This is a genomic window from Pseudomonas mohnii (genome assembly GCF_900105115.1).
In the GTDB taxonomy this organism is placed as follows: domain Bacteria; phylum Pseudomonadota; class Gammaproteobacteria; order Pseudomonadales; family Pseudomonadaceae; genus Aquipseudomonas; species Aquipseudomonas mohnii.
Genome location: NZ_FNRV01000001.1, coordinates 3,388,193 through 3,445,863, shown reverse-complemented (window position 1 = coordinate 3,445,863; position 57,671 = coordinate 3,388,193). Strand labels below are relative to the sequence as shown.

The following is a 57,671-nucleotide window of genomic DNA, read 5'->3' as shown; positions in this document are numbered from 1 at the left end:
TCACCGCCCTTCCTCGCGAAACCAACGGCTTTGGCGATATTTTCGGCGGCTGGCTGGTTTCGCAAATGGACTTGGCTGGCACCGCTATGGCCAGCAAGGTTGCCGGTGGGCGCGTGGCCACGGTGGCGATCGACCGTATGGCGTTCCTGGTACCGGTGGCGGTGGGTGCTCAGCTCTCCTTCTATACGCAGGCACTGGAAATCGGCCGTAGCTCGATCAAGATGATGGTCGAGGTCTGGAGCGACGATCCGCTGTCCAGCGAATGGCGTAAAGTCACTGAAGCGGTGTTCGTGTTCGTCGCCATCGATGGCAGCGGCCGCACCCGTTCGGTTCCGCCCAGAGCTCGTTGATAAAACGCTTCGTTAAACCCGGCGATCTTTTTGCAGTCTGTAGTCGTCATTGTTCCCGATCGAGAGCTGCCCCATGAACACGCCCAACGTTGAAGCCGTGAAACTGGATGAACTGAACTGCTGGCGCATCCGCCACGGCCAGGCCGAATTGCTGGTCGCCCAGCAAGGTGCGCAGATCCTCAGTTATCAACTGGCCGGCCGGCCACCGTTGATCTGGCTCAACGACGAGGCGGTGTTCAAGACGGGCAAGAGCATTCGTGCCGGCGTACCGGTTTGCTGGCCGTGGTTCGGCAACCTGGCGCGCAACCCACAGAGCGTTCAGTCGATGCGCGTCAGCCACGAACCGGCCGCAGCTCACGGTCTGGTGCGAGCGATGGACTGGGAACTGGGCGGCATAGAAGCAGAGGGCGATAGCCTCAAGATCGAATTCCTCCTGCCCTACCCCGAAGGCGGTCTGCCGGGCTGGCCGCATCAGGTGGACTTGAAGCTGAGCATTCGTCTGGATGAACAGTTGCATATCCACCTGACCAGCCACAACCAGGGCGCTGAAAACGTCACCATCAGCCAGGCGCTACACAGCTATTTCGCCGTCAGCGATGTGCGCAACGTGCATGTCGAAGGGCTGGATGGCCTGGATTACATCGAGACGCTGGACGACTGGAAAACCGTCACTCAGTCCGGCGACTTGCGCTTTACCGGCGAGACCGATCGCATCTACCTGAATACCCCGGCGACGCTGAGCATCGTCGATCCAGCCTGGGAGCGCCGCATCGCGCTGACCAGCAGTGGTTCACGCTCCGCAGTGATCTGGAACCCATGGATCGAGCGCGCCGCCGCGTTCAGCGACATGGCCAACGATGGCTGGCAGCGCATGCTGTGCATCGAGACGGCGAATGTGATGGGTGATGTGGTTTCGCTGGCGCCGGGTGCAAGCCATACCCTGGGCGTCAGCATCGCCAGCAAGCCGCTCTAAGCCGCACTACAAAAACACTGTGGGAGCGAACAAGCTCGCTCCCACAGTGTTTTAGTGTTGCCGCTACAGATCCGACTCTTTCACCACACGCACCTTCGCCGCATCCAGTGCATACGCCGCATCGGCCAGGTCATTGCTGACCTTCTCGATCTTCAGCGTGCCGGTCACCCACAGCGGTGTGTAGATGTCGTTGAGTTTCAAACCTTGCGGATAACGCACCAGCACCAGTTGATTCGGTGGCGGTGGCGGCACGTGGATGCAGGCACCCGGGTACGGCACCAGGAAAAACAGCGTGCTGCGTCCTTTCGCGTCGGTCTCCAACGGCACCGGATAACCACCGATACGAATGTTCTTGTCGTTCATCGACGCTACGGTTTTGGTTGAATACATCACCGCCGGCAGGCCTTTGCTCTGCTTCATGCCACCCTTTTCGGTAAAGGTGCCATTGGCCTCGGGGGAGTTGTGGTCGATTTCGGGCATGGCCTCGAGGGCTTTCTGGTCCGACTTGGGCATCAGTTCGAGCCAGTCGGTTTCCGGCAGTTCGGCGGCATGAGCCAGGCCCGTGCCCAGGAAAAGAAGAGTCAAAAGAAGACGGCGCATGAAAGTGCTCGGTAAAGGGAGGACGGTGAGACGCCGAGCATTCTAGCCCTCTCGGCGTACGCGGCCGAGAGGGCTTTGTCGCTTAAATCAGTTCTTTTTGATCAGGCCGTAGATCACCAGCAACACGACGGCGCCCACCAGTGCGCCAATGAAACCCGCACCTTGGCCGGCCTGATAAAAGCCCAATGCCTGGCCGCCATAAGTAGCCGCCAGCGAACCGCCAATACCGAGCAGGATGGTCATGATCCAGCCCATGCTGTCATCGCCCGGTTTCAGGAACCGCGCCAGCAGGCCGACGATCAGGCCGATAAAGATGGTTCCGATAATTCCCATGGCATTTCCCTCTGAATGGATAGTCATGCGAAAGCCTAGCCAGACTTTCGCATCCTGCCATGAGAGAACGGCGCCCCTGAATGGTTCCGCCGCTGCCACATGAAACTATTCGGCGATGAGCGCTTCGACCTTGAGGATCTGCGCGGCCAGCGTCTCGCGGTCTGCACAACGCAGGTTGGCGTGACCGACCTTGCGCCCGACCTTGAATGCCTTGCCATAGTGGTGCAGGTGGCAATCGGCGATGGCCAGGACTTTCTCGGTCTCCGGCACTTTGCCGATAAAGTTGAGCATGGCGCTTTCGCCGACCTTGGCCGTCGAACCCAACGGCAAGCCGGCCACGGCGCGCAGGTGGTTTTCGAACTGGCTGCATTCGGCGCCTTCGGTGGTCCAGTGCCCGGAGTTGTGTACGCGCGGGGCGATTTCGTTGGCCTTGAGGCCACCGTCGACTTCAAAGAACTCGAACGCCATCACCCCCACGTAATCCAGTTGCTTGAGCACGCGGCTGGAATAGTCTTCGGCCAGGGCTTGCAGCGGATGATCGGTGCTGGCCACGGACAGCTTGAGGATGCCGCTGTCGTGGGTGTTGTGCACCAGCGGGTAGAAGCGGGTCTCACCGTCTCGGGCACGCACGGCGATCAACGAGACTTCACCGGTGAACGGCACGAAGCCTTCCAGCAGGCAGGCGACGTTGCCCAGCTCGGCAAACGTGCCGACCACATCTTCAGGGGTGCGCAGCACTTTCTGGCCCTTGCCGTCGTAACCCAGGGTGCGGGTCTTGAGCACGGCCGGCAGACCGATGGAGGCCACAGCGGCGTCGAGATCGGCTTGCGACTGAATGTCGGCAAACGCCGGGGTTGGAATCCCCAGGTCCTTGAACATGCTCTTCTCGAACCAGCGATCGCGGGCAATGCGCAAGGCTTCGGCACTCGGATAAACCGGAACGAATTGCGACAGGAACGCCACGGTTTCGGCCGGGACGCTCTCGAATTCAAAGGTCACCAGATCGACTTCATCGGCCAACTGACGCAGGTGATCCTGGTCACCGTAGTCGGCGCGCAGGTGTTCACCCAATGCCGCAGCGCAGGCGTCCGGCGCCGGGTCCAGAAAAGCGAAGTTCATGCCCAGCGGAGTGCCCGCCAGCGCCAACATGCGGCCCAACTGGCCGCCACCGATTACACCGATCTTCATCGTCAACAACCTCAGGCGATGCGTGGGTCTGGATTTTCCAGGACGCTGTCTGTCTGCTCAGCACGGAAGGTTTTCAACACCGCGTGGAACTGCGGGTGCTTGGCGCCCAGGATACTCGCCGACAGCAGCGCGGCGTTGATCGCGCCAGCCTTGCCGATGGCCAGGGTGGCGACCGGAATGCCCGCAGGCATCTGCACAATAGAGAGCAGCGAATCGACACCCGAGAGCATCGACGACTGCACCGGCACGCCCAGCACCGGCAGGTGGGTCTTGGCCGCACACATGCCAGGCAAGTGGGCCGCGCCACCGGCACCGGCGATGATCACCTCGATGCCACGCGCCTCGGCTTCTTCAGCGTACTGGAACAGCAGGTCCGGGGTGCGGTGGGCAGAGACCACTTTCACCTCGTAGGGGATGCCGAGCTTTTCCAGCATATCGGCGGTGTGGCTAAGGGTGGACCAATCGGACTTGGAGCCCATGATCACGCCAACCAATGCACTCATCGTCGTGCCTCTTCTCTCTGGGCGCCCGCAGGCGCATCAAAAAACAACAAGCCACGCAAAATGCGTGGCTTGATTGTACGAATTATGGCCGGGCGAACCGGCCGAAGGCCGCGCAGTATACCGCAATACGCCAGATAAACAGCCCCTCTTGCGACCATCTGTCATTCGCCTTGCCGGAATTTAAACTGACTCCAAAGTCAGCTGGGACAGCTGTTTCAGATGACAACTTAATTACTCTCGAGAACCCAAACTTCTAACCGCCAAAAGTTGGCACTATTAATTCAACGCAATACAAAGCAACAGACGTCAACTCGCAAAAACAATACATCATCATTAGATTTAATCCGCTGGACTTTAAAAGCAAACACAGCTTGCAACATTCACAAGACAACTAAAGGATTCAAGGATGAGCCCAACTGCCGACTCCACCAAGAAGAAACCAATTACTATTTTCGTGGTCATTCACGATGACGTACCGGAATCAACAAGAAAAAACCTTCATGCCGACTACTTCCAGCCGCTCATATCCGAGCTGGAAAGTTTCACCGAGCGTAAAGTCTACGTGATCTTTGGCCGCCTCGCGCCCTACAGCAACTTTGATTATAAAAACGAAAACGAACAAATCACCTCATCGCGCTGGGAAAACATGTGCGTCAGCTATTTGGAGAAAAGACTCGCAGAAGGTTTCATAATTGACCGACCGACCAAAGTGCTCCTGGTCACCAACGAAGACATGAACAACAGGATCGCAGGTATAGCTCGTGTCCACCCACCGTTATTTACCGGAATAAGCGCAATCGCATCGCTGACCGGCTACAACTATGCCGCCCATGAAATTGGCCATTTACTAGGGGCCAGGCATGAAGATTCGGAAATCCAATACAACGGCTGGTGGTGTGAAACTTACATGACACCAAAACCTGGAGGCATTACATCCAACTGTTATCTCTTCAGCCCTGCCAACCGACAGAACATAAAGAATTATTTGGCGAGCATAGACTGATAACGACTGGATTATTCATCAGGAAAGTTTCATGACAGGTCGATTCAATCCGTTCAAATATCTCGAAGAGATACAATAAAAACCCGATTAACCCCGCCACTGTAAAAGAGTGAACGCATCATCGGCTTTCACTCTTTATTTTCTGTCAGATGGTCGAGCCCGCCGCTCCGCCCTCCAGCTTGCGCCACAACAACCGCACATTGGCCTTGCGCACCAGGGCGCAGCGATACAGGCGAATTTCCAGGGGCACATGCCATTGCGGACCGCCGCAGACCACCAGTTCACCGCGCGCCAGTTCGGCGCGCACACTCAGTTGCGGCACCCAGGCGATGCCCAGTCCCTCCAGCGCCATGCTTTTGAGGCTGTCGGCCATGGCGGTTTCGTAGATGGTAGTGAAGCGCAACGCTCGCTGACGTAACAGCATGTTCACCGAGCGACCGAGAAACGCGCCCGCGCTGTAGGCCAGCAAAGGCACACTGCCCTCACCTTCCAGATCGAACAGCGGCTTGCCCTCTGCATCCGCCGCGCAAACCGGGAGCATCTCGGTATGGCCCAGGTGCAGCGAAGGGAAGATTTCCGGGTCCATCTGCATGGCCGCATCCGGGTCGTAGAACGCCAGCATCAAGTCGCAGCCGCCTTCCCGCAAGGCATGCACCGCATCGCCAACGTTGGTTGCCACCAATCGCGTGGCGATGTTCAGGCCTTCGTTGCGCAGTTGGGCGATCCAGCGTGGAAAGAACCCCAGCGCCAGCGAGTGAGCGGCAGCGACCTGCATCACTTCACCCTGCCCGCCTTCCAGATGATGCAAATGACGCAACACCTCACCGAGTTGCTCGACCACGGTCCGTGCGGTGACGAGGAACAACTGCCCCGCCGCCGTCAGCTCCACCGGCGTGCGCGAGCGGTTGACCAGCGTCAGGCCCAGCGCGGCCTCCAGGCTGCGGATCCGCCGACTGAACGCCGGCTGGGTCACGAAACGCCGTTCCGCCGCCTGGGAGAAGCTGCGGGTGGCAGCCAGAGCACTGAAGTCCTCCAGCCATTTGCTTTCCAGATTCATCACGTCCTCCCGGACACGCACCAATTTAGGTCACACGCTCGCCGCACACACGGCGTCACACAGGCATTATGCCGAATGTGCATAGGCCAGTGTTTAACAGCATTGGCCCAAATTTCTCCACAAGCCTAGCATTTGCAGTGTTCCGGCACAGACCGGGTCCATATCGAGATGATTTCTATCATGTCCTCCGCTGCATCTTTCCGCACAGAAAAAGACCTGCTTGGCGTACTCGAAGTACCGGCTCAAGCGTATTACGGCATCCAGACCCTGCGAGCGGTGAACAACTTCCGTCTCTCCGGCGTTCCGATTTCGCACTACCCGAAGCTGGTTGTCGGCCTGGCCATGGTCAAACAAGCCGCCGCTGACGCCAACCGTGAATTGGGTCACCTCAGTGAAGCCAAGCACGCGGCCATCAGCGAAGCCTGTGCACGATTGATCCGCGGCGATTTCCACGAAGAGTTCGTGGTGGACATGATTCAAGGCGGCGCTGGCACTTCGACCAACATGAACGCCAACGAAGTGATCGCCAACATCGCACTGGAGGCCATGGGTCACCAGAAAGGCGAATATCAGTACCTGCACCCGAACAACGACGTGAACATGGCGCAGTCGACCAACGACGCTTACCCGACGGCTATCCGCCTGGGTCTGCTGTTGGGTCACGATGCGCTGCTGGCCAGCCTCGACAGCCTGATTCAGTCGTTTGCCGCCAAAGGTGCAGAATTCAACCACGTCCTGAAGATGGGCCGTACCCAGCTGCAAGACGCCGTGCCGATGACCCTCGGCCAGGAATTCCGTGCTTTCGCCACGACCCTGGGCGAAGACCTGGCACGCCTGAAAACGCTGGCACCTGAACTGCTGACCGAAGTGAACCTGGGCGGCACCGCGATCGGCACCGGCATCAACGCCGACCCGCGCTACCAGCACCTGGCCGTTCAGCGCCTGGCAACCATCAGCGGTCATCCGCTGGTACCGGCAGCCGACCTGATCGAAGCCACTTCCGACATGGGCGCGTTCGTGCTGTTCTCCGGCATGCTCAAGCGTACCGCGGTGAAGCTGTCGAAGATCTGCAACGACTTGCGCCTGCTGTCCAGCGGTCCACGCACCGGCATCAACGAAATCAACCTGCCAGCGCGTCAGCCGGGCAGCTCGATCATGCCAGGCAAGGTCAACCCGGTTATCCCGGAAGCCGTTAACCAGGTCGCGTTCCAGATCATCGGTAACGACTTGGCGCTGACCATCGCGGCCGAAGGCGGCCAGCTGCAACTGAACGTGATGGAGCCGCTGATCGCGTTCAAGATCTTCGACTCGATCCGCCTGCTGCAACGCGCCATGGACATGCTGCGCGAGCACTGCATCGTCGGCATCACCGCCAACGAAGAGCGCTGCCGTGAACTGGTCGAACACTCGATCGGCCTGGTCACCGCACTGAACCCGTACATCGGCTATGAAAACGCCACCCGCATCGCCCGTATCGCACTTGAAAGCGGCCGCGGCGTGCTGGAACTGGTGCGCGAAGAAGGCTTGCTCGACGACGCCATGCTCGCCGACATCCTGCGCCCGGAAAACATGATTGCTCCGCGTCTGGTTCCGCTTAAGGCCTGATCCGACGCGTTACCTGTAGCACCGCTCACCAGGTCGAGGGACTAGACACCTCTCACCTTTTGAGGGCTTGGAGATCATTCTCCAGGCCCTTTTTTTATCCGCGACAGAAGCAAAAGCTCAACCCCTGCGAAACCCGACCTAACAACAAACCCGCGATATGAAACCGGGACGAACATCGACCCGCCTGTTGTGCCGAGCGCCAACGGGTGTAACGCAATGTGTCCGTCTGGCCAGCATTTGCCTAAACAAAAAACAGCGAGGAAAAATCCATGCTCGAAGTCATTAACGACTTCCTCTCAGGGAAAGTACTGATCGTGCTCATTGTCGGGCTCGGTAGCTATTTCACGATCCGCTCGCGTTTCGTTCAATTGCGTCACTTCTTCCACATGTTCGCCGTGTTCCGCGACAGCCTTAAAAGCAGCGCCGGGCAACTCAGCTCGTTCCAGGCCCTGATGCTCAGCCTTGCCGGCCGCGTCGGTGCAGGCAACATCGCCGGTGTCGGCATCGCCGTGACCCTTGGCGGGCCAGGCGCGGTGTTCTGGATGTGGGTGACCGCGCTGGTCGGCATGTCCAGCAGCTTCTTTGAATGCTCCCTTGGCCAGCTCTACAAACGCGCCGATGCCGACGGCACCTACCGGGGCGGCCCGTCCTACTACATCCAGCATGGCCTGCAAAAACGCGGGCTCGGCATGCTCATGGCATTCCTGCTGCTGGTGACGTTCGGCTTCGCCTTCAACGGCCTGCAAGCCCACGCCGTGACCCACTCACTGAACAATGCCTTCGGTCTGGACACGACCTACACCGGCATCGGCCTGGCCGTGCTGCTGGGCCTGGTGTTCATCGGCGGGATCAAGCGCATCGCCAAGGTCGCCGACCTGCTGGTGCCGGTGAAAACCCTGGTGTACATCGGCGTGACCCTTTACGTGATCGTGCTGCAGTTCGATCACGTTCCAGCCATGCTGATGACCATCGTCAAAAGTGCCTTCGGTCTGGACCAGGCCTTCGGCGGCCTGATCGGCAGCGCCATCGTCATGGGCGTGAAGCGTGGCGTGTTCGCCAACGAAGCGGGCCTGGGCAGCGCGCCCAATGTGGCCGCTGTCGCGTCGGTCGAGCACCCGGTGGCACAAGGCGTGGTGCAAGCCTTCAGCGTATTCCTCGACACCTTCGTGATTTGCACCTGCACGGCGTTGCTGATCCTGCTCTCGGGCTTCTACACCCCGGGCTTCGAAGGCGACGGCATCGCCCTGACCCAAAACTCCCTGGCCGCCGTGGTCGGTGACTGGGGCCGGATGTTCATTTCCGTGGCGCTGGCGTTGTTCGTGTTCACCTCGATTCTCTACAACTACTACCTGGGCGAGAGCAACCTGCGCTTCCTGATCGGCGAAAACCGCAAGGCGCTGATGGGCTACCGTGCGTTGGTGCTGGTATTGATCTTCTGGGGCGCCATCGAGAACCTCGGCACCGTGTTCGCCTTCGCCGACATCACCATGACCATGCTGGCGTTCGTCAACCTGATCGCGCTGTTCCTGCTGTTCAAGGTTGGCATGCGCATCCTGCGCGACTACGACGACCAGCGCGCCGCCGGGATCAAGACGCCGGTGTTCGATTCCGCCAAGTTCCCGGACCTGGATCTGGATCGCCAGGCGTGGCCGGCCAATCCGCCAGCCGCCACCAAGGCCCAAGCCGAACCGCATGGCGTACCTGCAGCGCAACGCTGACGGGTAGATGACGGGCGCATACTCCGCGCCCGTCAGTTAAAGTTCGAAAAACTGTGGAAGCGAGCAAGCTCACTTCCACAGGCACTCTTCCTTCCGGAGAATCCCCATGAATTCCTCGAACTACCCTGCCGCCCAGCACGTCATGGTGCTCTACACCGGCGGCACCATCGGCATGCAAGCCAGCGCCCATGGTCTGGCCCCGGCCTCCGGTTTCGAAGCGCGCATGCGCGAGTACCTGCACAGCCAACCGGAACGGGTCGTGCCGCAGTGGCGCTTTCGCGAGATGTCGCCGCTGATCGACAGCGCCAACATGACCCCGGCCTACTGGCAGCAACTGCGTGAAGCCGTGGTCGATGCCGTTGACGTGCAAGGCTGCGACAGTGTGCTGATCCTGCATGGCACCGACACCCTGGCCTACAGCGCTGCGGCGATGAGCTTCCAGTTGCTCGGCCTGCAGGCCCGCGTGTGCTTCACCGGCTCCATGCTGCCGGCCGGCGTCACCGACAGCGATGCCTGGGAAAACCTCAGCGGCGCGCTGGTTGCCTTGGGCCAAGGCCTGGCACCGGGTGTGCACCTGTACTTCCATGGCGAGCTGTTGGCACCGACCCGCTGCGCGAAAGTACGCAGTTTCGGCCGCCATCCCTTCAAGCGTCTGGAACGTCAGGGCGGCGGCGTGAAAGCGCCTTCGATTGCGCCGCAGTTGAACTACAACCAACCCAGGCAACTGGCGAATGTCGCGGTACTGCCCCTGTTCCCCGGCATCAGCGCCGAGGTACTGGACGGCTTGCTCGCCAGCGGCATTCAGGGGCTGGTGCTGGAGTGCTATGGCAGTGGAACCGGGCCCAGCGACAATCCGGCGTTCCTCGCCAGCCTGGGGCGAGCGCGGGACAAAGGCGTGGTGGTGGTGGCGGTTACGCAGTGCCATGAAGGTGGCGTCGAGCTGGATGTATACGAGGCCGGCAGTCGCTTGCGCGGGGTCGGTGTGTTGTCCGGCGGCGGCATGACCCGTGAAGCGGCGTTCGGCAAGTTGCACGGGTTGTTGGGGGCGGGGCTGGAAACGAGCGAAGTCCGTCGACTTGTAGAACTCGACCTCTGTGGCGAGCTGGTCTGAGGCAAACAGGGCCGGTTGCAACTTAGCAAGCCCTCCTGTCCGTCGCCGTCAGGAAGGCTTGCCCTGTCACTTCAGTCTATTGATGGAAAAACACCTGCCTGGCCGTCGTTCGGCTAATGTCGCCACGCCATATGCTGGTCACTGCGTGTCCAGCCGCCTGTTGATCCTTCTGAAAATTCAGGCCCAGGCGGCGCTGCGCGACCGTTTTCAAATGCGCCTTGGCAAAGGAATCTGGAGCAGCCTCTTTTGTCGGGTAGTGAAAATGGGCATACCACAGCACATTGTTGTCGGTATCGCGGATCTCGTATTCCTGCAAAAAGTCAGTGCCTTTACCCCCAGAGCTATCGGTTCTCCCGCCGACCTTGCGGATGCTTATCTCTTCTGCCTCCAACAGATACTCCACCGCCCCCGCGGTCGGATTCCGCGACTTGTACATTTCAATGCGTGTTTGCTGTGCCAGCTTCCGAAGGCGCGTGGCTGTATTCCTCAATTGATCGACGACTGGCTCTAATGACACTTCACCCGCCGACCGGGTCAACGCCTCGATGTTGTTGGCGGCAGCGTCAAACGGGTCAGCCTGGTTCATGATGAGACTTTCTACATCGGCCGGCGGACGATCGGATTTGGCCATCCGCTTGGCCTCAGCCACCTGCCCGTCGTATCCGGCCAATAGATCTCGCGCATTTTTCTCCAGTTTTCCAAGCTTCCTTGTGGCCCGAACACTAAGCGGCATGCCTCCCAGCAGCCGTAGGCGGAAATCGAAACTCCAGCGACCCTGCTCATCGCTTTTCAACCAGGGCCCCCTGCGCGACGCCCTCGTCAGATCGGTGATCACAACCCCATCCAATGTAGGCGACACCCGAAACCAGTCATCTTCGACGCAGGCATACAAGTAGCCGCCTTGCTTATATAGCCCGCGAAACTCGCCGGATTTGACCAACGAATCTCCGCGCAGCGGCACCGAGAGCTTGAATGAGTTGAGATTGGCCAGCTGTGGAGCTGACAACTGGCCTCGCGCGCTGTTCCAGCCAAAAGACAGCTTCGGCTCTCCCCCGAAAGGGCCGACAGGCCGCCTGTCAATTTTATTGTCGAGCAGGATGCGCAGATCGAGCGCGGTTTCGCCGACAACGCCAGACGCTTCGGTGCGCGCAATCGCAGGCACGGGCGAACCCGAGTGCACCAGTATCAAGGCCAGGTTCATCAACACATCTGCCGCTGCTTCCAATCGATGCTCGGCATTTTCGCGTTGAACAAGCCCTTCAATGCTTTGGGTGAGTTGGACCAAAAGGCCGATAGTAGCCAATGGGCCGTCCAACAATGGTTGTAACAGGTTGAACAATGCCCACCCGAAGTCCTTGAGTTGATCCCAGCGGGCCTCTGAGTTCGATACGGAATCACCTTTGGCCTGCTCGATCAGTGCCTGGGCGCAAGCCCGGTACAGCGCGCTGAACACGTCCACTGAGACCGCGCTGGCGAGCGAGACGCGTTGCAACTGGAGCACGTCGAACTCACCGAGAATGACCCCTCCTACATGGGGCTCCACGAAGCCGCCGTTGGCATAGATGTGGCGAATCGAGGGTGCCAGCCCGGCAAGCACGCTGCGCTGCAATGACTCATCCTCCTGAATGGCGCTCAACAAATCTGCCCACGAGACAAACTCGAGCATTGGTTCGTCCGAAGCAGGTCGGTAGAGAATGTGTGGCCCGCGTCCAAGCTCCTGCGGGCCGATCACAAACATGTTCAAGACGTAGTCCGTTCTGGAGTCGGCTCCAGCCTGGAATCCCAGCGGTCTGACCACCATGGCATGTCCCTCGACCTGACGATCGACCGCGGCCGTTTGCAGGGCGGCGACAACCTGTCGATAAGCCGGATCGGACAAGCGCTTGCGGATTTTCAGTTCCAGTGCCAACAGCGGCAATTGAATGCTCATGCTTGCGCGAAATTGTTCTCGTCGCTTTTTGTACTCGTCGAAGTCGCCCAGCAATTTGCGCTGCAACAGGTCGGGATAACGCTGGCCGATGTCGGCGCGAGTGGTCAGGTCCCTCAGATAGTCATAGGTCAGCCACGCCGGTGGTTCGCCGTTGCGATAATGGATCTGCGATGGAACCAGGGGCAACGCGCCGATATTTTTCACGGCCAGTTGCAAAAATGCCGAGCGGGTTGTCTGGTAGCGAGGCTCGGGAAATGGCGGATCAATGATTTCGAACGCCGTGTTCTCCAACCGCTGCTGCGTCACCTCGATATCGCGCACATTGATAGGCTCACGGGTCGGATCGTCTGCGACCATCAGCGCCTTCAATGCCTGCTCGGCATACTCATGAATGGGCGCGATGTCCGACAGGAATGTGGTACCGGTTCGATTCTGGCCCGCCTGCGAGGCCAGCAATTTGCTGTAAGCAACGCGATCCGCCGGACTGGCTTGCTTTAGCCATGATGGCAACAAGTCTTCCAGCGTCGACAACCTGGCTTCATGACCTGAATGAAAGGCACCCAGTAACGTCGAGGGACTACTGACCTGTTCCAGCCGTCGTTCGAGCGTCGGCAAGTCGGCGAATACTTCGGGTTTGATTGCCGCAATAACCTGCAGCTGACGCTCGAGAAGACTCAGGGTCAGCGCGTCGAAAATGTCATGTTCAGGCCTGTAGTTTCTTAGCGACAGGGGTCCCGCACGGCGCACACCAAACCAGGATCGCGTCATGGCTTCCTCGGAGCTGAATACTTCGATTCCGCCGGACAATGTGAACAGTAACGCAATGGTTCGCCCACCCACATTGCGGGTCATCGACAGGACCAGCACATCATCCGCAGTGGCGGTGCTGACGTCCTCATACACGAATGTCACGGCAGCTTGGGTCGCCGCATCGCCCTGGACCCTTTCGCGCTGGGTGTTATCGGGGTAATCAAGCACGCCCTGGACCGCCAGCAGTGCTTCACCGGCAAGTGCTTGGGAGGCTATCCGCAGTTGCTCTCGGAACAGATCGCGCAGTCGCTGCCAGAGACCGGCGTCGTTCCCGCTCGATTGGCTCCAGAAGTCGACCAGCTCTTGTTGATAGCACTGCAGCAACTGCGGCCCCCATTCATCGAGCACCTCGCTGATTTCGCTCAATTCAACGTCAATGGCTGGAGGCGTTTCTACGTTGGAGTACCGTGAGAGAAAGCTCTTGTCACTGAAAACCCTGCAACTGCCCTTCCAGTAACTTTCGAGCAACAGATCCGTCAGTCCGTAGCTTAGATAACCCGCAAAGCTTGACCCTCCCGGGGTTTCATTCCACCGAGGTTCGAGTACGGCAGCGCTTGCAACCTTGATATCGAGACTAGGAAACAGGTCATCCAGGACTTGTTGCAAGGTCCTTCGGGCCGTTTCTCGCAAGGTGGGGCGATTGGCAAACAGGTGCAAAATGCTCAAGGCCTGTGAAGCCACCTCAGCATCCGGCCGCAGGGGACGCAGCAGGCGGGTATCGGTTGAGGTCGTGTTTGAAGAGGTCATGATTAAAGTCCATCCCTGGGTACATGAAATGTCGTCACGACAGCCAACACTCGGGCGTGTGACCGTCATGACCAAGGTAATAACCTTGCAGACACGGGAAGGCGGTATCCACGTATAGCTTCTGTAACCGTTGGCTTCACCGGGCGTGCCGCCCCCCCATTACTCCGGGCCCGGCACACAACTTGCTCCCATCCAGCAAATCAAGACTGGAAGTCGCCATGCTCCACTCTCATCTCACGACCCTCAATGCCGTCTCGCTGATCCTCAACACCTTCAAGGCTGAAGGCTTGTCCAGTGAGGCGCTATTGGCCGGCAGCGGCATCAGTGCGGCGGATCTGAACCGCGCCGACACGCGCATCACCACCAATCAAGAGATGCAAGTCTGTGCCAACGCTGTCGCACTCAAGCGTGACATCGGCCTGGAATTGGGCCGGCGGATGCACGTGTCCTGCTATGGCATTCTCGGTTATGCACTGCTCACCAGTGCCACCTTCGGTGACGCTTTGCGTCTGGCGATGCGTTATCCGGCGCTGCTGGGAACACTTTTCGAACTGAGCCTGGAGGAAGATGGCGAGCGTGTCTGGTTCGTCGCGGCCGACTATCGCGAGAGCCCGGCGATGGCGGTGTTCAACGCCGAGTTCTGCCTGGTTTCGCTGAAGGTCATCTGCGACGACCTGCTCGGTCATCCGCTGCCACTGCTCGCCGCTCGCTTCGAACATGCCGCACCCGACTACGAAGCGACCTATGCCGAACACTTCAACTGCCCGCTGCATTTCGGGGCACGGGACAACGCCTTCGCCTTCGACAAGCACTGGCTCGATCAACCCTTGCCCTTGGCCGACGTGATTACCCATCAAGCCATGGCCGAACGTTGCCGCAAGCAGAATACCGAGTTCACCGGACGCCAGGCGTGGCTGGGGCGAATCCGCCAATTGCTGAGTGCGCAACTGAATGCGGCGCCTGGGCTGGAGGGCCTGGCGGAGCAGATGAACTGTTCGGCGAGAACCCTGCGTCGGCATCTCAAGGACCTGGGCTGCAGCTATCAGGAATTGCTCGATGAATTGCGCTTCGAACAGGCCAAGCAAATGCTGTGCGAGGATCAGTTGCCGATCTATCAGATTGCCGAGGCCCTGGGTTTCAGCGAGACCGCGAGCTTTCGCCATGCCTTCGTGCGCTGGAGTGGTGTAGCGCCAAGCCAGTTCCGCCCACATGGATAACCCTGGGGGAGCGGGCAAGCCCGCTTCCACAGCGTCTGAATTCCACGCGCCATGCCAGGGCGTGGCGCATTAAAAAGGGGCGAATTTCGGTCAGATTTTTTGGCCATATCGATCCCCTTTTGGCCTTTCCTGCCGTTTTCCAAAATCGTCCATGCCGCAAGACTGTGCTCAACCGAATCAGCCTGCGGAGAACAAGAAATGCTGACGATCTACTCGAATGATCACCATCTGCACCACGGCCGTTGTGAATTGATAGATGGGCAACTCAAGCCCTGCTTCGAAATGCCTTCGCGTGCCGACCACGTGCTGGCCCGGGTGCAAAACCAGAACCTGGGCCCGGTAGAAGCGCCCAAGGATTTCGGCCTCGGCCCCATCGAGCGCATACACAGCCGCGACTACCTCGACTTCTTCAAAGGCGCCTGGGCGCGCTGGACCGAATTCAACACTGACGGCGACCTGCTGCCCTACACCTGGCCGGCCCGCACCCTGCGCCAAATCAAACCGACCAGCCTGCACGGCCAGCTCGGTTACTACAGCTTCGACGGCGGTGCGCCGATCACTGCCGGAACCTGGCAGGCAGCGTACAGCGCAGCGCAAGTGGCATTGACTGCCCAGGCAGAAATCCAGGCTGGCGCGCGCAGTGCCTTTGCCTTGTGCCGTCCACCAGGACACCACGCCGCTGGCGACTTGATGGGGGGTTATTGCTACCTCAACAACGCGGCCATCGCCGCCCAGGCCTTCCTCGACCAGGGTCACAAAAAGGTCGCGATCCTCGACGTGGACTACCACCACGGCAACGGCACCCAGTCGATTTTCTATGAACGCAACGACGTGCTGTTCACCTCGATCCACGGCCACCCGGAAGCCGAGTTCCCGTTCTTCCTCGGTTATGAAGATGAGTTGGGTGAAGGCGCCGGTGAGGGCTTCAATTTCAACTACCCGTTGCCCGCCGGCAGCGGCTGGGACACCTGGAGCGCGGCGCTGGAACAGGCCTGCAAAGAGATCGAAAGCTACGGCGCGGACATCATTGTCGTGTCCTTGGGCGTTGATACATTCAAGGACGATCCGATCTCACAATTCAAGCTCGACAGCCCGGATTACCTGGCCATGGGCAAGCGCATCGCAGCCCTGGGCAAACCAACGCTGTTCGTGATGGAGGGCGGTTACGCGGTCGAGGAAATCGGCATCAACGCGGTGAACGTCCTTGAAGGTTTTGAAAGCGCTCAGTGAGGAATTAAAACAATGAAAAGGCTCAAGCGCTTTATCGTGCCGGCCCTGAGTGCCCTGGTGCTCAGTGGCGCCGCGCACGCCGAAGAACGAACGTTGCGCGTCTACAACTGGTTCGACTACATCACCCCCAAAGCCCTGGAAGATTTCAAGGCGCAGAACACCCAGACCAAACTGGTCTACGACATTTTCGACACCAACGAAGCCCTCGAAGCCAAGCTGCTGACCGGCAACTCCGGTTACGACGTGGTGGTGCCGTCCAACGTGTTTCTCGCCAAGCAGATCGAGGCTGGCGTGTTCCAGCCACTGGACCGCAGCAAGCTGCCGAACTGGAACCACCTCGATCCCAAGCTGATGAAGCTGATCGAAGCCAACGACCCGGGGAACAAATTCGCGGTGCCTTACATGTACGGCACCATCCTGATCGGCTTCAACCCGGCCAAGGTCAAGGCAGTCCTCGGCGATAACGCACCAGTGGACAGCTGGGACCTGATCTTCAAGGAAGAGAACATCAGCAAGCTCAAGCAGTGCGGCGTAGCCCTGCTCGACTCGCCGTCGGAGATACTGCCCCTGGCCCTGCAACACCTCGGCCTGGACCCCAACAGCAAAAAGCCTGCGGACTACGACAAGGCTGAAGCGCTGCTGATGAAGATTCGCCCGTATATCACCTACTTCCACTCATCGAAGTACATGGCTGATATCGCCAACGGTGACATCTGCGTCGCCGTGGGCTATTCCGGCAGTTTTTCCCAGGCCGCCAACCGCGCCAAGGAAGCCAAGAATGGTGTCGTCGTCGACATGCGGCTGCCAAAAGAAGGCGCGCCGATCTGGTTCGACATGCTCGCCATTCCGAAGGGTGCGAAGAACCCGGAAGACGCCTACACCTTCATCAACTACTTGCTGCAACCGCAGGTGATTGCGCCGGTCAGCGACTTCGTCGGCTACCCGAACCCGAACAAGGACGCCACCGAGCTGGTCGACCCGGCGATCCGCAATAACCCGAACCTGTACCCGACCGACACGGCGATGGGCACGCTCTATACCCTGCAACCGCTGCCTCGCGATGCCGAACGTGCGCGGACCCGGGCCTGGACCAAAATCAAGTCAGGCACCTGACCCGTATCGCTTCAACCGCTTCCCCGGACCCGCGCATGCGCGGGTCTTTTTTTGCCCGCGATATTTATTTACCGCCATCGCCCAACGGCCCGTCACTACCTTGCAACGCTTCGCGCACCGAATGTTCTGCGGTGCCCGCTAACCACACAAAGGATGTGACCATGACCGACGCCACCCGCCCTCCCGTTTTACCCGGCCTTTCCTCCGACCAGAATGCGCTGCTCACCCAATTGGTCACCGGCCCCTCGATCAGGGAAGTCGCCACCCACGCGCTGCAGCCTGCCCTGAAAGCGCTGTACCCGAATCTACATATCGATCCGCGCCTGGCCATGGTGGTGATGCCAACCTGGGCCTATCACAATGGGCGCGTCGAACCCGGGCCACGGCACTTCAAATCGCTGACCGACACGCTGGTGCACCATGGTGTAGCGGGCACGCCAGTGATCTACCTCGACGGTGAACACTACCTCACGCTGCAGCCTCAGGAGCAGACGCCCGTACAACTGCCAGTCAGCATTGAGGCCATCGGGCGCCTGCTCAATGAGCTGGCGCCGTTGCTGTTTGTCGCGTTTCAAGAACAGCAGGTCGATTACTGGAACCAGTACACCCGCGCGTCGACTCCGCGCTGGCAGGAGCTGTCCAAATCCTTGCGCGATCTATGGAACATCGAGGCCAACCCGGACTGGGACAGCGACCAACACGCCATGGCCGGCAAACTGTTCGCCTACCCGGAAAAAAGCACACGCCGTTCCCATGACCCCTATCAGTCACGCGCCTGCCTGATCGACCTGGACGCCATGAGCGGTGCTGCCTCGACTCACGTCAACATCCTCGACATGGCAGTCCTGATCGGAACCCTGGGCACTCGAACCCTGGTTATCACTCACACCATCCCCCGTGGCTTCCAGACGTTCGACTCCCTGGAGGAACTGGGCGCGTCGTTGGTGGCGGACGTCGATGGGCAAACACCGGGCAACGTCCTGCATTGGCGCCTGATCGAACCCCAGGGCAATTATTTCGACCGCCTGGCGTGCAACCTCATCGCCCTGCAAGCCGACGCCATCGGTGCGCTGGCCAACGAACCCGCTGCAAGCAATCCAGACTTGGCGCCCCACGTCAGCCGCACCACCAGTGAGCTCGACCCGACGGACAAGCAGTCATCCTCGCGATTCAATCAGGTCGAGCAGTCGCTGCCTGACTGGATGGCCGATGCTTCTCCCACTGATCTCACCGCCTACAGTCGGCATCTGATGGACCTGGTGACCGTGCGTAATCAGAACGCCGGGAAGTCCTTTCAGGACGGGCTCAAGCCGATCCGCGAATTTGCGCTGGATCAACTGCGCGAGGCCATGCTCAACGATCATGCCGATGCGGCAGGACTGAACCTGGCGGACATCGAGATCGTGGTCGACAGCGTGGTGGTCTGGGGCAGCTTTGTGCCGATGGTGGAGCCCGAGCGCACGACCCTAAGCCTGGTCGACCTGGCACTGCAAAACCTGATTGCCCTGCCCCAGGGCAACAAATCCGTACGTAGCACCAGCGCCACAGCAGTGCCGCAATGGATGACGCCAAGCTATCTGGAGGCGCTGATCACTCGCGTCGACATCGGCCAGAAGTACCCGGCGCTGATCAAAAGCGAGCTGCTCGCCGACCCCGTTGAAAGCCTGCGGCGCCAGAACCTGTTCACCAGTCATTTGCGCGTAGAGTTACCGCTGCAGGCCTTACAGTTGAAGATTCGCAACCAGAACGGCATCGATGAGACCGGTTATCGCTATGTCGCCGCAGTGGTCCAGGTGCTCGACGCCAATCGCTGGGTGGACGGCCAGGAGATCGTGATTCGCCCACTGGCCTTCACGCCTGGCTGGCGTGTCGGGGGCGCCACCGATGAAGTGACCAACATGTTCGTGATCGGCCCCCGGCAGATGGACAAGGGACCATGCTTGCTTTACCGGCCAATGCTTGAGCAACCGTTGAGCCAGTACCCGACGCCGGCCAACCTGATCTACGCCATCAAACACTCGCCGATGTTGCGCCAATCGGTACTCGCCTGGCTGCCGGACGACGCCCGCGCCAACTACGCCAACTATACGTTCACCGGCGACCGACCTTCGGTCTGGAGCATTTCCCAACAGCTGGCCGACCCGTTGACCTCCCTGCAAATGAGCGGCCCGGTCACCCTTGGCCAACGGGTCCTCAGCGGCGTTTACCTGGCCACCTTGTACAAGGCCAACGTCAATGCGCTGGTTGAAATGGCGCAACGGCAATCGTTGTCCAATGCGCAATATCGCTGGGAGACTTTCAAACGCGTAGCCTGGACGCTGCTCAATGCCGCACTGCCCTTTCTCGGTCGCACCGTCGGGACGGCCGCGTGGATCTGGCAAGTGCTGGATGACGTGCAGCAAACCCTCGACGCTGCCGACAGTGGCGATCAGCAACGGACATCCGCCATGACCGATCTGTTGCTGACCCTGGCCATGGTGCTGGCCCATCACGCCAGTACGCGTAATTCGCCTGTGCGCAGAGCCGAGGAAAAGCCGATAGCAACAGCGATCGAGCCCCCCGAAAAACCGGCCCCGCAACCGGTGTCCGTCGTGCAGTTGCCCGACATTCCCAGCGAACACCCTCCCGCGCAACATCGCCAGTCCGTGGCGACCGATACGACCCTGGACCTTGCCAGAACCCTGGACCGCTTCAATATCACGCCACCCGAAGAGCTATCAGCGCCCGTCAACGACAGCGGCCTGTATCGTCACCTCTATCGAAAGGGCAACGCCTGTTACGCACCGGTGGGCGAGCGCTGGTTCGAGGTCGCGGTCGAGGACACGGGCGAAGTGTCGATCATCGACTCACGGGAGCAGCCTGTGCGCAGCGGTCCGGCGCTGATCCGCAACAACCGCGGCGAATGGTTCGTCGACACGCGCCTGCGCTTGCGGGGCGGCGGGCTGTCGAGCCAACGCAAGGCACTGAAGCAACAAAACCGTGCACGCATCACCGAACTCAAGAGTCAATTGGCCGAGTTTAACGACGGACGCGAGAAGGCACGCAAGGAGCTGACGGACGCCCACAACGCCATGAAAAATTCGGTCGGCGACGAGGCTCTGCTCACCGCGCAAACGCAATTCCTCGAGCAGCTCGAGCGACGCACCCAAGACTACGCCGCTCCCATCGAACAGATGAAATCCCTGAGCCTGCTGGAAACAGTGCCCAACTACCGGGCATCCATGATCGAGATGCTCGGCACTCAGCTGTTCTTCAACCAGACGTGGCTTGACCAACGCAGTCCAACGTTCGCTCAAACCCTGAGGGAAACCCTGGCGTTGCTGGAAGCTGAAGAAACGGCAGGGGGTGCCGGCGATCGCGCCACCTACCAGAAAATGACCGACCTGACCGAGGGCATGATCGGCAAAATCGAGTTTGCACAATCGCAGTTCCCGGCGTTGAGCCGACTCGGTAGAAGTGCTGCCGAGGTGGCCAGCACCTATCGGGCAAAATTGCCTGCTTTCAGCCTTAACGATCTCAAGGCACTCCAGGTTTCGCTGGCTCGCGACGTCTGTCTGAAAGAAGGAAACAGTGCTGGGTTGACTGATGCTCGAAGCGCATTCGAACGCCTGCTCGATACCACCAACCTGGTTATCCAGACGTCGCAGGAGTTGATGCTCAAAGACAGTACATGGGCTGAGGGCGACCGCATCGAAGGCCTCAACGGGATGCTCGAACAGTTTGCCGCCATCGACCAATCCTTCGAAGACTTCAGCCTCAGCCACAAGGAAGCGGTTCTGGAGCAACCGTTCAAACACGTACGTAAACGGATCAGCGAATTCCAGCAAGAGACCGAAGCCTATCTGGCGCAACTGCTGCGCGAACAACTGCCGGTGGAGCCCCGTCCCGGCCCTTCAAGGCCCGCACCGGCATCGCGCAAACGGGTCGTCAAAACGCGCTTCAAGGGTACGGTCGTTGGCGAAGTTCGTCCCTCGGCATCGGGACAACCGGTCCTGCTGGATGTGAAATCGCCCATGACCGGCAAAGTGATCGCCACCTTCCACGAGAAGACACCAGGCGTGTGGGTCGAGCGCGTGCAACCCAAGCGGCATCCAGCCATCCAGGTGCCCGAACTCCAGATGCAAATTGCTCAAGGCCAGACGTTGCTCGAGGGCGTGGAAACCTTCATTCGGCAAACCGAAGCGAGCGCAAAAAAGCCTGGCCGTATACCGGTGGAAATCGAGGAGTTGTTCCAGCACAAAGCCGAGCAACTCGACAAAAGCGCCAGGACACTGGAACAGACCCCGACCGGTTCGAATACAACGACCTCCACGACAGCGCTGGTGACGCAATTGAGCGCAGCGCGCGATCGACTCTATGCCGAGGGCTACCGAATCAGGGTCGAGATGATCAAGCAACAGCCGCCCACGGCCGCTCGCGTCGAATGGCTATCGGGCAAAAATGAAATCGATATCGTGCCGAATGGTGAACGGCGTCGACTCAAAGGCCCGCGCAAGGATTACCTGCAGGAATACGAGATTCGCGAGGCAGGCACCGGCCGACCGTTGTGGTACGCCCACTTCCACTATGCCGGCCCCGATAGCCCCGCCGAAGCGTTTACTGCCGCCCACCTGAAACTGCGTAATCAACGACTGATGGCCGGGGCATTCGATCTGAATTCGGCTTCCAGCAGCCAGCTGATCGCCATCTATCGCAGCGAAATCAGCCCGCCGCTGGCCAATTCACTGTTCTTTTCAAAAGCCTCGAACGTCAAGAAGGAAGTTGGCGATGACTGAACACCTGGAAGATACCGAAACGCCCGCACTGCTAAAAAAAAGCCAAGTGATTCACCAGACCAGCAGAGGCCCCACGGTCGATGAGGTCGCCGCCCTGCTACTGCGCCAAGCGCTGAAGGCGCGGTATCCCGAGCGCGATATCGACCCCGACCAAACCATGATCGGCACGCCTCAATGGCAAATCCTGGACGGCGTGCTCGAGGCGAGGCCCACACAGTTTGAATCGCTGACCCAGACGTTGATAAACCTGTTCGCTACCTCAACAAGCGTCAACTATCTCGAAGGCGAGCACTTCCTGACATTGAATCCCTTGGCCACGCCTGTCGTGCATCTGGATATCGATATCGAAGCCATCGCCGAGTTGCTCAATGACTATTCACCCCTGCTCTTGGTTGCCTATGGCGAACAGCAACTGGCCTATTGGAACCTCAAGGGGCAGCTGGCACCGCACTGGCTGGAGCTTTCCGCAGCCTTGCGCAAAGCCCTCAATGTTCAAAGTGTCAACGGTTGGGATAAGGATCAGTGTCGGGTGGCTCGCGCCATCTCGCGTCATCCTGATAAACAGTCGCGCCTGGCTCATGACCCGACGTTTTCGACTATTCAGGTCAGCCTCGTCGACTGTGACACCATCGACGCACAAGGCATCACCCGACACCAGACACTGGCCGGAGCCGCGGTGATTACAGGGCGCTATGAAGAGCGCGATCTGGTCATGATGTACACCGTGGGATATGGCTACGAAACCTTCAATTCACTGGAACAGTTAGGTGCTTCGTTGCCGGCCCGCCTCGATAAGCTGCCGCCCGGACAAAATTTGCAATGGCAACTGTTTGAACCGGAGGGCAATATTTTCGACCACATGGCTTGGGCCCTGATCGCCAACCAACTCGATTCCATTGCCGCGATTACAGCTCAAGGCCTTGCCGCCGAACTGGATACCCCTTTGGCTTCGGCTCCTCAGGTAGAAAACGCCAATATCCAGGAGCAAAACGCGCTCGTCGAGCTGGCCGACGCAATACCCGACTGGCTTTTTGGTGCTTCGGTGACGGACCTGGATCACTACAGCCAATCGATCAATGCGCTGGGCAAGCTGTACAGGCAGACGGACAAACAACTGTTCCGGATTCCGCCCATGACCACCTTCGCCCAGCAGCGCATGCGCGAAGCGATCGTGGCTGACAAACCATCCGCAACCGGACTGCCGCTCGATAGCCTCGAGATCACCATCACCAACAGCTTCGAGTCAGGTGGTTTGACGCTGCCCAACCCGCTCGATGTTCATACCGAAACGCTCGGCGAATACGCCGTTCAAAACTCCGCGCCGTATCAGGCAACGCTTCGATTCAACCCGCCGCAAACGGTCCCCGAATGGCTGGATGAAGGCTACCTGACGAAGATCGCGAGCAAGGTCGATATTGGCGAGGCGTATCCGCGCCTGATCAAGGACAAATTGATTGACGATCCGGTGCAGGCACCCTTGCAGGAGCACTTCTACATCAGCCAGTTGCGCGCTTTGCTGCCGCTGATTGCGCTGGAGTGCAAGATCCGGCGCATTGGCGGCGTAGACGAATTGGGGTGTCGCTATGTGCGCGAATGGCTCAAGCCGATGCCCGGTCACGCTCAACCGGTGGTCATTCGTCCCCTGACCTTCATCCGGGCCGGGGAAACCGCCGGCGACACCGTTGCCAATATGTTCATCATCGCTGCGCGCCAGCCAGAGAAGGGTCCTTGCCTGCTCTATCGCCCGCTGTTCGAACAACCGTTGCTGCAATTCCCGTCAGCGCAAAACCTGCTGTACGCCTTGCACCAGCCAGGCGAACTGAGGGACTCGGTGCTGGCGTGGCTGCCCGATTCCACCCTCGCTTTCAAATACGCCCAATACACGTTTCCCATCGGCTTTCCCAACCCGTGGCTGAGCGTACAACTGCTCTCCGAACCCTGGACATCCTCGGGCTGGGCCGGTCCCGTCGAACTTTCTTCAACGGAACTGAGCGGCGATGTATTCCCCACCCTGTTCAAGAACCATGCCCTGGCCATGGCCGAACTCGCCGACCGCCAATCGTTATCCAATGCACAACGACGCTGGGCCCTGCTTCGGAACAGCGGTTGGGCGCTGTTCAACATTGCCTCGAATTTTCTCAGTGGCCCGGCAGGGGCTGCGGTTTGGGTCTGGCAAAGCATCAGCGAAATCGAGCAAGTTCTGGACGCGCACAATCGCGGTGATGCTCATGCTCAATGGAGCGCCATCGCCGATATGCTTCTGAACCTGGGCATGCTCCTGGCGCAACATGCCGCCACTCGACGCAGGGCCAGGCTTAAGGCTGGGCCACGGGACGAGCACGACAGGCGGCTCAAGGTCGGCGTCACGCCATCGACTGCACTTGCCAAGCCCACCGTGACGTTAATGACGACACCTTTGACCGGCGAACTTGCGTCCAGCCATTACTCGTCACTTGAGCCCGGCGGCTCAGTGCCCCATCGCTCAGGCACGGCATTGGCGCTGTATCTGGAGGGCCTGAAAGTGCCGACTGTCGACCTCACGACTCCGTCGCTGGAAACCCTCTCGCACGATACCGCGCCCTTGTATCGCCTGGACGGCAACACCTACGCACAGGTTGGCGAGCGCTGGTTCCGTGTCGTGGAAAACGACAACGAGCAGGTGCAAATCGTCGATCCGCAGACCCCCTCGAAAACCGGCCCGCTGTTGATTCATAACACGCAAGGACAGTGGTTTGTCGACACCCGATTGCGCTTGCGCGGGGGCGCCGGGGGCACCAGTCTGCAAAGCCAGCTCAAAGCACAACGCAAGGCCAAGGAGCAGCAGAAGAAACGACTGGGCGTTGCGCTGGAGACTTTCAAAGGCCAGGAGGTCGCCAACAATGCCGAGTTGAAGGAGGCCTATACAGAAATGCTGGGCGCAACCGGGCTCGCGCACGAGCAGGCGACACAGCGTTACGTCGCTCGTCTGGAAAAGCTGATCGATGATTACGATCAGGCATTGAAAAATCTCGAGCAATGGCGTCTCACAGGAGGAACCAAAGGCTATCTCAACGATTTAGAGCGCATGACCATCGTGCTGCAAAAGAACATCTGCCTGTGGCTCGTATTCAAGCGCAACGACTACGCCAAACTCACCGAAATACTGGCGCAAGACACGGTCATCGACTCCAACGCTTTATTGCAGACGCATGTTCAGGGAGTCAGGCAGGCGTTGGCATTGAGCCAGGAGATCATCGCCCGCCTGCAGCTTTCCCAGGCATCGCTTGAGAACCTGGAGGCGGCTGGTCACGCGGGCATGACCACCTCGCAAAGCCTGCGAGAGCTGCTTCCCGCTTTTAATCAGTGGGACTTGAAGTCCAACGAAATCGGCATGTCCCACGAGTTGTGCGTGCGCGGTACCGCCTCCGATAACGACGAGCCGGCGCGTGAAGCGGTCGGCTCGTTGATTATCGAGGCCGCAACCGCCACCCACCAGCATGCCGCCTTGATCAGAACGCACGACAGCGGTGAAGCCACCGCACAGCGCATCGACACTCTGAGCCGGCTGATCGATGTCTACGCCGATGTGAATCAGCGTCTCGAAGACCTGCCCGGCGAATACCCCGACAAGGTGGAAGCGTCCGAGCTTAAACGGGTCAGCGCATTGATCGGCGAGTTCAAGCAACTGGCTCAGACGCAACTGAATACGCTACTGCCCGAGGTTAGACAAAACGATCCACCGGTGATGCCCAAACCCGCCGTTGCCGGTCCCTCCCGCCCTATTGGCAAAGTCACCAAGACTCGACCACGTGACTCTGCGCCCGCCAAGGCTTCCACAGCGGACGAACTGCCCCTGAGGGAAGTACTTCCCGCCAGGCCGGCCCCCGGTCTACAGCCCGTGCTGGATGACGTCGACACAGTCGACGATGCCTTGACCCTGAATGAGGACGTACAGGCGTTCATTGATCGAACCCGCAAAGATGCCTTCAAGCCCAATCGTATTCCAGCGGACATGCAGGATCTTTTCGATCATCAGGCTCAACGACTGGAGCAGGCAGCGATCAATGTCGAGCAGGCACTGGAGCGCATACGCGCATCGGGCGGAGCGCGGCTTCCTGTGGGCAACCTGAGCGGGGAGCTCAAGAGTGCAGCCGTCCGGTTACGTGCTCAGGGCGTCAGTATCCGCGCCAGCCTGCTCAAGGATCGGCAGCCCCGACAGGCGTATTTGCAGTGGCTGCTGGATAACAACCAGGTGCGCATCGTCAAGAACGGCCAAGGCCGGATCAGGACCAAAAAACGCCGGGACTACTTTCAGGAGTACCAGGTGCTGGACATCGCCGGCCACGACAAGCCGCTGTGGCTCGCGCATTTTCACTATGCGTCCGTGGATGCGCCGCTGGAGCAATACACCGCCGCACACCTGAAAATCGCCGAACCGCACCTGCAGCAATTCTCGGCCGAACGGCGCCAGGCACTGACCACTCTGACGCCACTGGACTACGTGCTGCGGCGCATCAACGATCCGTCCCCGTTCTTCAAACTCGAGACGCAACCTTGACGTGCGCGTGGGCGGCACGACTGGCCGCCCTCTTCAGCCGGCACGCCACACCGTGCGTAATCGCGCCAGCGCCGCTTCGATCGATTTCTCGGGCACCGCGGCAAAGCCCAGCACCAGCCCGGCACGCTGATCGATCGGGGTGGCGGAGTCCGGCAGCCAATAACTGCTCAGGCCATTGATCTCGACATCGACACCACGTGCCCATTCGATCAGTTCCTGCTCGCGCGCCACACTCTCGACCGGCACGGTCATGTGCAGCCCGGCGGCAACCGTGGGTAACGGGCCGACGCCGGGCATGTCCAGCGGCCAACCATTGAGCAGCGTGTTGCGCCGACTCAACGCCGCACGGCGCATGCGGCGAATATGTCGCTGGAAGTGCCCCGCCGCCATGAACTCGGCCATCACCGCCTGGGTGCTGACTTCGGAATGGCGAACATCAACGGCACGGCGCTGGGAAAACGCATCCACCAGCCCTGTCGGCAATACCAGATACCCCAGACGCAAGGCAGGGAACGCCACCTTGCCGAACGTGCCGACGTAAAGCACCCGGCCTTGCCGGTCCAATGCCGCCAAGGGAGCCAGCGGTGCGCCGCTGTAGCGGTACTCGCCATCGTAATCATCCTCGACGATCCAGCCCTGCGTGCGCTCGGCCCAGGCCAGCAACTCCAGACGACGCGCCAGGCTCATGACCACCCCTGTCGGGTACTGATGCGAGGGCGTGACGTAGGTCAGCCGGCAGTCACTGAGCATGGCCAGCTCGTCGCAGTCGATGCCCTCGCTGTCCACGGCGACCCCGTGCAACCGCGCACCGGCGACGGCAAACGCATGGCCCGCCGCGCGATACCCCGGATTTTCAATCGCCACGCCGTCACCCGGCTCCACCAGCAACTGTGCACAAAGGCTGATCCCCTGCTGCGCACCACTGGTGATCACTATTTGCTCAGCCGTGCACTGCATGCCTCGCGAACTGCGCAAGTAGGCCGCAATCAACCCGCGTAATCGGGCATCGCCTGCCGGGTCGCCGTAACACAACTGCTGCAGATCGGGTTTACGCCAGAAAGCCGCATTCAGCTTGGCCCAGACCTCAAAGGGAAACAGATCGAACGCCGGAACACCGACCCGAAATGCTCGCGGCGGACCACTCGGCGGCATCGCAAGATGGTTCTTTTCAACGCGCGCCAACGCATCGCTGTGGATAACTTTGCTGGATGAAACCACAGGTAAATCCAGCCAATTTGTGGATAAGGCTGTGGGTAAGCCTGTTGACAACCCTGTGGATACTTTTGTGGATAGTTTTTTTGCCGGTATTGCGGTTTGCGGTAGCTGAGCCACATAGGTCCCGTCACCAACGCGCCCTTCGATAAATCCTTCGGCATAGAGCTGATCGTAGGCACGCACCACGCTGTTACGGGAAATCGCCAACGCTGCGGCCAGATCACGACTGGCCGGCAGTCGCGTACCGCTGGCCAATCGCCCATCGAGGACGCGAAGGCGCAAAGCCTGATAGAGCTGGCGGCTCAGCCCCTGGCGGCGGTCGAGTTCGATACCAGCGGGATTGAACGACAAGGAAAGCGGCGCGTCCGTCATGGCAATGGACCTATGAAATTGGTCGTTAATGGCTCTTACAACAGACCAATAGCCTGCCTAGGATGCAGACATTCGCCAAGGAAAATATCCCCATGTACACGCCGCGCGCTTTTGCCATCGACGAGTTGTCCCAACTGCATGAACTGATCCTCGCCACCCGCCTCGCCATATTGGTTACCCAGGGCGAGAGCGGTCTGCAAGCCAGTCATGTGCCGGTGCTGCTGCATTGCGAACAAGGCTCGAACGGCACGTTGTACGGGCATCTGGCCAAAGCCAACCCACAGTGGAAAGACCTGCGCGACGGTGCCGAAGCCCTGCTGATTTTTGCCGGTGCCGACGCCTACGTCAGCCCCGGCTTCTACCCGAGCAAGGCCGAACACGGCAAAGTCGTGCCAACCTGGAACTACGTCGCCGTACACGCCTATGGCCGAGCCGAAACGTTCAGCGATGGCGGGCGGCTGCTGGACATCGTCAGCACCCTCACCGACCGCCATGAAGCTGGCCGCACTCAACCGTGGTCAGTGGCCGATGCCCCCGCCGATTACATCGACGGCATGCTCAAGGCCATCGTCGGTTTCGCCATTCCCATCGACCGTCTGGAAGGCAAGCGCAAGCTCAGCCAGAACCGCAGCGCCGCCGACATCGCCGGCGTACGTGAAGGCCTGGCCGCCAGCCCCGAAGTCAACGACCAAACCCTTGCCCAATTGATGCGCTAAGGAATTCGCCATGAGTCAAATCGACATTCGCCCAGTCACCGCCGATGATCACGCCGCGTGGTTGCCGTTGTGGCAGGCCTACCTGCGCTTCTACAACACCGAATTGCCGGATGCCGTCACCCAAAGCACCGGGCAGCGCATCCTCGCCACAAACGAACCGACCCACGCCGCTCTGGCCTGGGCCGACGGCAAAGCCGTGGGCATGGTGCATTTCATCTACCATCGTTCAAACTGGAGCATCGAAAATTCCTGCTACCTGCAAGATTTGCTGGTAGTGCCAGAAACCCGCGGCACGGGCGTGGGCCGCCAGTTGATTGAATTCGTCTACACCACAGCCAAGGCCGACGGTTGCTGCAAGGTGCATTGGCTGACCCACGAAACCAACGCCACCGCGATCCAGCTCTACGAGCGCATCGCCGAACGTCCCGGTTTCATCCAGTTTCGCAAAGCCATTTAAGGTTCAAGGAGAACAACATGTCGATTTCACTCGCGGACTGGAAAGGCGTCCCGGCACCCTCGGTCCAACTCATCGAAGGGCGTTTCATCCGCCTGGAAAAACTCGACCCGGCGCGCCACGGCGACGGTCTGTTCGAAGTCCTGCAAGGCCCGGGCGCCGACCCCAAACTCTGGGACTACTTGCCTTACGGTCCCTTCCCCCAGCGCAGCGCGTTCAATGATTGGCTGAACAACCATGCGGCCAATAGCGACCCGTACTTCTTCAGCGTGATCGATAAAGCCACAGGCGAGGTTCAAGGCATTCTCAGCCTGATGTCGATCGTGCCGGCCCAGGGTCGCATCGAAATCGGCCATGTGACCTTCGGCGCGCCGATGCAACGCTCGCCAAAGAGTACCGAGGCGGTTTACCTGTTGGCCAAGGAATCATTCGCCCTGGGTTACCGGCGCCTGGAATGGAAATGCAACAACGCCAACGCCCGCTCCAAATACGCGGCCGAGCGGTTGGGATTCAGTTTTGAAGGCGTGTTTCGCCAGCACATGGTGGTCAAGGGACAGAACCGCGATACCGCGTGGTACTCGATCCTCGATTCGGAATGGCCGGCGATTGGTGCCGGGTTCGCGCGCTGGTTGAGCGATGAGAACCAGACGGAATCGGGGCAGGTGAAAACCCTGGCAGAGTGCCGCGGGTAGATCTTTAGTGCCTGGACGGGCGCCTTCGCGGGCAAGCCTCGCTCCTGCAGGGTCTTGCGATGGTCACATTATCGTGGCCAGTCCAAACCTTGTGGGAGCAAGCCCGCCCGCGAATGGCTTCACGCCAGTTTCTGGGCAAGCACAGCAATATGCTCCGGCCCGATCCCGCAGCACCCGCCCAAATGGCTCGCCCCACGCTTGCGCCAATCCGCCGCCCATTGCAGGTAACCTGGCGGATCGAGATCGTCGCGCAACGGGTCCAGCCCATCATTAGCCGTCGCCTCTTTCGGTTGCGGCGGGAAGGCATTGGCGTACGCACCGATTTGAATGTTCACCCCCAACCGTTCAAACGCTTCCCGCGCCGCATCAATCGCCGCGCCGATCACTTCCGGCTGGCTGCAGTTGAACAGCAACGTCTCGACGCCCAGCTCAACCGCCACTGCCGCCGCCTCGGCCACTGGCTCGCCAGAACGCAAACGCGGAACTTCGTCGACGTCTTCATCCTTCAAGGTAAACGACAGCCAGAACGGCTTGCCGTCCTTCGGCAGACCGGCGTGTATCGCTCGCGCCTCAACGATCGAGCTCTGGGTTTCCGCCAGCCATAGGTCAACATGCGGCGCGAGCCCCTTCACCAGTGGCGTCAGCAATTCAGTGACACGTTTGGCGTCGAACAGGTCCGGACGATAAGAACCAAACAGCGGAGGCAATGAACCTGCCACGCGCACCGGTTTGCCCGCCGCATCGACTGCTCGCCGCGCCAGCTCACCGGCCAATGCCGCGAGGGCCTGACCTTCAGCGGCGAAACGCTCTTCACCGATATGGAACGGCACCACCGCGTAGCTGTTGCTGGTGATCACATTCGCGCCGCTTTCGATATAAGCCGCGTGCACCGCCTCTACCGCTTGCGGTGCTTCGCTCAAGGCCAGCGCCGACCATTCGGGCTGCCTGAATGGAGCCCCTCGGCGCTGCAACTCGCGGCCCATGCCACCATCCAGAATCACTGTGCTTGCTGCGCCCATATGCTATTCACTCATAAGCTTATGAAAATAACTCACTACCAGAGTCGTTGTTATAACTATTTAATACGCACCAATCGGTTAATAACAATCATTTTTTTATCAGGGATCGACTGTGAAATTCCAACCGCTACTGGCCCTGGGCCTGACGATTCTGGCTGCCTCCACCCAAGCCTTTGGCGGCGCCACGCTGGATCGCATCGAACAAAAGAAAGAACTGGTGGGCGTGTTGATGGAAAGTTATCCACCGTTCTCGTTCCTCAACGACCAGAACCAACTCGACGGTTTCGACGTCGACGTGGCTAAAGCCGTGGCCGAGAAGCTGGGTGTGAAACTGCGCCTCGAAACCCCGTCCTGGGATGTGATTGCCGCTGGCCGCTGGAGTGGTCGTTACGACATCTGTATCTGCTCCATGACCCCGAGCAAAGCCCGCGCCGAGGTCTTCGACTTCCCGGTCGAGTACTACGCCTCGCCGGCGGTGATCGTGGTGAACGCCAAGGATGAACGCATTCACAATGCCAAGGACCTGAGCGGCAAGAAAGTTGGCCTCACCAGCGCCTCCAGCTACGAAAGCTACCTGAACAAAAACCTGGTGATCGAAGGCGCCGAAGACACGCAATTGCAGTACCCGTTCGAAGACGTGCAGATCGCCCCGTATGACACCGACAACGTCGCCTTCCAGGACCTGGGCCTGGGGGCCGGGGTTCGACTGGACGCGATTCTCACTAACCTGGTGACCGCCCAACCGCGCCTGAACGAAGACAAGCGCTTCAAACTGGCCGGCGACCCGCTGTACTCGGAGCCGAACTCGGTCGCCATTGAAAAGGGTGACGCCCAGTGGGACAGCAAAGTACGTGAAGTCTTCGCCCAGTTGAAACAGGACGGCACATTGAGCAAGCTCTCGCAAAAATGGATCGGCGCCGATATCAGTAAATGACTTCTTTCCAGCAACCTCTCCAGCCACCGCAACCGGTGGCTGAGTCACGACTGCAACGGATCTTCAGTTTCCGCACGCGGCTGTACCTGACCTGGGCGGCCATGCTCGGGTTGTTCACCAGCTTCTTCCTGAGCTTCGACCTGAAGTTCTCAATCATCCTCGACAAACTGCCCAACCTCGTCGGCCTGCACCTGGCGCCCAACGGCTTCCTGCAAGGTGCGGCGCTGACGTTGTTTCTGTGCCTGTGCTCTATCGTCGCCTCATCGCTGCTGGGTTTCATCACCGCCCTGGGGCGGCTGTCGAAAAGCGCCGTGGCGTTCGGCATCGCCAGTTTCTACGCCTCGTTCTTTCGCGGCACACCCTTGCTGATACAGATTCTGTTGATCTACCTCGGCCTGCCTCAACTGGGCGTCGTACCGGGCGCCATCGCGGCCGGGATCATCGCCCTGTCGCTGAACTACGGCGCCTACCTGAGCGAAATCTTTCGCGCAGGCATCCTCGGCGTTCCCCATGGCCAACGGGAAGCATCACTGGCCCTGGGCATGCGCGAAACCGTGATTTTCTGGCGCGTCACCCTGCCCCAAGCCATGCGCACCATCATCCCGCCGACCACCAACCAGTTCATCTCCATGCTCAAGGACTCGTCGCTGATCTCGGTGATGGGGGTTTGGGAAGTGATGTTTTTGGCGCAATCCTATGGGCGGTCGAGCTATCGGTACATTGAGATGCTGACGACTGCGGCGGTGATTTACTGGCTGATGTCGATTGGATTGGAGTTGATTCAGGCAAGAATGGAGCGGCACTACGGGAAGGCGTATTTGCATAACCGATGAGTTCACTTGAAGTGTGGTGACTTCATAAATACGACTCGGCCAACAACGCAAAAAAAAGGGGAGCACATGCCCCCCCGAGGTTTAAAGCGTTTTATCGAGGCTGTTAAATCAGCCTTCGATCTCGATCAGGATCTCGCCCGGATTCACCCGGTCACCCTTGGCCACGTGAATGGCAGTGACCTTACCGGCGATGGCGGCCTGGACTTCGGTTTCCATCTTCATCGCTTCGGTGATCAGCACAGCCTGGCCAGCCTTGACGGTGTCGCCTTCCTTGACCAACACGTCGACGATGTTGCCCGGCATGGTGGTGCTGACGTGTCCCGGCTCAGTGGCTTGCTTGCGCTTGCTGCTGCCGCCGCTGACGAACTCGTTGAGCGGCTCGAACACGACTTCTTCCGGCATGCCATCGATGGACAGGTAGAAGTGACGCTTGCCTTCGGCCTTCACGCCCACGCCGGTGATGTCGACGCGGTAAGTTTCGCCATGGACGTCAATGACGAATTCGGTCGGTACGCCTTCGCCGCCCGCCGAGGCCATGCCGCCGGCTTCTGGAATAGGCAACAACACTTCCGGCGTCAGGGTGCCAGCGGCACGTTCTTCAAGGAACTTGCGGCCAATGTCCGGGAACATGGCGAAGGTCAGCACATCCTCTTCAGACTTGGCCAGGGCACCGATGTCGGCACGCAGTTTGGCCATTTCCGGCTTGAGCAGGTCGGCCGGGCGAACGTCGATAACCTCTTCGCTGCCGATGGCCTGGCGACGCAGTTGCTCGTTCACGGTGCCCGGCGCCTTGCCGTAACCGCCTTGCAGATAGAGCTTCACTTCGTTGGTGATGGTCTTGTAACGCTCACCGGCGAGCACGTTGAAGAACGCCTGGGTGCCAACGATCTGCGAGGTCGGGGTCACCAGCGGCGGGAAACCGAGGTCTTCGCGAACGCGCGGGATTTCAGCCAGCACTTCGCCCATACGGTTCAAAGCGCCCTGCTCTTTCAACTGGTTGGCCAGGTTGGAAATCATCCCGCCCGGAACCTGGTTGACTTGAACACGGGTGTCGACGGCGGTGAATTCGCTTTCGAACTGGTGGTATTTCTTGCGCACGGCGTAGAAGTACAGGCCGATCTCTTGCAGCAGTTCCAGATTCAGGCCGGTGTCGAACTCGGTGCCTTTCAGGGCGGCAACCATCGACTCGGTGCCCGGGTGGCTGGTGCCAGAGGCGAAGCTGGAGATCGCGGTGTCGATGTGGTCGGCGCCGTTTTCGATCGCCTTGAGCTGGCACATCGCGGCCAGACCCGCGGTGTCGTGGGAGTGAATGAATACGGGCAGCGACTGCTCGGATTTCAAGGCCTTGACCAATTCGCCGGTGGCGTACGGCGTCAGCAGGCCGGCCATGTCCTTGATCGCCACCGAGTCGCAGCCCATGGCTTCCATTTGCTTGGCTTGCGCCACGAACGCGTCGATGGTGTGCACCGGGCTGGTGGTGTAGGCGATGGTGCCCTGGGCGTGTTTGCCGGCGGCTTTCACCGCTTCGATGGCTACGCGCAGGTTACGCACGTCGTTCATGGCGTCGAAGATACGGAATACGTCGATGCCATTGACCGCCGCCTTGGCCACGAACGCCCTGACCACGTCGTCGCTGTAGTGGCGGTAGCCCAACAGGTTCTGGCCGCGCAGGAGCATTTGCAGGCGGGTGTTAGGCAACGCGGCGCGCAGTTGACGCAGACGCTCCCACGGGTCTTCTTTGAGGAAGCGGACGCAGGCGTCGAAAGTCGCGCCGCCCCAGCACTCCAGCGACCAGTAGCCGACTTTGTCGAGCTTGTCGCAGATCGGCAGCATGTCTTCGGTGCGCATGCGCGTGGCGAGCAGCGATTGGTGGGCGTCGCGCAGGATGGTGTCGGTAACGAAGATCTTTTTAGTCATTGGTATCTCCTCATAGCGACAAGTTTCAAGCTACAAGCTGCAAGAAAAAGCCAATCTGCTTTTACTTGAAGCTTGCCGCTGACAACTTGCAGCTGTTTATTCATAAACCGGCGTGTGCGGCGATGGCGGCGGCGATGGCCAGGGCCAGCTCTTCGGGTTTGCGCTTGATCGAGTAGTTGGTCAGTTCAGGGTGGCTTTCAACGAAGCTGGTGTTGAACTGGCCGCTACGGAATTCCGGGTTACGCAGGATTTCCTGGTAGTACGCGGCGGTGGTCTTGACCCCTTGCAGACGCATGTCGTCGAGGGCACGCAAGCCACGGTCCAGCGCTTCTTCCCAGGTCAACGCCCACACCACCAGTTTCAGGCACATGGAATCGTAGAACGGCGGAATGGTGTAACCGGTGTAGATCGCCGTGTCGGTCCGCACGCCCGGGCCGCCGGGAGCGTAGTAACGAGTGATCTTGCCGAAGCTCGGCAGGAAATTGTTTTTTGGGTCTTCGGCGTTGATCCGGAACTGCAGGGCGAAACCACGGTGCTGGATATCTTCCTGCTTCACCGAAAGCGGCAGCCCGGAGGCGATGCGGATCTGCTCGCGAACAATGTCGATGCCGGTGATTTCTTCGGTGATGGTGTGTTCCACCTGCACCCGGGTGTTCATTTCCATGAAGTACACCTCGCCCTCGGCGAGCAGGAACTCCACAGTGCCGGCGTTCTCGTAACCCACAGCCTTGGCTGCACGCACCGACAGGTCGCCGATGTAGGCGCGCTGTTCAGGGGTCAGTTGCGGGCTCGGGGCGATCTCGATCAGCTTTTGGTTGCGACGCTGGATCGAGCAATCACGCTCGAACAGGTGCACCACGTTGCCAAAGCTGTCGCCAAGAATCTGCGCTTCGATGTGTTTCGGGTTGACGATGCACTTTTCCAGAAACACTTCCGCAGAACCGAAAGCCTTGGTGGCTTCGGAAATGACGCGTGGGAAGGCTTGTTCGAGTTCTTCGCGGCTGTTGCAACGACGAATGCCGCGACCGCCACCACCGGAAGTGGCCTTGAGCATCACCGGGTAACCGATACGATCACCCTCGAGCAGGGCCTCTTCGATGCCCGACACGTTGCCTTCGGTGCCTGGAGTCACCGGCACGCCTGCCTTGATCATGCTGCGGCGCGCTTCGGTCTTGTCACCCATGCGACGAATGACTTCAGCCGATGGACCAATGAATTTGATCCCGCGTTCGGCGCAGATGTCCGCCAGTTCGGCGTTTTCCGAAAGGAATCCGTAGCCGGGGTGCAGCGCATCGCAACCGGTTTCCACAGCCAGGTTCACCAGCTTGCGCGGGTTCAGGTAACCGGCCAGCGGCTCGGCACCGATGCTGTGGGCTTCGTCCGCACGCTTCACATGCAGGGCATGGCGGTCGGCGTCGGAATAGATCGCGACCGAGCGAATGCCCATTTCGGCGCAAGCACGCACGATTCGTACGGCAATCTCACCACGGTTGGCGATCAGGATCTTTTTTATCACTTGGAGGTTCCCATGAGCCGGTGGTACCCACGACCTGCTAGACCAGGTCGACGCGTGACCAAATGTTTCAATCTGGTCGCGGCCCCACACTAGCCCTCGCAAGGAATTAACAAAAATGAATAATTATTGGGTCATGCATAAGTAAAGACTTATAGTTGAAACATCTGCCGGCGAAGAGAGCGACAAAAAAATGCGTAAGTCATTGATGCGTATGACATTGCGTCAATTGCAGATTTTCAATGAAGTCTGTGACCTGAGGTCCTACAGCCGTGCAGCCGACGAAATGTCGCTCACACAACCGGCCGTTAGCCTACAGATTCGGCAACTTGAGGAACTGATTGGTCAACCTTTGTTCGACTACGTCGGCAAGAAACTCTACATGACGGAAGCGGCAGAAGCCCTTCAACGCGCCAGCCGGGACATTTTCGGGCGCCTGGAAAACCTCGACATGCAGCTCTCGGACATGCAGGGCTCGCTGCAGGGGCAATTGAAGCTGGCGGTGGAATCCAGCGCCAAGTATTTCGTTCCACACCTGTTTGCCGCCTTCAAGCGCCAGCACCCGGAAGTGAACCTACAACTGACGGTGGTCAACCGCGGACAGGTGATTCGACGCCTGTCGGACAACCGCGACGACCTGGTGATCATGTCGATGGTGCCGCAGGACATGGGCCTGGAGTTCTTGCCGTTCCTCAACAATCCCATCGTCGCCGTGGCGCCGCCGGATCATCCGCTGTGCCACATGGGGCCGCTGCGATTGCAGGATCTTGAGCCCTACACACTGCTGATGCGCGAGTCCGGCTCCGGGACGCGACTGGCTTGCGAAGAGTATTTCAAAGAGAAGCGCGTGCACTTCAACCAGACCCAGGAAGTCTCGTCAGCCGAAGCCCAGCGTGAATGCGTATTGGCGGGTCTGGGCGTGGCGCTGTTGACGCGCCACGCCCTGAACCTTGAACTGGCGACCGGCGGATTGATCGAGTTACCGGTCGAGGAGCTGCCGCTGTATCGCAGCTGGTGCCTGGTGCAGGCCAAGGCTAAACGGCTGTCACCGGTGGCTCACGCATTCCTTGCGTTCATTCGCAGCGAACGCGTACAGATCAGCGCGCTGGTTGAGCGTTTCGACGGGAAGCTGTCGATGCAGCCTGCCAAAAGTTGAGTTCCGGATCTTCAGGAAAATCACCAATCTCGGCCAGAAGCTGACGGCGTTCACAGCGATCTTCGATGGCGCGGCGAAATTCCATGCGGCGCTGATCTTCTTGCTGGCGACGGGTTTTGACAGCGCTGTTGCGTTCTTCGTAAGGCAGGGCCATTTCGAGTCTCCCAAGGCGAGTACGGGAGCTTCAAGATAGGCGCGGGGGATGACGCTTTGGCGGCTCTGAAGTTACAGACTGATGAAAATTTGTCGGTCGCCGCGGCACCCGTGGCGAGGGAGCTTGCTCCCTCGCCACAAAGTCCACGCCAACCTTGAAATCATTCGTCCAGTGCTTTCACCGACTTGGGCGATAACCGCAAGCCGCGAAGGCTGCGCTTGACGCTCTTGAGGTGATTGACCAGGCTCGGGCCACGGGCCATGGCCACCCCCATCGCCAGGACATCGATCACCACCAGGTGAGCAATACGCGAGGTAAGCGGTGTGTAGATTTCGGTGTCTTCATGCACATCGATCGCCAGGTTGACGGTCGACAGTTCGGCCAACGGCGTCTGACTCGGGCAAAGCGTGATCAATGACGCACCGCTTTCACGCACCAGGTTGGCGGTGATCAGCAAATCCTTGGAACGTCCAGACTGGGAAATACAGATCGCCACGTCGGTCGGTTTCAGGGTCACCGCCGACATTGCCTGCATGTGAGGGTCGGAATAGGCCGCAGCCGTGAGCAGCAAACGGAAGAACTTGTGCTGGGCATCCGCCGCGACCGCACCCGATGCGCCGAAACCATAGAATTCCACGCGCTGAGCCTGTGACATCAGCGTCACGGCTCGCTGCAACTCCAGGGGATCGAGCTTCTCGCGAACCTCCATCAAGGTGTGCAACGTGGTGTCGAAAATCTTCAGGCTGTAATCAGCGACCGAATCGTCTTCGTGGATCGCGAACTGCCCGAAGCTCGCGCCAGCCGCCAGGCTCTGGGCCAGCTTCAGCTTCAGGTCCTGGAACCCGGAGCAACCGATGGCGCGGCAAAAGCGCACGATGGTCGGCTCGCTGATGCCCACGCTATGGGCCAGATCAGCCATGGAACTGTGCATCACGGCCGCAGGATCAAGCAGCACGTGGTCGGCGACCTTGAGCTCCGACTTGCGTAACAGGTGGCGAGACTGGGCGATGTGTTGCAGCAGATTCAAAGGGGTGGACTCTTTGTTATGGGCAAGCGCCGGGGGATGTAGCAAGCTTGTAGTTATACTACATGAAACGGCTTTTTGCCTGCTCAATGCGTAACCAGATCCCTCGATTTCACGTGCCTGCGCTTCATGTAGCAGTCCTGCCTGATGCTTGAAGCAGCCCCTTGCCTCCCCTTTTCGCGCTCACTACGGTCTTCAGCCGGCTAAGTGATGGTTCATCCCGACTCGCCAGAACAATAAAAACAATATACATAACCTTACAAACACAACTTTATTTTATTACCCGCAATCAAACTTTGCTCGATATATTAACTCCGCAGGAAGCAACAACAATTAATTAAAGGAACTCTATATCATGAGCATTAAAACCAAGAACTGGACCGCACAAATCGATCGCATGCCTGGCGCCAAATCTTTCCGCACCTTCGGCACTGTGACCGTTGCCCATACGGGCATCACACCCAAGCTTGAACTCAGTCCGATACAGGACAAATCCTATGACCTTAGCCTGGATTTGAAACTTGAAACTTCCAATCAGATTTCTTTACAGGTCGAGACCGACAAACTTGTCGAATATAAAGTATCTGGCGAATCCTATGTCACCGGCGTCAGTATCTTTCACGACGGAAAGTTAATTCACCATATCGATGAAGTTCTGATGACCCACTAAAAACATCATATTCCCGATTTCCCGTCGGCATTCAAACCTGCCCGACGGGAAATCTTGCCATTCAACCGACGAATTGCTCCCGCAACAGGATCGCCAGGCTCTCCGCCTCGATGGGCCGGCTGATCAGATACCCTTGCACCTCGTCGCAGTGCTCTTGCTTGAGGAATTCAAGTTGCTCCTGACGCTCGACCCCTTCCGCCACTACCTTCAACGACAAGCCGTGAGCCATGGCGATGATCGCCCGGGTAATCGCCGCGTCCTCGCTACCCTCCCCCAGGCCTCGAATGAACGCCTGATCAATCTTCACGTAATCCACCGGGATGCGCTTGAGATAGCTCAGTGACGAATAGCCGGTACCGAAATCATCGATCGCCAGCTTCACGCCCAAATCACGCAGCTGCTGGAAATTCGCGATGATGTGCTCGACGCTGTCCAGCAACTGGCTTTCGGTGAGCTCCAGCTCCAGGTAATGCGGCGCCAGACCGGTTTCCTCCAGCACCTGCCGAACCAGGCTGACCAGTTTGCCCTGACGCAGTTGATACACCGACAGATTGACCGACACCCGAATAGGCTCAAGCCCCTGTCGCTGCCACTCACAGGCCTGCCAGCAGGCCTGACGCAACACGAATTCGCCAATTGGACCGATCAGCCCGGTTTCTTCCGCCAGCCCGATGAAGTCTCCCGGCGGCACGCGGCCCATGGTCGGGTGGTCCCAGCGCACCAAGGCCTCGGCAGCATTCAGCTTGCCCGTGGCAAGACACAGCTTCGGCTGGTAGAACACCATCAACTGATTCTCATCGATGGCTTTGCGCAGCTGGTTTTCCAGCTGCAAGCGCTCCAGCGTGCTGGCTTGCAGGCTGTCGGTGTAGAACTGGAAATTATTGCCGCCCAGATGTTTGGCATGTTGCATGGCCATGTTCGACTGGCTGACCAGCGCGGAAATCTCCCGGGCGTTGTCCGGCAACAGGCTGATGCCCATGGATGAGCTGACCACCAGTTCATGGCCATCGATGGTCAACGGCAAACGCAACTTATTCGACAAGCGCGTCGCTACCCGCGCCAGGCTCGAGAGGTTGCCGTAGGAATTGAATAACACGGCAAACTCGTCGCCCGACAAACGCGCAATGGTGTCCGCCTCGGGCAGCGCGTTGACCAACCGCCGAGCCATTTTCTGCAGCAACTGATCGGCGACTTCGTGGCCAAGACTATCGTTGAGCTGTTTGAAGCGATCCAGATTGATATGCAGCAGTGCCAGGCTGCGATAGCCGCCCTGGCGCACTCGCTGATGCGCTTCGCTGAGCCGTTCGCGGAACATCGCCCGGTTGGCCAGGCCCGTCAGTTCGTCGTAATGGGTCAGATAGCGCATGCGCTCTTCGGATTCTCGCCGCGCCGAGAGATCGGAGAAGAAGCCGACAATATGGCTTACCTTTCCCCGAGTATCGCGCACAGTGCTCAATTGCAGCCATTGCGGGTACATCTCACCGTTCTTGCGGGTTTCCACCAGTTCACCCTGCCAGCTGCCGTATTGCTCCAGCGCCTGGTGAATCGCTCCGTAGTGTCGGCGCGCATCGCGACTGCAGGGCAACTCGACGACGTTGCGCCCCAGCATGTCTTCGATCTCATAGCCAGTCACGCGGCTGAAGGCCTGATTGATGGCGATCAGGGCGTAATTCGGATCAAAAATCACAATGCCCTCGCTGGCCGCCTCGAACACCGTCGCCGCCAGTTGCTGCTGCTCTTCGAGCGCCTTGCTGGCACTGATGTCGCGACGGGTGCCGACCATGCGGATCACCCGGCCGTTTTCAGCGCGTTCCACCGCTCGCCCGCGATCTTCGATCCAAACCCAGTGGCCGTCGGCATGACGCACCCGGTATTCGATCTGGTAATCCTCGGTCCGTCCCTTCAAATGTTCGACCAACGCCTTTCTCAGCGCCGGAAGATCGTCGGGATGCAGGCGTGGCTTGAGATGACGCAGCATGGCCGTCACGTATTCCGGCTCCAGGCCGAACAGCTCCTGAATCTGGGTGTGATGGACCTCATCGGTTTGCAGGTTCCAGTCCCATAGCCCCAGCTCACTGGCCTCCAATGCCAGGGCCAGTCGAGCCTCACTCTTGCTCAGCGCCTGGTTGGCGGCGTCCAGCTCAAGGCTGCGTTGTGCAACACGGCTTTCCAGGCCGGCCTGAATTTCACGCAGTTCGTTTTCGGCGCGACGGCGCTGCTCAACTTCGCTAGCCAGCTTTTGATTGAGCTGGTCGCTGCAGTTTTGCGCCTGCTGCAAATGCTCGATCAACGCTTGATTCTGGAAGCGTCGCAATAACTCTCGATCGATCAGGCGGTTGACCTGCCAGGCCACCACGCTCAGGGCGCCCAACAAAATCAGGCCGAACCAGCCCCAGCCTTGCGCCTGCTCATCGCCGCCCCAGAACAGATAGGCGATGGCCGGCAACAAACAGGGCAAAGTGAACGACAGGAACCCCGGCAGGCTGACCGCATAGGCCACACTGGCTGAGAGTGCCGCGGCGCCGATCAGACCGAAAACCCAGGCCTGCTGGATGAAGTTATCGGCGGGAACCAGCGCGATGCCCGCGCCAGCGAGGGTCAAGCCAGTCAGACCGGAGCCCAGCAAAAACATGCGTCGCCAGACGGGATGCGCCTGACGGTTGGGAATCGCCGAATCGAAGGCGGCGACCTGAATCACGCGCAAGGCCACCAGGGACAGCAACCACACCATCCAGACACTGACCAGGAAGTACCGCTGCGGGCTCCAGAGCAACCCGGCGCAGACCAGACCATTGATCAACATGAACAATGTCGGCAGCAAAGAGCCCTGATAAAGCAGACGCGTGCGTTCGACCGCCATTTCCATGGCGTATTGTTTACGGATAACCCGAGGCTCCACTGTGGGGCCCGACAGGTGGGAGCTGAAGATCATAGGCAATATTCTTGTTCTTATAATGACGAGCACAGGCCCGAAACGTGAACGGAGCATACACAAGCAAATGCCCGGACCAAACAGCTACAGGTTAAAAAACAGTCAAAAGTACGACCACCCGTCTCGGGAGTAAAAGCCGCTGGGCAAGGCCGGCCAGCGCCTGCGGACAATGACTGACCGGTCGTCCCGCGCGCCTCTTTCATCGGCAAAAACAAAGCGGGGTTTGCCCGGTGTGACGCAGCCCCCTAGAATGCCCCGATGCGCGATGATCTCTCCCTTCTGCTGAACTCCCTCAACGATGCCCAACGGCAGGCCGTAGCAGCCCCCGTGGGTCGTCAGTTGGTCCTGGCCGGTGCTGGTTCCGGTAAAACCCGAGTGCTGGTGCACCGTATCGCCTGGTTGATACAGGTCGAAAACGCATCGCCTCACTCCATTCTGTCGGTGACCTTTACCAACAAGGCCGCTGCCGAGATGCGTCATCGCATCGAGCAGTTAATGGGTATCAACCCGGCCGGCATGTGGGTCGGCACCTTCCACGGCCTGGCCCACCGCTTGTTGCGGGCGCACTGGCAGGAAGCCGGGCTGAGCCAGACCTTCCAGATTCTCGACAGCGACGATCAGCAGCGACTGGTCAAGCGGGTCATCCGCGAGCTCGGCCTGGACGAACAGCGATGGCCGGCCCGTCAGGCCCAATGGTTCATCAACGGGCAGAAAGACGAAGGCCTGCGTCCGCAACACATTCAAGCCAGCGGCGACCTGTTTCTGGCCACCATGCGCAGCATCTATGAAGCCTACGAGGCCGCGTGCCTGCGCGCCGGCGTCATCGACTTCTCCGAACTGCTGTTGCGCGCACTGGACCTGTGGCGCGATCACCCGGGACTGCTGGCGCATTATCAGAAGCGCTTCCGGCACATTCTGGTGGACGAGTTCCAGGACACCAACGCCGTTCAGTACGCCTGGTTGCGTCTGCTGGCCAAGGGTGGCGACAGCCTGATGGTGGTTGGCGACGACGACCAGTCGATTTACGGCTGGCGTGGCGCGAAAATCGAGAACATCTATCAGTACTCCGAAGACTTCCCGGACGCCGAAACCATTCGCCTGGAGCAGAACTACCGCTCCACCGCCGGGATTCTCAAGGCCGCCAACGCCTTGATCGCCAACAATACCGGGCGCCTGGGCAAAGAGTTGTGGACTGACGGCGGCGAAGGCGAAGCCATCAATCTGTACGCTGCATTCAACGAACACGACGAAGCCCGCTACGTTGTCGAAACCATCGAAAGCGCGCTGAAAACCGGCCTGGCCCGTAGCGATATCGCCATTTTGTATCGCTCCAACGCCCAATCGCGCGTTTTGGAAGAAGCCTTGCTGCGTGAGCGCATCCCGTACCGCATCTATGGTGGGCAGCGCTTCTTCGAACGCGCGGAAATCAAGAACGCCATGGCCTACCTGCGCTTGCTTGAAGGTCGAGGCAACGATGCGGCACTGGAACGGGTGATCAACGTCCCGGCCCGTGGCATTGGCGAGAAAACCGTCGAAGCGATTCGCGACCACGCGCGCCACAGCGATGTGTCGATGTGGGAAGCCATGCGTCAGCTCGTGGCCAACAAGGGCCTGACCGGTCGCGCGGCCAGCGCTCTGGGCGCATTTGTCGAGCTGATCGAAAACCTCGCCGCCAAATGCATGGAGATGCCGCTGCACCTGATGACCCAGACCGTCATCGAGCAGTCCGGGCTGATTGCGTATCACGAAGCGGAAAAAGGCGAGAAAGGCCAGGCCCGGGTCGAAAACCTTGAGGAACTGGTCAGCGCCGCGCGCAACTTCGAAAACAGCGAAGAAGACGAGGACCTGACGCCACTGGCGGCGTTCCTCGGTCATGCGTCGCTGGAGGCCGGGGATACCCAGGCCGACGAGCACGAAGACAGCATTCAGTTGATGACCTTGCACAGCGCCAAGGGCCTGGAATTCCCTTATGTGTTCCTGGTGGGCATGGAAGAAGGCCTGTTCCCGCACAAGATGAGTCTGGAAGAGCCCGGCCGTCTTGAGGAGGAACGTCGCCTGGCCTATGTCGGCATCACCCGGGCCATGCAGAACCTGGTGATGACCTATGCTGAAACCCGACGTCTGTACGGCAGCGAGACCTACAACAAAGTCTCGCGTTTCGTACGCGAAGTGCCGAAAGGCCTGATTCAGGAAGTGCGACTTTCCAACAGTGTCAGCCGTCCTTTCGGTGGTAACCAGTCGATGAGTGGCAGCAACCTGTTCAGCGGCAGCGAGATCCCGCAGACCGGCTTCAGCCTGGGGCAGACCGTACGCCACTCAGTGTTTGGCGATGGCGTAATCCTCAACTTCGAAGGCGCCGGGGCCCAGGCCCGCGTGCAAGTGAACTTCAGCGAAGGCAGCAAGTGGCTGATGTTGGGGTATGCGAAGCTGGAAGCGATCTAGCTTTTCAGCAGGCCGACATTTGAATTTAAGGTGCGATGAGATGGGCTCAGGCTTCTTTTCTTCCTGGACATTCTGGGCCCTGTTATCGGCGGCATTCGCGGCAATGACGGCCATTTTCGCGAAAGTCGGCATTGAAAACGTCAATTCCGACTTTGCCACCCTGTTGCGTACCATCGTGGTCCTGGTCAGCCTAGCCTTGATTTTGTGCGCCACGGGCCAATATCAGTCACTGGGATCGATTTCCACCAAAAGCTATCTGTTCCTGCTGCTGTCGGGACTGGCCACTGGCGCATCGTGGATTTGCTACTTCCGCGCGCTCAAGGTCGGCCCTGCCTCACTGGTCGCTCCGGTGGACAAACTCAGCGTGGTGCTGGTCGCGGTGCTCGGCGTGATCCTGCTGGGTGAAAAACTCGACCTGCGCCAATGGGGCGGAATCGGTCTGATCACGGCCGGCGTTGTCATGCTGGCGTTGCGACGCTAGAGATCTTCCCTACAGAACTTATCCACTTATCCTACAGACCAAAGTTAACAGGCCTTATTGCGTTGACTAAAGCTGAATGAAACCTGTCAAGCAAAAGCCCGAAACACTCTGCCGCTAGCCAGTAACACTTCAGCTGTGCAACATGGCGCGCGTGCCCTCCACAAACGGGAATTCCCTTTATGAAACGTTTTCTTAGCATCGCCATGGCGCTGTGCATTGGCCTGACGATGAGTCTCGACGTCAATGCCGCCAAGCGCTTCGGTGGTGGCAAAAGCGCCGGCGCGGCGCCGACGCACCAAACCAGCCAGATGGCACCTTCTTCTCCAGGCATGGGCGGCGCTGCTGCGACCGCTGGCGCTGCAGGTGCCGCGGGTGCCGCAGCCAAGGCCGGCGGTGCTTCGCGCTGGCTCGGCCCTCTGGCCGGTATCGCCGCCGGTGGCCTGTTGGCGTCCATGTTCATGGGCGGTGGCTTCCAGGGCATGCAGATCTTCGACATCCTGATCATGGCGGTCATCGCCTTCCTGATCTTCCGCTTTATTGCCGCTCGTCGTCGCAAGCAGCAGGAGCACATGGCTCCGGCAGGTTACGCACCCATGCAGCGTGAAGTGTTCGAGCAGAAGCCTGCCGGCGGCTCGATCTTCGGCGGTTCGACCGCACCGGTTGCTGCACGTCCGGTGATCAATGCGCCAGCCTGGTTCAATGAAAAGAACTTCATCGAAGCGGCCCGCAACCATTTCCAGTCCCTGCAACAACACTGGGATGCCAACGAAATGGACAAGATCGCCGAGTTCGTGACCCCGCAAATGCTGGATTTCCTCAAGCGCGAACGTGCCGATCTGGGCGACGGCTTCCAGTCCACCTACATCGATAACCTCGTTGTACAACTGGACGGTGTGGACGATCGCGCCGACAAGACCATCGCCACCCTGACCTTCAGCGGCGTGTCGAAAACCTCGCGTTTCGACCAGGGCGAAGTGTTCAGCGAAAGCTGGAACATGGAACGTGCCCAGGGCGAAAACCAGCCTTGGCTGGTGGCCGGTATCCGCCAGAACGGCTGATTGACCTACGCGCCTTACGTGCAGTAATAAAAAACCCCGGACTCGTCCGGGGTTTTCTATTTCACGGTTGCATCTATAGCGAGCTACTGTATAAACCGCCCCATATAAACCGCGCCATTCAAGCAAGAGGATCCCGGACGTGGAAGAAATCATCGAACAGCTGCGTGAAGCCAATGAACCGGTACCGGTCCCCTTGGAGTTGCCGGACGAAGATCTGCTGGTGGAAATCGAAGAACAGCTGTTCATCGACATTCCCTTCGTCTTCAGAGAGTTTCTGCTGACCGTCAGCGATGTTGTCTACGGCAGCCTGGAGCCGGTGACCGTCACCGACCCACAATCCCATACCTACCTGCCGGACGTTGCCGCCAACGCCTGGGACGCCGGCGTTGATCGCAGCATGATTCCAATCTGCCAGGACGGTGATGACTACTACGTGGTCGAAGAGGATGGCACCGTGGCGCTTTGGCAGGCCGAAGACGAGCTGCTCGCCGAAGAAACCTGGGAATCGGTTTGGCACTGGGCGCGGGACGTCTGGCTGGAAAGCTGAGTGCGCAGACGCCCCCAACGGGTCAGTGCCCGGATGAATCCTTGTGATTGTCCAGAGTATCCAGCAACGCAATTTGCATCCTGGTGTGGACACGGATAAACCAGCGCCACAGCAGCGCCGCCACGGCAGCTGCGACCACGACGATCAGCATCAGCAACTTGTTGGTCGGCAGAATACTGGCCGACAAGGCTGCCAACAGCAGGAAGATCACCAACAGCGAGAGGATCGGGATGACTTCTGCAATCACCCGACGCACTCGCTGTGTGTGGCGCCCGGCCATCTCCGGCTTCACGCCCATTTCCGCCAGCAACATCGACAGTGCCTTGAGCTTGCGATACGCGGCAATCAGGAAGGGCAGCGACAATAGCAGCGCTCCACCCCAGATCAGCGCCTTCTGCCAGCTCGGATCGCTGATCAGATCTTGCACATAGGCGGACACTTTCTCGGCGAAATAAGCGCCGGCGAAGAAGATCGCGATCACCAATGCCAGATTGACCCCAACTTGCAGCAGAATTCGTCGAATCATCGATGCCAGCAGCGCACCCTCGCCCTGCGGCTGGATGCTGCGAAGCCATTCGCCATACATCCCCAGTACTCGCCCCAGACGCTGCGGCATCACGGCGGCCAGCTTGATCGACAAAGGATCGGCCGCGCGAATCAAATAGGGTGTCAGCAGCGTGGTAATCACCGATACCGCCACCGCCACCGGATACAGGAAGTTGCTAGTCACCTGCAGGGTCATGCCCAGGGCAGCGATGATGAAAGAAAATTCGCCGATCTGCGACAGCCCCATCCCCACCCGCAGTGAGGTGCGTCCGTCATTGCCGGCGATAAAGGCGCCAAGACCGCAGGACAACATCTTGCCGAGCACCACGGCGACGGTGATCACCGCAATCGGCCAGGCATATTGCAGCAGGATCATCGGGTCCAGCATCAACCCGATGGCGACGAAGAAAATCGCACTGAATAAATCGCGAACCGGTTCGATCAAGCGTTCGATCTTCAGCAACTGCCGGGACTCGGCCATGATTGCACCGATCAGGAACGCGCCCAGCACCATGCTGTATTCGAGTTTGACCACCAGCAGGCAGAAGCCAAAACACAGGCCCAGCACCGTGATCAGCAGCATTTCATTGCTCTCGAATCTGGCCACATAGGCCAGCAATCGCGGTACCAACAGAATGCCGATGACCAGCGCGACGATCATGAACAGCGAGAGCTTGCCGACCGTGGAGAACACTTCGCCGGAGCTGACCGTGCCGCTGACCGCGATACTCGATAGCAAAGCGATGATGCCGATGCCCAGAATGTCCTCGACGATCAACACCCCGAAAATCAGCTGCGCAAAGCGCTCGTTCTTCATCTTCAGATCGTTGAGCGCCTTGACGATGATGGTGGTCGAGGAGATCGCCAGGATCGCGCCCAGGAACAGCGAATCCATGGTGTTCCAGTCGAACCATCGGCCTATCTCGTAACCGATCCAGATCATCAGCACGATTTCCAGGAACGCCGCGATAAACGCTGTGGCGCCCACCTTGAACAACTTGCGCAGACTGAACTCCAGACCCAGGCAGAACATCAGGAAAATCACCCCCAGCTCCGCCAGGGTCTTGATGGTTTCTTCGTCGTGGATCAAGCCGAACGGCGGGGTGTGTGGGCCAATGATGAAGCCGGCGACGATGTAGCCCAGAACCACCGGTTGCTTGAACCGATGAAAAAGCACGGTCACCACACCTGCGACCAGCATGATGACTGCCAAATCCTGAATGAAACTGATGGCATGCATGGTGTGAGGCTCCTTGACTGACATCGCTCAATCGGACGCAGGAAAAGTCTGATCAAGCAGGGTAATAAATCCGCTTTCCGCGTAGGAATTGCCCTTGGATATGGGCTTTTGAAGGGTAACACCGCGACTTCCGGCAGAAAGGCAGTGCAATATAAGGAAACAGATCGATCCGGCGTGACGGCGGCGCACGCTGCGGCGTCCCGATAACGTTGGTTTGAAAAAACCGTACAGGCACCCGCAGAGGTGCGTCCCCTCAGACCTTGCCTTGACCCGTGAGAATGCTATGGAACCCGGAAACGCCCAGCTGTCGATGACGGTATTGATGACCCCTGACATGGCCAACTTCTCTGGCAATGTTCACGGCGGGACCTTGCTCAAGTACCTCGATGAAGTGGCCTACGCTTGCGCCAGCCGTTATGCCGGCCGTTACGTGGTGACCCTGTCGGTAGACCAGGTGATTTTCCGTGAGCCGATTCATGTCGGCGAACTGGTGACCTTCCTCGCTTCGGTCAACTACACCGGCAACACTTCGATGGAGGTGGGCATCAAGGTCGTGACCGAAAACATTCGTGAGCGCTCGGTGCGCCACACCAACAGCTGCTTCTTCACCATGGTCGCGGTGGATGACCAGCGCAAACCCGCAGCCGTGCCGCCCCTGCAACCGCAAAACAGTGAAGACAAGCGTCGCTACATGCAGGCTCAACAGCGCCGGCAGATTCGCCAGGAACTGGAAAAGCGTTATCAGGAAATCAAGGGCGACGCCTAAGCCGAAGGATCGCAGCCTGAGGCGGCTGCGATCTTTTTTGCCGCGATCCGCTTACAAACTGATCGAAGTCGCTTCAAACCGCACCCGCGGATGGGCAATCCGGTCCTGCGCCCGCACCAGTTCCAGTTCATAACTGGCGCAGGCCTGGGTTTCCAGCAACACCTCATGCACCGCCGACGCGGCGAACTCGAAAGCGGCCACCAGGCTGTCGCCCAATAGAACGCGGGCCAGGAACAGCCCGGAGGTCAGGTCGCCAACACCCACCGGCTGACGCGGGAACGCCAGCAGCGGACGCTGCAAATGCCAGCTGCCTTCTGCGGTCACCAGGAGCATCTCGAAGACGTCCGGCGTTTTGCCGGGATAGTCCAGATGCTTGACCAGCACCGCCTTCGGACCGCGCGTCAGCAACGCTCGCGCCATCGCCAGGCAGTCGAACAGCGACTGCGGCTTGCGCCCCGAAAAGCTGTCGAGCTCCAATTGATTCGGGCACATGAAGTCCGCCACGGCGGCAGCCTCTTCCAGCAGGAAATCACTGACTTCCGCCGGCACGCTGCAACCTTTCTCCGGATGCCCCATCACTGGGTCACACAGGTACAAGGCCTTGGGATTCATCGACTTGATCCGCGCCACACCCGTGAGGATGGCCCGGCCCTGGGCCGCACTGCCGAGATAGCCCGACAACACCGCATCGCAATTGCCCAGTTCGCCAATCGCCGCGATACCTTCAACCAGGTCGGGGATCTGATGAGGCGCCAGCACTTCGCCGGTCCATTGGCCGTACTGGGTGTGGTTGGAGAATTGCACGGTATTGAGCGGCCATACATTTACCCCGACCCGCTGCATCGGGAAAACCGCGGCACTGTTGCCAGCGTGGCCGAACACCACGTGGGACTGGATAGCGAGCAGATGGGGTGTACGTTTCATGCGGTGAGTTATCCGTAAAACGATTGAAATTCGAGCCGCGCAGTATGCGACTAAACGCAGCCTGTACGACAGACCGGCGACGCAGTTAAGCTGACACTATCTTGTTGGAGCACCCTGTTGATGCTGACCCTTGGAAATATTTTCGTGCTGATGTTGTTCGCCACGGCGGGCGCTTGGCTTTGGCACAACCACGGCCTGCGCGAACGAGCGCTGGAGCGGGTCAAGCAGCATTGCGGCAAACTCGGAATCGAGTTGCTGGATGGCAACGTGGCGTTGAAAAAAATCGGCTTCATCAAGGATGCCAGTGGTCGTCGGCGCCTGGCCCGTGTGTATAACTTCGAATTCACCGTGACGGGCGAAACTCGCCACAACGGCACCATCACCCAGTTCGGCGCCCACAGTGCGCAGATCGAATTGGCGCCCTACCCGGCACCGTTCGACGACACGCCACCGGTGGTCGATGTAGCGAGGCCCAGTGCCGAAGTGATCGAACTGAGCCATTGGCGGCAAGAACACAGCAAATGGCGGCCTTGAGCGCGGGCGAGTTAATTCCCGCTCAACCGACACCCGGCGAGGCTTTGCTGCAGTGAGTCGACATCCTGCGGCGCACTGAAAATCAACTCGATCCGCGAATCCTGCCGCCACTCACTGGCCAGCCATTGCAATTCGGCATTGTCCAGCGCATTTGCCGAGACCCACCCCTCGACACTGTGGATAACCAACTTCGCCCGCCGCCAGTCCAGGCTGGTAAGCCACCGGGATACAAGCGTCACATCGAATGTCTGGCTCGGATGCCAGCGCCAGCCGATGCTCCAGCCGCCCTCCTGTTCCTGACTCAAACAAATTGGCAGCGCCGGATCGCTCCAGATTGCCGGTATTTGCGCCAGCCCCCTGGGCATCACAAAGTTATCCACACCCGCCGTTCCCTGAGCCGCCAGTCCTGGCAGTTCGCTCAGTGGCAAGAGCGCTTGCTGCGTCCAATACAACGAACGAGCAGGCAACTGCGCAGCGATTCGCTGGCGATCACTGGCATCCAGGCCTTCCGCCTTGTTCAGCAGCAACAAACCGGCGCTGCCCAACGCGTCCTGTTGCGACTCGGGCAACGCCTTGCCGCTGGCAAGAGCCTGGGCATCGAGCACCATCACACAGGGCTGCACCGCCAACACGCCGACCCACGGCGCCTCGCTCAACTGCCTGAGCAACTGCGCCGGATGCCCCAGCCCGGACGGTTCGATGAACAATCGATCCGGTCGCGCCTTGCGCAGCAGGCGGCCGAGCCCGATCTGAAACGGCGCGCCATTGACGCAACACAAACAGCCCCCGGCGACTTCACCCAGTGCGATACCATCGGCGTCCTGTGTCAGCAGCGCGGCGTCGAGACCGATCTGGCCGAACTCGTTGATCAATACCGCCCAGCGCTCTCCGGCCGGGCGCTGCGCCAGCAGGTGCTTGATCAGACTGGTCTTGCCGGCACCCAAGGGCCCGGCGATGACGTGGGTGGGAATGTTCTGCAACATGATCGAGGTTTTCTGAGGAGGTAAGGATGCGGTTGAGGGGATTGTCGTTGCTCCTGACGCTGACTTGCGGCGAGGCGCTGGCTGAAGCCTGCGTCGTCCACAGTCAGGCTGAAAGGCTCGACGTGAAAGTCTGTCAGCAGAACCGCAACATCCCGGAAAAACTGTTCGCCGACGGCTTTTGCCAACCGAATCTGGCCGGACAGAAAGTCGAGGTCCAGTACCTCGACCAATGCCCTGCGGGGGCGTTCGGCGTCTGCAGCAACGCTCAAGTCGCCAATATGCCTTACCGGCAGGATATTCACTATTACGGCGTGGCCACCGATGCGGCGTATCTGAAGCCGTTTTGCGAGGCGCAGAGCCAGGGCACCTGGGTCAAACCCTGAGCCGCTAGCTCAACCAGTCGAGGGTAAGGATCAAACGACGCTCGCCTGCAGCGAGTTGCGGCGAGCGGTGAATCAACCCGAAACCTTCGTTGCCGTGCCATTTCTCCCCCTTGAGCAACGCCACGTCGCCGCTGGCGATCTGCCCGATCAGCGAGTTGTCTGAAACCTGAGGCCAATCCGTGGAGATCGGGCTCTGCTTCGTCATCGGGCATTTCCAGTGACAACGACTCGGCCAGCGGCTCGCTCAGGGACAGCAGCAGGGTCGAGAAATCCGCGATATGGGCCGGGAGCTGGCGATTCCAGACAGCGAGGTTCACATCATCGTCGAGAATGCGGGTCAAGGACTCTGGAGTGGCAGCCTGATATTGATACAAGGCGCGCGTCGCGACCGGGCTCACGCCTACGGGGGTCAGCGTCAACATCAGGCCGCCTCTTCATGCCAGGGTCCGAATGGATCTGGCAGACGTTGCCAGCCCTCGACACCGAGCGCCATTTCTTCTTCGGTCAGCAGGCAGCCATCGAGCTCGTCGGTGAGGTGCGCGAAATCGATGTTCTGGCCGATGAACACCAGCTCCTGTCGACAGTCACCCGTGGCGGCAGTCCAGTGCGCCATGATGCCGGCCGTGCTTTCTTCCTCTTGAGGCCACTGGTCTTTCGGCACGAAACGCCACCAGCGTCCGGCAAACCCGTGTCGCATCAGCCCCCCGGCCTGGGACCAACTGCCCGCATCCTTGTACTTGCTCGCCAGCCAGAAAAAACCTTTGGAACGCAGCAGTTTGCCGTTCACCCACGGACGATCGATAAAGCTGAAGAAACGCTGCGGATGAAAGGGTCGGCGCGCACGATAAACCGCAGACGCGATGCCATATTCTTCGGTTTCCGGCACATGCTCACCCCGTAACGCCTGCAACCAGCCCGGTGCCTCGGCGGCTTTTTCGAAGTCGAATCGACCGGTGTTGAGGATTTTTTTCAGCGGCACTTCGCCCATGACCATCGCGATGATTTCCGCGCGGGCGTTGAGCCGCTCGAGGATTGCCATCAACTCTTGCCGTTCGCGGCGGCTGATCAGGTCGATCTTACTGATCAGGATGACGTCGGCGAATTCGATCTGCTCGATCAACAGGTCGGTGATCGAACGTTCATCCTCCTCGCCAAGGGTTTCACCACGGGAGTCGAGGCTGTCGGCGGCCTGGTAGTCGAGCAGGAAGTTCATGCCGTCGACCACGGTGACCATGGTGTCGAGCCGGGCGATGTCGTTGAGGCTTTGGCCGCTTTCGTCGCGGAAGGTGAAGGTTTCCGCGACGGGAAGCGGTTCGGAGATGCCGGTGGACTCGATCAACAAGTAATCAAAGCGACCGTCCATCGCGAGTTTGCTCACTTCCTCAAGCAAGTCTTCGCGCAAGGTGCAGCAAATGCAGCCGTTGCTCATTTCCACGAGTTTTTCTTCAGCACGATTGAGGCGCACATCCCGTTGCACCTCGCTACCGTCGATGTTGATTTCGCTCATATCGTTGACGATGACAGCGACCCGAAGGTTTTCGCGATTACGTAGTATGTAATTAAGAAGTGTACTTTTTCCGGCACCGAGAAAGCCGGACAACACGGTGACGGGAAGACGATCGGGCATCAGGTGCTCCTCACAAGGAATGCCCGGTCAAATCGTCGGGCCTGATTAAATGTTATAATATAACCAATCAGTCGAACCACTCCCTTTTTGCCCGCGATGACAAAAGGCAGAATGCTCAAGTCCCTTCCAGCCAAGAGAAACGCCATGCCTAATGCCCTGAAATTGGCGCTGATGAGCGCTGCATTGTTGGTCGCTGTCGATGCCTGGGGGCAAATTTCGACGTTGGCCACCTGCACCCGCAGCGCCAATTTGCTGGCTTGCGTGGACGCCGATGGCAATGCCTACAGCGTCAACACGGTCGGCAGCACGATTTATCTGCGCGGGTTCGAAGCGGCCGGAAAACGCTACTGGGCACAGACCAACAGTCGTTATGGCCAACTGACGTTTTTCACTGGCATCGCGTCTGACGGCGAAACCTGGGTCGGCTATAACCGGCGCGTCGGCTGGACCACGATCAATCGGTTTTCCAGCTCCGGCGGTAGCAGTGCCAGGTTCACCTGCAGCCGAGTTGCTGGATGCTAGCCAGGCTTGGGACGTTTTCTGCGCCTGCCGCCAGGCGATGTAGCTGTGGGCCGGCGGGTTCTTCTGAAAGTTGCGCTGCAAACCTTCAAACAAGCCGTCAGCCAATGCTTGCTGATGGCGTGCCGTGACCAATCGCTGACTATCGCGGGCATTGGAAATGAAGCCGGTTTCCTCCAAGAGCGACAGCACGTCCGGAGACTGCTGTGCTTGCCTCTGTGCAGGGTGAAAGCCCGCTCGTGAAAAAGGCATCGTCGATTTCATTGTTATAATATAACATGTCGAATCAACTCCCACGATGGACCTGCCCATGAATGCGCTGACTCTGCCGGATATCGCCGCGCAGGCCGCACGCCAAGCCCTGCCACTGGAGTGGGTGGGCATGTGCGGCATTGCTCTTCCTGTTTTGTTCGATGGCCAACGCTTGGTGGCAACCGCTGATGCCGGAGTGAGCCTTGACGATGGAGAAGCACGCGGCATCCACATGTCGCGTCTTTATCTGGCGCTGGAACAACTGGCACAGGAAACGCTCTCGCCCCCTGTTCTACAGCGAGTGTTACAGCGTTTTCTCGACAGCCACCGAGGGCTTTCCAGCAGCGCATCGATAAAAATTCACACCGATTTACTGCTAAAAAGACCCGCATTGATTAGCCCGCTGGCCGGCTGGAAAAGCTACCCAGTGACCATCGAAGCGCGTTTGAAAAACGCAATGTTCCACGTGGAACTAAAAATCGACCTGCCGTATTCCTCAACCTGTCCCTGTTCAGCGGCACTGGCCCGGCAATTAATTCAGCAACAGTTCATCACTGACTTCGCCAATACCTCCCTGCAACATGCCGACGTGTTGGCGTGGCTCGGGTCAACAAACGGCATCGTCGCGACGCCGCACAGTCAACGCAGCAGTGCCCAATTGCGTCTTCGTCTGGATGACTATCTGGATGAACTGCCGCTGGTTGCAATCATCAACGACGCCGAAGCGGCCCTCGGTACCGCCGTGCAAACCGCAGTAAAGCGCGCAGACGAGCAAGCCTTCGCCTTGGCCAACGGTCAGAACTTGATGTTCTGTGAAGACGCCGCGCGCCGTTTGAACCAGGCCCTGAAACGCGCCCCGGGCATTAATGCCTTCCACATTCGAGTCGTCCACGCGGAAAGCCTGCACGCCCACGATGCCGTGGCTGACAGTCGCTGGAATTGGGAGGCCGCATGATCCGCTGCCAAGCCTTGCAATGGGGAGCGCCCGGACAACCGCTGACGCCACCGATAGATTTCGAATTAGCCAAGGGCAGCCTGACCGCCATCGTCGGGGCGAACGGTTCAGGTAAAAGCAGCCTGTTGAAAGTCATCACAGGCCTGCAAAAGCCCCTGGCTGGCAAGGTTGTGCTAGGGGTTCCACGTCGGGGCGCCCTTTCATTTCTGCCACAGCAACAACATCTGGACCGGCAATTTCCCATCAACCTGGAAGCCTTGGTGGCCGCCGGTTTCTGGGGCAGCAAGCAAGCGGCAGAGACACGCAAGCAACGCCTCGAAGCCGTGCTTGAACGTTGGCACCTGATCGGTTTGGAACAACGCCCGTTAATGGCACTGTCCGGCGGCGAACTGCAGCGTGCCCTGCTTGCCCGCTTGAGCCTCGCGGACGCGCCCTTGTTGTTGCTCGATGAACCTCATGCGGCCCTCGATGAATCGGGTCAGGCGCTGCTCTGGGAACACATTCACGCCTGGCATGCCGAGGGCCGGACGTTGGTCGTCGTCTGCCACGACCTGGCCGCCGTTCGCGAACACATGCCTCAAACCCTGCTGATCAAAAGCAGTGGGTGTGTCCTCGGGCAGAGCGTGGACTTGATCCATCAACAACCGCAAACGCAGGTGGCCTGATGCTCGCTGCCGTCGATCTTTGGCAACCCTTTCACGAGTTCGTCTTCATGCGCCGAGCGTTGCTCGGTGGCCTGACGCTGGCGTGCAGCACAGCGCCGCTTGGCGTATTTCTGATCTTGCGACGCATGAGCCTGATGGGGGACGCGGTGGCCCATGGCATCTTGCCCGGTGCAGCACTGGGCTTCTGGCTCGCCGGTTTGAGCCTCGGCGCACTGACCATCGGCGGTCTTGCCGCAGGCCTTGGCATGGCGGGTCTCGCCGCATGGGTCACCCGTCGCACCGGCCTGCGGGAAGACGCCAGCCTCGCCGCTGTGTACCCGATCTCACTGGCCAGCGGCGTACTGATCCTCGGGATGGCCGGTAAACGCCTGGACTTGCTGCACCTGCTGTTCGGCTCCGCGCTGGCGGTCGATGCTCCGACATTGACTGGCATGTTGTGGGTCTGCGGCTTCAGCCTGATCACCCTGCTGTTGATCTACCGTCCGCTGGTGCTGGACACCCTCGACCCGCTTTTCCTGCAAATCGTCAGCCGGCTCGGTCCACTGGTCCATGGCGTCTTCCTGACGCTCGTGGTGCTGAATCTGGTTATTGGTTTCCAGGCGATCGGGGCCTTGATGGTGGTTGGCTTGATGATGCTGCCCGCCGCCGCTGCGCGCTTCTGGAGCCGTCGACTGCCGGTGCTGATCGCCATTGCGGCGTTGCTCGGCAGCGTCTCGGTGTGGCTCGGTCTGCTGCTGTCGTTCCATGACTCGCTTCCCAGCGGTCCCGCCATTGTGCTGGTGGCCGGCGGTTTCTATCTGGTGTCCGTGGTGTTCGGACCGGTGCACGGATTGCTGCGCCGCCCTCCTTTGCTCACATCCCAATGAGGTATTACCCGACGCGCGCTTTACTCGTGCTGTTCAGTTTGATGGTGTCGATGTCGCTGTCCGCTGCAGAAAAACTTCAGGTGGTCACCAGTTTCAGCATCCTCGCCGACATGACGCATCAGGTCGGTGGCGAACATATCCAGATCACCAACATGGTCGGCCCGGACGCCGATGCCCACACTTACGAACCGACGCCAGATGACGCGAAAGCGCTGTTGAAGGCCAAACTCATCATCAAGAATGGCTTGGGTTTCGAACCGTGGCTGGATCGCCTGGTGGCCAGCAGTGAAACCAAAGCACCGTTGATCAGCGCCAGCCACGGCGTCATTCCGCGCTCACTGGAGGAGGACGGCGAATCCATTCCAGACCCCCATGCCTGGCACAACCTGGCGAACACCGAGCTGTACATCAACAACATCGCCAAAGCGCTGATCGCCGCCGATCCCGCGAACAAAGCCGACTACCAACGCAACAGCCAAACC

Annotated in this window: 47 protein-coding genes and 2 pseudogenes (2 of these 49 running past the window's edge); 30 read left to right on the top strand and 19 right to left on the bottom strand. The window is 59.4% G+C overall.

What is annotated here, in order from left to right; all coding sequences use genetic code 11:
* Together BLV61_RS15895 and BLV61_RS15890 are read left to right on the top strand one after the other, a co-directional pair.
* Positions 1 to 350, top strand: the 3' portion of a protein-coding gene (locus BLV61_RS15895; RefSeq protein ID WP_047535207.1) for an acyl-CoA thioesterase. Its footprint begins 55 nt before the window's first position; the window shows 350 of its 405 coding nt (coding positions 56–405); its start codon lies off the left edge, out of view; the stop codon is at positions 348 to 350.
* A gap of 73 nt (positions 351 to 423) precedes the next feature.
* The gene (locus BLV61_RS15890; RefSeq protein ID WP_090466333.1) at positions 424 to 1,323 is read left to right on the top strand and encodes a D-hexose-6-phosphate mutarotase; all 900 of its coding nucleotides are present in this window, start codon (positions 424 to 426) and stop codon (positions 1,321 to 1,323) included.
* 63 nt (positions 1,324 to 1,386) lie between these two features.
* Here the strand turns inward: BLV61_RS15890 and BLV61_RS15885 are convergent, their stop codons facing one another.
* The 4 genes from BLV61_RS15885 to purE form a co-directional block, all read right to left on the bottom strand.
* Positions 1,387 to 1,923, bottom strand: a complete 537-nt coding sequence (locus BLV61_RS15885) for a DUF3299 domain-containing protein (protein WP_047535212.1) — start codon at positions 1,921 to 1,923, stop codon at positions 1,387 to 1,389.
* 87 nt (positions 1,924 to 2,010) lie between these two features.
* Positions 2,011 to 2,256 (bottom strand): GlsB/YeaQ/YmgE family stress response membrane protein, encoded by a 246-nt coding sequence (locus tag BLV61_RS15880; protein WP_047535215.1) that lies wholly within the window; start codon positions 2,254 to 2,256, stop codon positions 2,011 to 2,013.
* Between the two features lie 105 nt (positions 2,257 to 2,361).
* Positions 2,362 to 3,444 carry a 5-(carboxyamino)imidazole ribonucleotide synthase gene (locus BLV61_RS15875; protein ID WP_047535216.1) on the bottom strand — a complete coding sequence of 361 codons (1,083 nt, stop codon included), beginning with the start codon at positions 3,442 to 3,444 and terminating at the stop codon, positions 2,362 to 2,364.
* An 11-nt stretch (positions 3,445 to 3,455) separates the two neighbouring features.
* Positions 3,456 to 3,947, bottom strand: coding sequence for a 5-(carboxyamino)imidazole ribonucleotide mutase (gene purE, locus BLV61_RS15870; protein ID WP_017341565.1), 492 nt, complete (start codon positions 3,945 to 3,947; stop codon positions 3,456 to 3,458).
* 406 nt (positions 3,948 to 4,353) lie between these two features.
* On the opposite strand from purE, the gene BLV61_RS15865 reads away from it, so the two are divergent.
* A complete protein-coding gene (locus tag BLV61_RS15865; RefSeq protein WP_052193630.1) occupies positions 4,354 to 4,950 on the top strand; it encodes a zinc metalloprotease in 597 nt (198 codons plus the stop codon).
* Positions 4,951 to 5,095: 145 nt separating this feature from the next.
* Here BLV61_RS15865 and BLV61_RS15860 read toward each other — a convergent pair whose 3' ends face one another.
* Positions 5,096 to 6,007, bottom strand: a complete 912-nt coding sequence (locus BLV61_RS15860) for a LysR substrate-binding domain-containing protein (protein ID WP_090466331.1) — start codon at positions 6,005 to 6,007, stop codon at positions 5,096 to 5,098.
* 180 nt (positions 6,008 to 6,187) lie between these two features.
* Here BLV61_RS15860 and aspA point away from each other — a divergent pair, with 180 nt between their 5' ends.
* The 3 genes from aspA to BLV61_RS15845 all read left to right on the top strand — a co-directional run bounded on the left by aspA (position 6,188) and on the right by BLV61_RS15845 (position 10,441).
* Complete coding sequence (aspA, locus tag BLV61_RS15855) at positions 6,188 to 7,612, top strand: aspartate ammonia-lyase (RefSeq protein ID WP_047535225.1); 1,425 nt, start codon at positions 6,188 to 6,190, stop codon at positions 7,610 to 7,612.
* 269 nt (positions 7,613 to 7,881) lie between these two features.
* Positions 7,882 to 9,330 carry an alanine/glycine:cation symporter family protein gene (locus tag BLV61_RS15850; RefSeq protein WP_090466329.1) on the top strand — a complete coding sequence of 483 codons (1,449 nt, stop codon included), beginning with the start codon at positions 7,882 to 7,884 and terminating at the stop codon, positions 9,328 to 9,330.
* Positions 9,331 to 9,436: 106 nt separating this feature from the next.
* Positions 9,437 to 10,441 (top strand): asparaginase, encoded by a 1,005-nt coding sequence (locus BLV61_RS15845; protein ID WP_090466327.1) that lies wholly within the window; start codon positions 9,437 to 9,439, stop codon positions 10,439 to 10,441.
* Between the two features lie 76 nt (positions 10,442 to 10,517).
* On the opposite strand, the gene BLV61_RS15840 is transcribed toward BLV61_RS15845, so the two are convergent.
* Positions 10,518 to 13,928: a dermonecrotic toxin domain-containing protein gene (locus BLV61_RS15840; protein WP_090466325.1), complete on the bottom strand. Its 3,411-nt coding sequence runs from the start codon at positions 13,926 to 13,928 to the stop codon at positions 10,518 to 10,520.
* 218 nt (positions 13,929 to 14,146) lie between these two features.
* On the opposite strand from BLV61_RS15840, the gene BLV61_RS15835 reads away from it, so the two are divergent.
* The 5 genes from BLV61_RS15835 (at position 14,147) to BLV61_RS15815 (ending at position 26,800) form a co-directional block, all read left to right on the top strand.
* Complete coding sequence (locus BLV61_RS15835; RefSeq protein WP_047535230.1) at positions 14,147 to 15,145, top strand: AraC family transcriptional regulator; 999 nt, start codon at positions 14,147 to 14,149, stop codon at positions 15,143 to 15,145.
* A 198-nt stretch (positions 15,146 to 15,343) separates the two neighbouring features.
* On the top strand, positions 15,344 to 16,375 hold the full coding sequence (locus tag BLV61_RS15830) for a histone deacetylase family protein (RefSeq protein WP_047535232.1): 1,032 nt from the start codon (positions 15,344 to 15,346) through the stop codon (positions 16,373 to 16,375).
* Between the two features lie 12 nt (positions 16,376 to 16,387).
* Positions 16,388 to 17,488, top strand: a complete 1,101-nt coding sequence (locus BLV61_RS15825) for a polyamine ABC transporter substrate-binding protein (protein ID WP_047535235.1) — start codon at positions 16,388 to 16,390, stop codon at positions 17,486 to 17,488.
* Positions 17,489 to 17,649: 161 nt separating this feature from the next.
* The gene (locus BLV61_RS15820; protein ID WP_090466323.1) at positions 17,650 to 22,263 is read left to right on the top strand and encodes a dermonecrotic toxin domain-containing protein; all 4,614 of its coding nucleotides are present in this window, start codon (positions 17,650 to 17,652) and stop codon (positions 22,261 to 22,263) included.
* Complete coding sequence (locus tag BLV61_RS15815; protein ID WP_090466322.1) at positions 22,256 to 26,800, top strand: dermonecrotic toxin domain-containing protein; 4,545 nt, start codon at positions 22,256 to 22,258, stop codon at positions 26,798 to 26,800. The genes BLV61_RS15820 and BLV61_RS15815 overlap by 8 nt, the downstream gene beginning before the upstream one ends.
* 33 nt (positions 26,801 to 26,833) lie before the next feature.
* Here the strand turns inward: BLV61_RS15815 and pdxR are convergent, their stop codons facing one another.
* Complete coding sequence (gene pdxR, locus BLV61_RS15810) at positions 26,834 to 28,387, bottom strand: MocR-like pyridoxine biosynthesis transcription factor PdxR (protein ID WP_090466321.1); 1,554 nt, start codon at positions 28,385 to 28,387, stop codon at positions 26,834 to 26,836.
* Between the two features lie 92 nt (positions 28,388 to 28,479).
* On the opposite strand from pdxR, the gene BLV61_RS15805 reads away from it, so the two are divergent.
* The 3 genes from BLV61_RS15805 to BLV61_RS15795 are packed head-to-tail and all read left to right on the top strand — an operon-like array spanning position 28,480 to position 30,249.
* Positions 28,480 to 29,103, top strand: coding sequence for an FMN-binding negative transcriptional regulator (locus BLV61_RS15805; RefSeq protein WP_047535246.1), 624 nt, complete (start codon positions 28,480 to 28,482; stop codon positions 29,101 to 29,103).
* Between the two features lie 10 nt (positions 29,104 to 29,113).
* A complete protein-coding gene (locus BLV61_RS15800) occupies positions 29,114 to 29,560 on the top strand; it encodes a GNAT family N-acetyltransferase (RefSeq protein ID WP_090466319.1) in 447 nt (148 codons plus the stop codon).
* Positions 29,561 to 29,577: 17 nt separating this feature from the next.
* A complete protein-coding gene (locus BLV61_RS15795) occupies positions 29,578 to 30,249 on the top strand; it encodes a GNAT family N-acetyltransferase (RefSeq protein ID WP_047535252.1) in 672 nt (223 codons plus the stop codon).
* Positions 30,250 to 30,368: 119 nt separating this feature from the next.
* On the opposite strand, the gene BLV61_RS15790 is transcribed toward BLV61_RS15795, so the two are convergent.
* A complete protein-coding gene (locus BLV61_RS15790; RefSeq protein WP_090466316.1) occupies positions 30,369 to 31,268 on the bottom strand; it encodes a homocysteine S-methyltransferase family protein in 900 nt (299 codons plus the stop codon).
* Positions 31,269 to 31,380: 112 nt separating this feature from the next.
* Between BLV61_RS15790 and BLV61_RS15785 the strand changes: the two genes are divergently transcribed.
* Positions 31,381 to 32,202 (top strand): ABC transporter substrate-binding protein, encoded by an 822-nt coding sequence (locus BLV61_RS15785; RefSeq protein WP_047535257.1) that lies wholly within the window; start codon positions 31,381 to 31,383, stop codon positions 32,200 to 32,202.
* Complete coding sequence (locus BLV61_RS15780) at positions 32,199 to 33,035, top strand: amino acid ABC transporter permease (protein WP_090466314.1); 837 nt, start codon at positions 32,199 to 32,201, stop codon at positions 33,033 to 33,035. The genes BLV61_RS15785 and BLV61_RS15780 overlap by 4 nt, the downstream gene beginning before the upstream one ends.
* Before the next feature lie 108 nt (positions 33,036 to 33,143).
* Here the strand turns inward: BLV61_RS15780 and oadA are convergent, their stop codons facing one another.
* Positions 33,144 to 34,952 carry a sodium-extruding oxaloacetate decarboxylase subunit alpha gene (gene oadA / locus BLV61_RS15775; protein WP_047535262.1) on the bottom strand — a complete coding sequence of 603 codons (1,809 nt, stop codon included), beginning with the start codon at positions 34,950 to 34,952 and terminating at the stop codon, positions 33,144 to 33,146.
* A gap of 100 nt (positions 34,953 to 35,052) precedes the next feature.
* The gene (locus BLV61_RS15770) at positions 35,053 to 36,468 is read right to left on the bottom strand and encodes an acetyl-CoA carboxylase biotin carboxylase subunit (protein ID WP_047535265.1); all 1,416 of its coding nucleotides are present in this window, start codon (positions 36,466 to 36,468) and stop codon (positions 35,053 to 35,055) included.
* A gap of 190 nt (positions 36,469 to 36,658) precedes the next feature.
* Here BLV61_RS15770 and BLV61_RS15765 point away from each other — a divergent pair, with 190 nt between their 5' ends.
* Positions 36,659 to 37,621: a LysR family transcriptional regulator gene (locus tag BLV61_RS15765; RefSeq protein WP_047535268.1), complete on the top strand. Its 963-nt coding sequence runs from the start codon at positions 36,659 to 36,661 to the stop codon at positions 37,619 to 37,621.
* Here BLV61_RS15765 and BLV61_RS15760 read toward each other — a convergent pair.
* Complete coding sequence (locus BLV61_RS15760) at positions 37,563 to 37,775, bottom strand: PA3496 family putative envelope integrity protein (protein ID WP_081997966.1); 213 nt, start codon at positions 37,773 to 37,775, stop codon at positions 37,563 to 37,565. The genes BLV61_RS15765 and BLV61_RS15760 overlap by 59 nt on opposite strands.
* A gap of 160 nt (positions 37,776 to 37,935) precedes the next feature.
* Positions 37,936 to 38,802 (bottom strand): transcriptional regulator HexR, encoded by an 867-nt coding sequence (gene hexR, locus BLV61_RS15755; RefSeq protein ID WP_047535270.1) that lies wholly within the window; start codon positions 38,800 to 38,802, stop codon positions 37,936 to 37,938.
* Positions 38,803 to 39,154: 352 nt separating this feature from the next.
* Between hexR and BLV61_RS15750 the strand changes: the two genes are divergently transcribed.
* Positions 39,155 to 39,469 carry a hypothetical protein gene (locus tag BLV61_RS15750; protein ID WP_047535272.1) on the top strand — a complete coding sequence of 105 codons (315 nt, stop codon included), beginning with the start codon at positions 39,155 to 39,157 and terminating at the stop codon, positions 39,467 to 39,469.
* 61 nt (positions 39,470 to 39,530) lie between these two features.
* Here the strand turns inward: BLV61_RS15750 and BLV61_RS15745 are convergent, their stop codons facing one another.
* Positions 39,531 to 42,401, bottom strand: a complete 2,871-nt coding sequence (locus BLV61_RS15745; RefSeq protein WP_090466313.1) for an EAL domain-containing protein — start codon at positions 42,399 to 42,401, stop codon at positions 39,531 to 39,533.
* Between the two features lie 258 nt (positions 42,402 to 42,659).
* Between BLV61_RS15745 and uvrD the strand changes: the two genes are divergently transcribed.
* From uvrD to BLV61_RS15725, 4 genes are all read left to right on the top strand, one after another.
* On the top strand, positions 42,660 to 44,843 hold the full coding sequence (uvrD, locus tag BLV61_RS15740) for a DNA helicase II (protein ID WP_047535277.1): 2,184 nt from the start codon (positions 42,660 to 42,662) through the stop codon (positions 44,841 to 44,843).
* A gap of 40 nt (positions 44,844 to 44,883) precedes the next feature.
* Complete coding sequence (locus BLV61_RS15735) at positions 44,884 to 45,324, top strand: EamA family transporter (RefSeq protein WP_047535280.1); 441 nt, start codon at positions 44,884 to 44,886, stop codon at positions 45,322 to 45,324.
* A 179-nt stretch (positions 45,325 to 45,503) separates the two neighbouring features.
* On the top strand, positions 45,504 to 46,382 hold the full coding sequence (locus BLV61_RS15730) for a Tim44 domain-containing protein (protein ID WP_047535283.1): 879 nt from the start codon (positions 45,504 to 45,506) through the stop codon (positions 46,380 to 46,382).
* A 139-nt stretch (positions 46,383 to 46,521) separates the two neighbouring features.
* A complete protein-coding gene (locus BLV61_RS15725; protein ID WP_047535286.1) occupies positions 46,522 to 46,929 on the top strand; it encodes an SMI1/KNR4 family protein in 408 nt (135 codons plus the stop codon).
* A gap of 22 nt (positions 46,930 to 46,951) precedes the next feature.
* On the opposite strand, the gene BLV61_RS15720 is transcribed toward BLV61_RS15725, so the two are convergent.
* On the bottom strand, positions 46,952 to 48,715 hold the full coding sequence (locus BLV61_RS15720; RefSeq protein ID WP_047535289.1) for a cation:proton antiporter: 1,764 nt from the start codon (positions 48,713 to 48,715) through the stop codon (positions 46,952 to 46,954).
* Positions 48,716 to 48,998: 283 nt separating this feature from the next.
* Here BLV61_RS15720 and BLV61_RS15715 point away from each other — a divergent pair, with 283 nt between their 5' ends.
* A complete protein-coding gene (locus BLV61_RS15715) occupies positions 48,999 to 49,481 on the top strand; it encodes an acyl-CoA thioesterase (protein WP_003229693.1) in 483 nt (160 codons plus the stop codon).
* A 51-nt stretch (positions 49,482 to 49,532) separates the two neighbouring features.
* Here BLV61_RS15715 and pdxY read toward each other — a convergent pair whose 3' ends face one another.
* Positions 49,533 to 50,405: a pyridoxal kinase PdxY gene (gene pdxY, locus BLV61_RS15710; protein WP_047535295.1), complete on the bottom strand. Its 873-nt coding sequence runs from the start codon at positions 50,403 to 50,405 to the stop codon at positions 49,533 to 49,535.
* A 120-nt stretch (positions 50,406 to 50,525) separates the two neighbouring features.
* Here pdxY and BLV61_RS15705 point away from each other — a divergent pair, with 120 nt between their 5' ends.
* Entirely contained in the window at positions 50,526 to 50,939 is a 414-nt protein-coding gene (locus tag BLV61_RS15705; protein WP_047535298.1) for a DUF3301 domain-containing protein, read from the top strand.
* An 11-nt stretch (positions 50,940 to 50,950) separates the two neighbouring features.
* Here BLV61_RS15705 and BLV61_RS15700 read toward each other — a convergent pair whose 3' ends face one another.
* Positions 50,951 to 51,922, bottom strand: coding sequence for a CobW family GTP-binding protein (locus BLV61_RS15700; protein WP_090466312.1), 972 nt, complete (start codon positions 51,920 to 51,922; stop codon positions 50,951 to 50,953).
* Between the two features lie 26 nt (positions 51,923 to 51,948).
* Here BLV61_RS15700 and BLV61_RS15695 point away from each other — a divergent pair, with 26 nt between their 5' ends.
* Complete coding sequence (locus tag BLV61_RS15695) at positions 51,949 to 52,305, top strand: NADH:ubiquinone oxidoreductase (RefSeq protein ID WP_090466310.1); 357 nt, start codon at positions 51,949 to 51,951, stop codon at positions 52,303 to 52,305.
* 4 nt (positions 52,306 to 52,309) lie between these two features.
* Here BLV61_RS15695 and BLV61_RS15690 read toward each other — a convergent pair.
* Positions 52,310 to 52,727, bottom strand: a pseudogene (locus tag BLV61_RS15690) (DUF1826 domain-containing protein).
* Positions 52,727 to 53,932: a zinc metallochaperone GTPase ZigA gene (zigA, locus tag BLV61_RS15685; RefSeq protein WP_090466308.1), complete on the bottom strand. Its 1,206-nt coding sequence runs from the start codon at positions 53,930 to 53,932 to the stop codon at positions 52,727 to 52,729. The pseudogene BLV61_RS15690 and the gene zigA overlap by 1 nt, the downstream one beginning before the upstream one ends.
* Before the next feature lie 144 nt (positions 53,933 to 54,076).
* On the opposite strand from zigA, the gene BLV61_RS15680 reads away from it, so the two are divergent.
* Entirely contained in the window at positions 54,077 to 54,454 is a 378-nt protein-coding gene (locus BLV61_RS15680; protein ID WP_090466306.1) for a glutamine synthetase, read from the top strand.
* A gap of 6 nt (positions 54,455 to 54,460) precedes the next feature.
* Here BLV61_RS15680 and BLV61_RS15675 read toward each other — a convergent pair.
* Positions 54,461 to 54,655: pseudogene (locus BLV61_RS15675) on the bottom strand (N-acetylmuramoyl-L-alanine amidase); the annotation flags it as partial.
* Positions 54,656 to 54,761: 106 nt separating this feature from the next.
* Here BLV61_RS15675 and folE2 point away from each other — a divergent pair.
* The 4 genes in view from folE2 to BLV61_RS15655 are tightly spaced (each overlapping or abutting the next) and all read left to right on the top strand, a layout consistent with a single transcriptional unit that may run on beyond the window.
* Complete coding sequence (folE2, locus tag BLV61_RS15670) at positions 54,762 to 55,658, top strand: GTP cyclohydrolase FolE2 (RefSeq protein WP_090466305.1); 897 nt, start codon at positions 54,762 to 54,764, stop codon at positions 55,656 to 55,658.
* Positions 55,655 to 56,323 (top strand): metal ABC transporter ATP-binding protein, encoded by a 669-nt coding sequence (locus BLV61_RS15665; protein ID WP_090466302.1) that lies wholly within the window; start codon positions 55,655 to 55,657, stop codon positions 56,321 to 56,323. Before folE2 ends, BLV61_RS15665 begins: the two co-directional genes overlap by 4 nt.
* Positions 56,323 to 57,189, top strand: coding sequence for a metal ABC transporter permease (locus tag BLV61_RS15660; RefSeq protein WP_090466300.1), 867 nt, complete (start codon positions 56,323 to 56,325; stop codon positions 57,187 to 57,189). Before BLV61_RS15665 ends, BLV61_RS15660 begins: the two co-directional genes overlap by 1 nt.
* Positions 57,186 to 57,671: the 5' portion of a metal ABC transporter substrate-binding protein gene (locus tag BLV61_RS15655; protein WP_090466298.1), read on the top strand. Its footprint extends 405 nt past the window's final position; only the first 486 of its 891 coding nucleotides appear in the window; its start codon is at positions 57,186 to 57,188; its stop codon lies beyond the right edge, outside the window. Before BLV61_RS15660 ends, BLV61_RS15655 begins: the two co-directional genes overlap by 4 nt.

Bases quoted from the DNA above. Each gene is read 5' to 3' on its own strand.
- BLV61_RS15890 (WP_090466333.1), top strand. From the start codon at position 424: ATGAACACGCCCAACGTTGAAGCCGTGAAACTGGATGAACTGAACTGC.
- BLV61_RS15885 (WP_047535212.1), bottom strand. From the start codon at position 1,923: ATGCGCCGTCTTCTTTTGACTCTTCTTTTCCTGGGCACGGGCCTGGCT.
- BLV61_RS15880 (WP_047535215.1), bottom strand. From the start codon at position 2,256: ATGGGAATTATCGGAACCATCTTTATCGGCCTGATCGTCGGCCTGCTG.
- BLV61_RS15875 (WP_047535216.1), bottom strand. From the start codon at position 3,444: ATGAAGATCGGTGTAATCGGTGGCGGCCAGTTGGGCCGCATGTTGGCG.
- purE (WP_017341565.1), bottom strand. From the start codon at position 3,947: ATGAGTGCATTGGTTGGCGTGATCATGGGCTCCAAGTCCGATTGGTCC.
- BLV61_RS15865 (WP_052193630.1), top strand. From the start codon at position 4,354: ATGAGCCCAACTGCCGACTCCACCAAGAAGAAACCAATTACTATTTTC.
- BLV61_RS15860 (WP_090466331.1), bottom strand. From the start codon at position 6,007: ATGAATCTGGAAAGCAAATGGCTGGAGGACTTCAGTGCTCTGGCTGCC.
- aspA (WP_047535225.1), top strand. From the start codon at position 6,188: ATGTCCTCCGCTGCATCTTTCCGCACAGAAAAAGACCTGCTTGGCGTA.
- BLV61_RS15850 (WP_090466329.1), top strand. From the start codon at position 7,882: ATGCTCGAAGTCATTAACGACTTCCTCTCAGGGAAAGTACTGATCGTG.
- BLV61_RS15845 (WP_090466327.1), top strand. From the start codon at position 9,437: ATGAATTCCTCGAACTACCCTGCCGCCCAGCACGTCATGGTGCTCTAC.
- BLV61_RS15840 (WP_090466325.1), bottom strand. From the start codon at position 13,928: ATGACCTCTTCAAACACGACCTCAACCGATACCCGCCTGCTGCGTCCC.
- BLV61_RS15835 (WP_047535230.1), top strand. From the start codon at position 14,147: ATGCTCCACTCTCATCTCACGACCCTCAATGCCGTCTCGCTGATCCTC.
- BLV61_RS15830 (WP_047535232.1), top strand. From the start codon at position 15,344: ATGCTGACGATCTACTCGAATGATCACCATCTGCACCACGGCCGTTGT.
- BLV61_RS15825 (WP_047535235.1), top strand. From the start codon at position 16,388: ATGAAAAGGCTCAAGCGCTTTATCGTGCCGGCCCTGAGTGCCCTGGTG.
- BLV61_RS15820 (WP_090466323.1), top strand. From the start codon at position 17,650: ATGACCGACGCCACCCGCCCTCCCGTTTTACCCGGCCTTTCCTCCGAC.
- BLV61_RS15815 (WP_090466322.1), top strand. From the start codon at position 22,256: ATGACTGAACACCTGGAAGATACCGAAACGCCCGCACTGCTAAAAAAA.
- pdxR (WP_090466321.1), bottom strand. From the start codon at position 28,387: ATGACGGACGCGCCGCTTTCCTTGTCGTTCAATCCCGCTGGTATCGAA.
- BLV61_RS15805 (WP_047535246.1), top strand. From the start codon at position 28,480: ATGTACACGCCGCGCGCTTTTGCCATCGACGAGTTGTCCCAACTGCAT.
- BLV61_RS15800 (WP_090466319.1), top strand. From the start codon at position 29,114: ATGAGTCAAATCGACATTCGCCCAGTCACCGCCGATGATCACGCCGCG.
- BLV61_RS15795 (WP_047535252.1), top strand. From the start codon at position 29,578: ATGTCGATTTCACTCGCGGACTGGAAAGGCGTCCCGGCACCCTCGGTC.
- BLV61_RS15790 (WP_090466316.1), bottom strand. From the start codon at position 31,268: ATGGGCGCAGCAAGCACAGTGATTCTGGATGGTGGCATGGGCCGCGAG.
- BLV61_RS15780 (WP_090466314.1), top strand. From the start codon at position 32,199: ATGACTTCTTTCCAGCAACCTCTCCAGCCACCGCAACCGGTGGCTGAG.
- oadA (WP_047535262.1), bottom strand. From the start codon at position 34,952: ATGACTAAAAAGATCTTCGTTACCGACACCATCCTGCGCGACGCCCAC.
- BLV61_RS15765 (WP_047535268.1), top strand. From the start codon at position 36,659: ATGCGTAAGTCATTGATGCGTATGACATTGCGTCAATTGCAGATTTTC.
- BLV61_RS15760 (WP_081997966.1), bottom strand. From the start codon at position 37,775: ATGGCCCTGCCTTACGAAGAACGCAACAGCGCTGTCAAAACCCGTCGC.
- BLV61_RS15750 (WP_047535272.1), top strand. From the start codon at position 39,155: ATGAGCATTAAAACCAAGAACTGGACCGCACAAATCGATCGCATGCCT.
- BLV61_RS15745 (WP_090466313.1), bottom strand. From the start codon at position 42,401: ATGATCTTCAGCTCCCACCTGTCGGGCCCCACAGTGGAGCCTCGGGTT.
- uvrD (WP_047535277.1), top strand. From the start codon at position 42,660: ATGCGCGATGATCTCTCCCTTCTGCTGAACTCCCTCAACGATGCCCAA.
- BLV61_RS15735 (WP_047535280.1), top strand. From the start codon at position 44,884: ATGGGCTCAGGCTTCTTTTCTTCCTGGACATTCTGGGCCCTGTTATCG.
- BLV61_RS15730 (WP_047535283.1), top strand. From the start codon at position 45,504: ATGAAACGTTTTCTTAGCATCGCCATGGCGCTGTGCATTGGCCTGACG.
- BLV61_RS15720 (WP_047535289.1), bottom strand. From the start codon at position 48,715: ATGCATGCCATCAGTTTCATTCAGGATTTGGCAGTCATCATGCTGGTC.
- BLV61_RS15715 (WP_003229693.1), top strand. From the start codon at position 48,999: ATGGAACCCGGAAACGCCCAGCTGTCGATGACGGTATTGATGACCCCT.
- pdxY (WP_047535295.1), bottom strand. From the start codon at position 50,405: ATGAAACGTACACCCCATCTGCTCGCTATCCAGTCCCACGTGGTGTTC.
- BLV61_RS15705 (WP_047535298.1), top strand. From the start codon at position 50,526: ATGCTGACCCTTGGAAATATTTTCGTGCTGATGTTGTTCGCCACGGCG.
- BLV61_RS15700 (WP_090466312.1), bottom strand. From the start codon at position 51,922: ATGTTGCAGAACATTCCCACCCACGTCATCGCCGGGCCCTTGGGTGCC.
- BLV61_RS15695 (WP_090466310.1), top strand. From the start codon at position 51,949: ATGCGGTTGAGGGGATTGTCGTTGCTCCTGACGCTGACTTGCGGCGAG.
- zigA (WP_090466308.1), bottom strand. From the start codon at position 53,932: ATGCCCGATCGTCTTCCCGTCACCGTGTTGTCCGGCTTTCTCGGTGCC.
- BLV61_RS15680 (WP_090466306.1), top strand. From the start codon at position 54,077: ATGCCTAATGCCCTGAAATTGGCGCTGATGAGCGCTGCATTGTTGGTC.
- folE2 (WP_090466305.1), top strand. From the start codon at position 54,762: ATGAATGCGCTGACTCTGCCGGATATCGCCGCGCAGGCCGCACGCCAA.
- BLV61_RS15665 (WP_090466302.1), top strand. From the start codon at position 55,655: ATGATCCGCTGCCAAGCCTTGCAATGGGGAGCGCCCGGACAACCGCTG.
- BLV61_RS15660 (WP_090466300.1), top strand. From the start codon at position 56,323: ATGCTCGCTGCCGTCGATCTTTGGCAACCCTTTCACGAGTTCGTCTTC.